Origin of the sequence: Flavobacterium fructosi, from assembly GCF_042787335.1 — a bacterium.
Classification (GTDB): domain Bacteria; phylum Bacteroidota; class Bacteroidia; order Flavobacteriales; family Flavobacteriaceae; genus Flavobacterium; species Flavobacterium fructosi.
Genome location: NZ_JBHZQA010000007.1, coordinates 57,672 through 115,342 on the forward strand (window position 1 = coordinate 57,672; position 57,671 = coordinate 115,342).

Here is a 57,671-nt window from a genome sequence, read left to right on the forward strand (position 1 = left end):
TTTGGTAATTATGGATGAAATTAGGTATCCGACTAACAAAAATTCTAAATACTACTATTCAAGTGAGCGCAGTAAAAATGCCAGTATCTCCAATCAGGACTTTAAAGCTTTACACTAATTGGGACTTCAGATTTTCTCTAACGCTTTCAAACCATTCGTTTCTGAGGATACTCAAAATAATGCTGTCACGACGAACATCACTGCCTAAAGTTGGCATGTGATTTCTTAAGATACCTTCTACTTTGCAACCTATGCTTTTCATGGCTGCAATACTGCGCTGGTTCTTATTATCAGCACGAAATTCGACACGTTCCATCTGCAGAGTTTCGAAGGCAAATTGCAAAAGCAAAAATTTACAGTGTTTGTTGAGTCCGGTTCCTCTAAAGTTTTTACCGTACCAGGTATAGCCCAACTGCAAGGTTTTGAATGGCAAACTGATATCGTAAAAACGGGTACTTCCAGCATATTTCCCTGTTTTTTTGTCAAAAACAATAAATGGGAATTCGGTTTTATTTTGTTTGGCTTTTAAGGCAATTTGGATATAATTTTCTAAATTCTCTTTTCCGTTGGCTCTTACCAAAGAATATTCCCAAGTATCTGGTTCATTGATAGAGAATTCCAATAGGTTTTCAATGTCACTTTCCTGCAAAGGGCGCAGCAAAACAGCTTCGTTTTCAAGAATAGTATTTTGAGGAAATTCTAAAATTGCAGTTATTATTTTTTTCGCTAATTTATAAAAAATCAAACACGATTAATATCGCTTTCTCTAATTTCCCTGCGGTTTTTTAGCCCAGATGGAAATGAAAAGCCCACGCTGTAAAAAAACAATTTTTCTTGTTGTAAAAGAGCGACCAGAGGAAGCTCCTTTTAGGACTTAGAAAAATATTTTTTTTATATGTGGACTTGTAATGTAGAGCTGGATTAGCTGCTAAAAATACTATTCACTCATTTCGTCGTAACGCTCCGGAACTTGCGGATCGTAAAGCGGACATTTGAATTCAGCCATGGTATCTACCAGAAGATCCATGGTTTTACCTTCGGTACCGTAGCAATCGATTTGGATGCTTTGCGGTGTAATTTCTACTTGAAAAGCGCCTTTACCATTTGGGTTTTTCCAACTATTTTCGTCTACCTTGTCCCATTTTGAAAACACCGAATTGATTCTATTGAGAATAACAATAGTAGGAAGCTGCTCCAAACCATCCACTTCTTGTTGCTCTATAATGGCTTCATAAACCTCTTGATGGTTTAGATAAATGCCTTCCAAATATCTCCAAAAAACTAGTTCGTACATTTAAAAAAAATTAAAAGATTGAAAAATTAAAAGATTAAAAAACTCGTGTTAATTAAAACTTTTTAATATTCGAAAGTTCCGTATTCGCTGGTAATAGTCAGTTTTTTTGTATCGGCTGCTTCTACTCTTCCCACGATTTGGGCATCAACATTAAACGATTTTGAAATTGAAATAATATCTTGAGCAACAGCTTCCGGAACGTATATTTCCATACGATGTCCGCAATTGAAAACCTGATACATTTCTTTCCAATCTGTTTTAGATTGTTCTTGTATCAATTGAAAAAGTGGAGGTACAGGAAATAAATTATCTTTTATAATGTGTAAGTTTTGTACAAAATGTAAAATTTTAGTTTGCGCTCCTCCGCTGCAATGCACCATTCCGTGGATTTCGTAGGACGAATATTTATCTAGAATTTTCTTGATAATTGGCGCATAGGTTCTGGTTGGAGAAAGCACTAATTGCCCAGCATCGATTGGTGAATTTTCTACTGAATCAGTCAATTTTACCTGACCTGAATAAATTAATTCTTCGGGAACTGCAGCATCAAAACTCTCCGGATATTTGATTGCCAAATACTTCCCGAAAACATCATGACGCGCTGATGTTAATCCGTTGCTTCCCATCCCGCCATTATAGCTTCGTTCGTAAATAGCCTGACCAAAAGAAGCCATTCCTACGATTACATCACCGACTTTAATATTAGCATTATCAATTACATCCGAGCGCTTCATACGAGCCGTAACGGTAGAATCTACAATTATGGTGCGCACGATATCACCCACATCAGCCGTTTCCCCGCCAGTGGAATGAATGGTTACACCAAAAGAATCCAGCTCTTTGATTAATTCTTCAGTCCCATTGATGATGGCTGATAGTACTTCGCCCGGAATCAGGTTTTTATTTCTCCCAATTGTGGAGGAAAGCATAATATTATCTGTTGCCCCCACACACAATAAATCGTCGATATTCATAATCAAAGCATCTTGAGCAATGCCTTTCCATACGGAAATATCGCCTGTTTCTTTCCAATACATGTAGGCAAGAGCCGATTTAGTTCCTGCTCCATCAGCATGCATAATCAAACAATACTCTTCATCTTGAGTCAGGTAATCAGGAACAATTTTACAAAATGCTTGTGGAAACAATCCTTTATCAATATTTTTTATAGCGTTGTGAACATCTTCTTTGGATGCCGAAACACCACGCTGTGCATATCTTTTTGAAGTATCTGAACTCATGTAGTCTAGTTGTGTAAGCTGCTTTTTAGCAGCGGGGTTGTGCGGCAAAGATAATTATTTTTTTGGGTTTTGCCTATCGGTATTTTGGAAGTATGCATAAGAAAAGATAGATCATAGTTACTAGCAAGAAGAAAAAAAAAGTATTGACACTGGTATTGTGGGATACAATCCGACCTCCAATGTAAATAACAGGAGCATTATGGCGACTTAGTAATTTTACAAGTATTTGACGTGAAAAAAAGTATAGTTAAAAAAAGTCTAAACCTTACAATTAAATCGAAATAATTTGATAATTTTATAACACAAATCACTAATTAACAGCTATTTAAATTTTAATTACTTAGATACTGACTTCTTAAAAATTCAAATCAGGCCACGAATAAAATAGAAAATTAAAAACCACAAAATCATGCCTAAATATTTAATTGAAAGAGAGATTCCAGGTGCCGGTAATTTGAGCACAGAACAATTGAAAGCCATTTCTCAAACTTCTTGTGGAGTATTGGGCAAAATGGGACCACAAATCCAATGGATTAACAGCCAGATAACGGCTGACAAAATCTATTGCACTTATATTGCTCCCAACGAGGAGATGATTCGTGAACATGCCAAATTAGGAGGATTTCCCGCTAATTCCATTAGCCGAATTGCTACAACTATTGACCCAACAACTGCAGAAGAAACAGTTTGATCAATCTAATCTAAAACAGTAATAGGCAAAGAAAAAAACAGAATCTTAAATAAGAATAATTCAATCCTTTATAAACAAAAAAACTAAAAAAGATGAAAAATGCAATTAACTGGTTTGAAATCCCAGTACAAAACTTAAGTAGAGCACAAGCCTTTTACGAAACAGTATTAGGAGCAAAAATGCAACCAATGGAAGCTATGGGAATGAAATCAGCTTTCTTTCCGGCAGACATGGAACATGGCGTAGGAGGCAGTTTAGTGGAGAATGAAAAGTACCAACCAGCTGATAAAGGCACTTTAATTTACCTAAACGGTGGCGAGGATTTGAGTATTCCTCTTGCAAAGGTAGAACAAGCCGGCGGAAAAGTTGTTTTACCTAAAACTTCAATAGAACCTAATGGATTTATGGCACACTTCACCGACACCGAAGGAAATAAAGTAGCCTTTCACTCTATGAAATAAAGAGGACGCGTGTCAATGAAGTGAAAACTGGCCCTTGAAAACTTTTTATTTTTTATGCAGGTCGTCAAAAAATGCTTGGCTTTTGGAGAAGGCACTGAAAAAGTCTTTTTTAAGAATAAATTATTAATAGAAAGGAGTAGAAATCAAATTTTTCTGCTCCTTTATTACAAATGGCACAAAAAGAATATGTCAACAATCCAAGTTGTTAAACAAAATTCAGAAAACTATGTTTGAAGGATATTATTTTTTTAATCGATTGAGTAGAAAAAAGGTCTCTCTAATCGTTAAATAGTATCATTCGCTCCAAACACTAAAAAAGCTATAAAACTAAAAACGCTTACAAAGGATATTTTAAAATTCTATTATAAGCGTTTTTTTTTCTAAAAAGTTCCTCAATCAAAATAAAAATTACATTTTGCAATCCACTTTTGCCAACGCTGTTTTGCCTTCAAATTTTAATTCTTTGATGTCTTTAAATATCACTTTCCCTTTGTTATCATCAACAACATCGCCATAACCTTCTACATACGTATTTCCCTTTTTCAAAAAAGCTACTTGTCGCACGGATGAAACGCCCTCAGACATAAAAGTGTAATCCGCAATAAGCGTATCGCCTCTAAGTTCCCCAACAAGTGTTCCTTCATTTTTATCTTTTTCATAGAATTTATAACTCAATTTTCCTTTAGTTACTTCGTTCCCTTTAATAGTCAAATTCATCAAAATAGAATCTTTTTTTATACTACCGCTGTAACATTCATCGAAAACTGGTTCTTCAACAACTACCTTTTCCGATGCATCCGGAATTGTTTCTACTTCTTTTTCGATTTCTTTTTTACATGAAACCAGAACACTCAAAAACACGAAACTTAGTACAATTACTTTTTTCATCTTACTTTATTTACTTATTGATTAATTAAAGATACGCCTTTCAAACAAGATGAATCCTAAAAAAAAAAATCCATCAACAAAAGCTGATGGATTTCCTATATAAAATTAAACAGAAAACTATGCGTCTAAATCAACAGTAGTGCGCGCTGCTATCTCTTTGTAAGTACCGTTTTCTAATTTCTCACGAATTGCTTCAAAAGCAACCAATGTTTCATCAATATCAGATAAAGTATGTGAAGTTGTAGGTATCATTCTCAGCAAAATAATTCCTTTTGGAATAACAGGGTAAATCACAATCGATAAGAAAATACCGTAATTTTCTCTTAAATCGTTTACCATAACCATTGCTTCCGGTACACTTCCTTCAAGATATACTGGGGTAACACAGGTGTTAGTATCACCAATATTGAAATTTCTTGATTTCAATCCGTTTTGTAAAGCATTTACGTTCTCCCAAAGTTTGTCTTTCAATTCTGGGTGATTACGCAATAATTCCAATCGTTTTAGCGAACCAATTGTTTGAATCATAGGTAATGATTTGGCAAACATTTGAGAACGCATGTTATATTTTAGGTAATCAATGATGTCTTTATCAGCGGCTACAAAAGCACCAATATTAGCCATTGATTTTGCAAAAGTCGAAAAATAAACATCAATATCATCCTGAACACCCTGCTCCTCACCTGCTCCGGCTCCTGTTTCTCCCAGTGTTCCAAAACCATGTGCATCATCTACCAGCAAACGGAAATTATATTTTTGCTTCATCGCAACAATCTCTTTCAATTTTCCTTGTTGCCCGCGCATTCCAAAAACTCCTTCAGTGATAAAAAGTATACCTCCACCATTTTCATCCGCTAATTTTGTAGCACGTTGCAGGTTTTTCTCCATGCTTTCAATATCGTTATGACGGTATGTAAAACGTTTCCCCATGTGCAAACGAACACCATCAATAATACAAGCATGTGCATCAACATCATATACAATTACATCATTTTTGGTAACCAAAGCATCAATAATAGACACCATTCCTTGGTAACCAAAATTCAATAAATAAGCTGATTCTTTCATTACAAAAGCAGCCAATTCATTTTCTAATTGTTCGTGATATTTAGTTTGCCCACTCATCATTCGGGCTCCCATTGGGTAAGCCGCTCCGTATTGAATTGCTGCATCCGTATCTGCCTGACGCACTTCCGGATGATTTGCAAGACCTAAATAATCATTCAAACTCCAGTTCAAAATATCTTTTCCACCAAACTGCATTCTTGGCCCCAATTCACCTTCTAATTTAGGAAAAACAAAATAACCTTCCGCTTGTGAAGCCCATTTTCCTAATGGTCCTTTATTGTTTTGAATCCTTTCGAATAAATCTTTTACCATAATATATCAAGTAATAATTTTAATTTTAAGAAGTTGCAAAAATAATTATTTAAATTTTATAAAGGTATTGAAAGCGAATTTATTTTTCAGGGGTTTGTTCTTATGAGTATCAGGAGCTATTTCCTGCTCTCCACTGTATCTTTTGTGCTATATAAAAGATTTGCTTCGTTCCTCGCAATGACAGCACAATAAGGATGCCGTTTCGATCACGGCTAATCCCGAAGTTTCGGGACGATTGTGATAATAAACTTTGTATATTTGAAACATACAAAAGATAGTTTATGTCTTACAAAATCACAAACGAACTGCAGGAACTACTCAAAGCCAATGTAGTTACAGAGGAAACCGCAAAAAAATTAGCAGTATTCGACGAAAAACAGGAAGGAAACCAAAACAAACTCTCTTCCGTTTTTGGAATATTAGGAGTAATCCTTGTTGGACTTGGAGTAATTCTTGTTTTTGCACACAACTGGGATACTCTCTCCCGCGTAACCAAAACGTTACTATCGTTTCTTCCGCTCCTCACTGGATAATTATTTTGTAGGCATTCTCTTTTAAAAAAACCAGAAAATCCTGCTTGGAGAGAAAGTTCTGCCGTTACTTAATTTTTTACTGTCGGATCCTATGTATAGCATAAATTGCTCAAGTCTATAACATTCCCGGAGATTTAAATTCGTTTTTAATGATCTGGATGCTTTCGTGCTTGGCATTGGTTTATCTGCTAAAATCAACAATAGTTTCACTATTATACCTTACAGGAATCACCTATTATGGTTGCAATGCAAATTACTTTACCGATCCAAGTGTACATTCTTGCTACTGTTGGTTGCTCCTTTTAGGAATTACTCCACATTATTATGAACTTTTGAAAATCAAAGCTGCCTGCAATTTTACCCTATAACTACTGGCTTATAGCTTTGTCTCTTGTCATTTGCTTGCGTACAATTGCCCATAAAAATGATAATTCAATAATATTAAGCTATATGAATTTCTGAAATTAGACACGGAAATAAATTAAACCATTTAGGCATATTAAATTTTGGTTTAATACTTATTACTATCCTTATTACGTGTCGCTTTTTTGATACTGATTTGAGTTTTGTAATCAGAGGGATTTTATTTATGACAATCGGTTTAGGGTTTTTCTTAACTAACTATCTAATGTTCAAAAAAATAAATAGAAATGAAAAATAAGAAAAATAATACTTCTATTATTTTCATTAGTTGTTTTGGCACAGTTGTTTGTCCCTTTACAAATGATATTCAATCAGGAAAACATCATAAATACCGGAACTAAATTCAAATTTCAAACGGTTCCATTAGATCCCCATGATGCTTTTAGAGGAAAATACATTACACTATTCGTCAAAGAAGAGAAATTACGGTAAAAAATGCTGAAAAATATACTAGCGGAGAAACTATTTTTGCAACAATCATTACAACCAAAAATGGCTTTGCAAAAGTTAGCTCCATTTCTAGAACTACATCTAAAAACACTGATTCCTATTTAAAATTAAAGGTTGGTTTTGCCCCTAATAATAATAAAATAGTCATAGATTTGCCCTTTAGTCGGTTTTATATGAATGAAAAAATAGCATCAAAAGCCGAAAAAATATTTCGTAAATCTTCTATTAAAAAGAAAAATGAAACCTATACTTTAGTAGCCATAAAAAAGGAAGAAACCGTCATCAAAGATGTTCTAATCAACGATGTTTCCATTAAAGATTTAGCAAACAAAAAATAAAGAAATATCAATTTAAAAGAATTATTCCTACCTTTAAAGTAGAAAAACGCAATAATATTAAAAATGTCACAAGATACAATTGAATTAAAACTCGCCGTTCTCATTGATGCTGATAACGTTCCATATAGCAATGTAAAAGGAATGATGGAAGAAATCGCCAAATTTGGAACACCAACCACCAAACGTATTTACGCCGATTGGACCAAACCAAACGCCGGAGGCTGGAAAAGTGTTTTATTGGAACATGCTATCACACCTATTCAACAATATAGCTACACTGTTGGAAAAAACTCTTCGGATTCAGCGATGATTATTGACGCCATGGATTTATTGTATTCGGATAAAGTGGATGGATTTTGTATCGTTTCCAGTGATTCTGATTTTACAAGACTGGCCATTCGTTTGAGAGAATCAGGAATGAAAGTTATTGGAATTGGGGAACAAAAAACACCAAATTCCTTTATTGTTGCCTGCGATCGATTTATTTACATTGAAGTTTTGGATGGCGCAATCAAGAAAAAAGCAAAAAAACGTTCTGCAGACACTAAAAAACCTGTTGAGAAACCCGTTGAAAAACCCGTTGAAAAATCATTAAACAAAATAGATTCAGATACAATAGAACTTATAGAAACCTCCATAGAAGATATTTGTGATGATGATGGCTGGGCATTTCTGGGAGACGTGGGGAACATGATCGTAAAGAGAAAGCCTGAATTCGACCCAAGAAATTATGGTTTTTCTAAACTTACGCCAATGTTAAAATCGCTCACTGATATCCTGGAAATCGACGAAAGAGAATCCGACAAAAAAGGAATTAAGCATGTTTATGTTCGATTACGTTACAGTTAAACTAAATCTTTTATCATTTGAAACAAGGTTTCTTTGTTAATTGGTTTGGATAAATACTGATTCATGCCAATTTCCTTAACCCGCTGTTTTGTGGTTTCCATAACATCAGCAGTCACCGCAATAATTGGAATGTTAGCATTTAATATTCCTGCTTCCCCATTTCTAATTGCGATTGTAGCTTCGTAACCGTCCATGATTGGCATCTGAAGATCCATTAGTACAATATCAAATTGGTTCGTCTTAAATGCATCTAAACCTTCCTGACCATTGTTTGCATAAACTACTGTGGTATTCATCCATTTCTTAGTAATCATCTTTATGACCATTTGATTAATAGGATTATCCTCAACCACTAGAATTGTCTTGCCCTCTAAGTCGTAAGTAACGGGCTCAACTATAACTACTTCCTTTTTTTCATGTTGCACTACATCATAATCAATCGTTATCTTGCAAGTTGTACCCTCATTGACTATACTTTTCATTTCAACATTTCCGCTTTGCATATCAACCACTGTTTTTACGATATAAAGTCCTAATCCGAGCCCTCCGAATTTTCGTTTATTATCAATATTATTTTGAGAAAAAGAATCAAAAATACTTTCCATTTTTTCTTTGGGAATTCCCACACCTGAATCAGAAACAGTCAAAATCAAACTAGATCTATTGTTTGGTTTCTGTTCAGTGTCAATGTGGAATTTAACAAACCCCTCAGAAGTAAATTTAATAGCATTACTCAAAACATTATTAACCACTTGAGCTAATCTCGTCACATCTCCAATCATGCAAGTAGGAATGCTATCGGATTTTAAAAACTCAAATGATAATCCCTTATCGATGGCCCTAATGCTGGCATTATTTTTTAAATGTTCCAAAACTTTAACAGGCTCAAATTGCGATTTTTCTAGTTTAAGCTCTCCTTTTTCTATTTTAGAAAAATCTAAAATATCATTTACCGAACTTAATAAACTATGTGATGAGTATTTGATGATTTGGCAATTTTTTTTAACAGCATCATCTTGAACTTCTTTCGAAATGGAATCAATCAAATTCATAATGGCATTCAATGGAGTTCGCAATTCATGGCTAATGTTCGATAAGAAATATGATTTTAAATCATTCATTTCTTCAGAACGTATTAAAGCAATTCTATTCAATTCATTTTTCTCATTTTTAAGATTCCGAATCAAATTTGACATCGATAATGAAAGAAAAATAACTTCTAAACCTGTTCCTAATTTCGAACTATTTTGAGTAAAAAAATTGATAGGAAATAACCCGAAATTATATAAAATGAATATGCCAAAACCGATGATCAAAAATAAAATACCAGCTGTAAAAAATGAGTCTACAGGCTTTTTTTTGTAATAAAGATAAATTATTGAATAGACAATTAAAATCAAAAACATGAGCGTAAGTAGATTGACTATAATATAAGAAAACAACAATAGCGAAGGAATAAAAATTACACATAAAAACAAAAAAAACAATAAGCCATAAGCCACATTTATTATTATATAAATTTTCTTGCTATTTGTTTTAATTTTCAAAAAGACTTCACTGTATTTCCCCGATAAAAAAACAGCAATTATCGCAATAAATAATACACTATGATTAGAAAACCATCCTGCATTTGGTGTGACATACTTATAGAAAAAACCATCTAAAGCAAACTGCAACAAACCGACAAATAAAACGTACGAACTATAGTATAAAAATATCCTTTCATTTAAAGCAAAAAAGAAAAATAAATAAATAATTGCTGCAATTGACAAAATACCGTAAAACATCCCAAAAAACAATTGTTCATTTGAAATCATTTTAATGAAACTTTGCGATGAATAAAGCATCATAGGAATTTTTATTGCTTCGCCGTCGCTCTTTAAATGTAAAAACAATTTAAGATTTGATTTAGGCTGAATTTTTAACTCAAAAATTGATTTTCTATTATCAAAACTACGTTCCGAATACCGCATAGTATCACCGCTTACCATTTTGACAATTTTTCCCGAAACCGCATCAATAATATATAGTTCTACCAAATCTGTGATTGGTCTCGCTGTCTCAAGATAATAATTTAAAGATTTAGTGGTTGGGTTTTTAAGTTCAACTTTAGCCCAAAAATTATGTTCAGTAAAGCCTAAATCATCATTTTCAGTTTTTAGTTTTTTGGGATTTAAGGAGTCATAATTGGCTATTACGTCCTGAATATCTAAATTTCTCTGGCCTACTTCGGCAACTGTAGTATAATGATGAAGCGATAATTCGTTAGGTAGTGAATTTTCTTTAAAAATATATTGCGAAAAACTATTTGTTGAAAAGAATAAAACAAATAAAAATAGTAAAAAAGTATGGAAGGTATTTGCTAATTTTTGATACATCATATAATTTTAGTACTATCTATTTACGATAAAAATAATATTTTGGTTTTTCATGTGAGTCAAATTTAAGTTTTTATTTTCTGTTAAAAAAAGTTGATCATTCATTATTCTCCTTAATTTAGTACAAAAACTATATCATGCGACAAAGATTTTTCGTTATAGGAATTGCAGGGCTTATTATTTCTTTGACTATTTTTTTCTATTTTAAAATAGGGCTCGTTTTGTCAGTAGCATTATTCATCCTTTTGTTAATTGGTTTTGTCAATAGTATTCAGCAGAAACATTCCATTCTAAGAAATTTTCCTGTGTTTGGCTATTTTAGATATTTTTTTGAAATGATTGCTCCAGGAATTCAGCAATATTTTATAGAACGTTCTACTGATGGAAAACCTTTTTCAAGAAACCAGCGCACTCTCGCTTACCAACGAGCCAAAAATATTGATTCAACATCTCCATTTGGAACACAACTAAACCTCAATCGCTCCAACTACGAGGGGATTAAACATTCTATTTTCCCTACAGCGGTAAATAAAGAGTTACCTCGTATTTTAGTTGGCGGACCAGATTGCAAACAACCGTATTCCGCTTCCTTATTAAACATTTCTGCAATGAGTTTTGGTTCGTTGAGCGAAAATGCAATTATGGCATTAAACAAAGGAGCGCTTAAAGGAAATTTTTATCACAATACCGGGGAAGGCGGATTGACTGAATTTCATTTACAAGGAGGTGATGTTACTTGGCAAATAGGTACGGGCTATTTTGGTTGTCGTGATGACAGAGGTGGATTTGATGGTGGTAGATTTGCTGAAAAAGCAAATCTACCAGAAGTAAAGATGATCGAAATAAAACTATCACAAGGTGCAAAACCTGGACATGGTGGCGTTTTACCCGCTGCTAAAAACACGGCGAAAATTGCAAAAATAAGAGGAGTACAACCAAATATCACTATTCTTTCTCCCCCGGGTCATTCTGCCTTTTCAGATACCAAAGGATTAATTGAGTTTATCGCACACCTTCGCCAACTTTCTAATGGTAAACCTATTGGATTTAAATTATGTATTGGAAAAACCAGCGAATTTGAAGCTATTTGCCAAGAAATGATTAAGCAAAATTGCTTTCCGGATTTCATCACTGTCGACGGTGCCGAAGGAGGAACAGGAGCCGCACCACTTGAATTTGCTGATGGCGTGGGAATGCCTTTTGAGCCCGCACTCATTTTTGTTAATAAGACTTTAGTTCGTTTTGGTGTTCGTCACAAAATACGTGTGATCTGCAGCGGAAAGGTAATTTCTGGCTATTCTATTCTTAGAGCTGTAGCCCTTGGCGCTGATATGTGCAATAGCGCCCGAGGTTTTATGTTTTCGTTGGGCTGTATCCAAGCTTTACGATGCAACAACAACGAATGTCCTACAGGAGTCGCCACCCAAAATAAAATGCTTGTAAAAGGTTTGGTTGTTACTGATAAATCGGAGCGGGTTTTCTATTTTCATAAAAATACCTTACATGCTGCAAACGAACTTTTGGCGGCAGCTGGTAAAAAAAGCTTTGCTGAAATTGATATCGACATTTTTATGCGTGGAGATGAATTCTCTCATTTATCTGATTTGTATTTTCCTGATAATTTAAAAAACGTAACCTTAAATTAAAAATACAACAACAAAAAGGAGGACCTTTCGAGTCCTCCTTTTTGTTGGTTCTGATTTACCATTATTTAACTTATACTTTTACTCCTATAGCTGACTATTGAATTATCATATGTTATTGTAAAATTGATATGCCCAAGTAATTAATCAAAAGCACACTCAAAGATACAATTTGCTTTTCTAAAAATATAAAGAAACCGCTATTTTTACTATTGATTAGCTTATTAAGGCTAAGACATTAATCACCTTATGTACTATATCAGTTTTCTAATTATTTCAATAATGTTTTAAAATATTCAATACTATTTCTAGTGTTGACAAAAAAATAGGAGGTCCTTTTAAAGGACCTCCTATGTGATTCTGAATTACCGATATTAACTCTTACCGTTGCTGGTATAGTCTATTGTGAGTTATCAATCTCATTATAAGATTAAAATTCCCAAGTATTTAATCAGAATCACATATCAAAGATATTATTTGTTTCTAAAATAATCAACTGTTAATCCAAATTTAACCAATATTTAACGCCATTCATTTTATGTAAATGACAACAAATAACATACATCGCACCGTTAAAATTAGTTTCGTAAATTTTGATCAAATTAGTTTTCTAAAATATTAAATTAGAAAATACTTTTTTTGAAGTGTAGCCACAAAAAAGAGGCCTTTTTACAGGCCTCTAATTTAGATTTTGGTTTGCTATTATCAACTTAAACCTTTCGGTAGTAGTGACTATCAAATACGCTACTCTTTGCAGATGGCCATATTCAAGAACAAATCAAAATCATATGTAAAGATACGGTTAATTTCATTTTAACAACATTCAAAAAGCATTTTAACCTATTTTTAACTTGTTGAATTTAAATTATTTAAACTACAATTTATTGTAAAAGTTAATCAATCCTACCAGCGTGACTAAAATACCTAAATAAAATTAAAATTGATTGTCAGTAGCAGAACTTGACATTCACAATTCTGAAATACATCTAACATTAACCACAAAAAAAGGAGGCCTTTTTAAAGGGCCTCCGATTGTTGATTTTGATTTACCATTTATCAACTCATACCGTTCAGCATGAAATGACTATTTGAATAAGCTTCTCTTTGCAGATGGTTTTACCCAATTGATTAATCAAAACCACACTCAAAGATATAAATTATTTTTATTAAATATGTAAAAAACAACACTTTAACTATTAATTAACGCATCTTTTTTAGATATACATTGTACTTTATATGTGTTAATTATAAATACGTAATGAGAAATAAATTGCTCCATTATTGAAGTCATTAGTGCATGAATATCTAAAAGTTTGTATCTTTGAAATATCAAAATAAAACCAACAAAATGCAACTCGTTTTCGCTTCAAATAACAAAAATAAAATTCTGGAAATACAAAGCATACTTCCAGCAACCGTTAAAATCCTTAGTTTAGAAGACATTGGATGTTTAGAGGACATTCCCGAAACAGCAGATACAATTGAAGGAAATGCCATTTTAAAAGCAAATTATGTAACCCGTAACTATGGCTACGATTGCTTTGCAGATGATACCGGACTCGAAGTAGCGATTCTAAATGGAGAACCTGGCGTTTACTCTGCAAGATATGCAGGCGAGCAACGTAATCCTGATAATAATATGGATAAATTATTGAAAGCCTTATCAAGTAAAAACAACAGGAATGCACAGTTTAAAACGGTCATTGCTTTGAATATAAAGGGCAAACAAGAATTATTTACAGGTATTGCCAAAGGTGAAATTACTTTAGAAAAAACAGGAAACAAAGGTTTTGGCTATGATCCAATCTTTCAACCTATTGGATACAAAGAAACTTTCGCTGAATTATCTCTGGAAATTAAAAATGAAATCAGCCACAGAGGAAAAGCAACACAACAACTAATCAATTTTTTAATAGGGAGCTCTTATTTTTGATTTTAATATATTTTTTTTAATAAAAAGTTGATTTAAAAACAGTATTTTAATCGTAAATTGCTCAATTGCAAAACCCAAATTTCAAACCAATTCTATAACTTTCTGACAATCAAATGGTAATAAATCATTAAATCTTAAAATAGCATTAGTTTATATCGATTATTAACAGTAATTTTGCACCCTATTTTAAAAATACATATGAATAAATTTGAACAATTAGGATTGAGTGAATCGTTACTGAAGGCGATTTTAGATCTAGGATTTGAAAATCCGACCGAAGTACAGGAGAAAGCGATTCCCCTATTATTGGAAAAAGACACAGATATGGTTGCGTTGGCTCAGACAGGGACAGGGAAAACGGCAGCTTTTGGTTTTCCAGTTATTCAGAAAATTGATGCCAACAACAGAAACACACAAGCATTAATTTTATCTCCAACACGCGAACTTTGTTTGCAGATTACCAACGAAATTAAAAACTACTCTAAATACGAAAAAGGTATTAATGTGGTAGCAGTTTACGGTGGAGCTAGCATAACAGAACAAGCGAGAGACATAAAGAGAGGCGCACAAATTATTGTGGCAACTCCAGGAAGAATGCAAGACATGATTAATAGAGGTTTAGTAAACATCTCTCAAATTAACTATTGTATTCTTGACGAAGCTGACGAAATGTTGAATATGGGTTTCTACGAAGATATCGTAAACATCCTTTCTACTACGCCAGACGAAAAAAACACATGGTTATTCTCTGCAACAATGCCTGCTGAAGTAGCTCGTATTGGAAAACAATTCATGACTGACCCAATTGAAATTACAGTTGGAGCTAAAAACTCAGGTTCTGCTACCGTTTCTCACGAATTTTACCTTGTAAATGCACGTGATCGCTACGAAGCTTTGAAACGTTTAGCGGATGCTAATCCAGACATTTTCTCTGTAGTTTTTTGTCGTACCAAAAGAGATACGCAAGCTGTTGCTGAAAAATTGGTTGAAGATGGATACAGCGCTGCTGCATTGCACGGAGATTTATCTCAAGCGCAACGTGATGGTGTAATGAAATCTTTTAGAGGAAGACAAATTCAAATGCTTGTAGCTACTGATGTTGCTGCACGTGGAATTGACGTTGATAGCATTACTCACGTAGTAAACTACCAATTACCGGATGAAATCGAAACTTACAATCACCGTTCAGGGCGTACTGGGCGTGCTGGTAAATTAGGTACATCGATTGTAATTGTTACTAAAAGTGAATTGCGTAAGATTTCTTCTATCGAAAGAATCATCAAACAAAAATTCGAAGAAAAAACGATCCCTTCTGGAATTGAAATCTGCGAAATCCAATTGTTACACCTAGCTAATAAAATTAAAGATGTAGAAGTTGATCACGAAATTGACAACTATCTTCCTGCAATTAACAGCGTTCTTGAAGATTTAACGAAAGAAGAATTAATCAAGAAAATGGTATCGGTTGAATTTAACCGTTTTATCAATTACTACAAGAAAACTAGAGATCTTTCCAATCAAGCTTCAGGTTCTGAAAGACGTGAGCGTGATGATAGAGATGGTGCTCCAAGAGAAAATAACAATGGCGGTGCAACAAGATATTTTGTAAACATAGGTTCTAGAGATAACTTTGATTGGATGTCATTAAAAGATTACTTGAAAGAAACATTAGACTTAGGTCGTGATGACGTTTTCAAAGTAGATGTAAAAGAAGGATTCTCTTTCTTTAACACTGATCCGGAACATACTGATAAAGTAATGGAAGTATTGAACAACGTACAATTAGAAGGACGTAGAATCAATGTTGAAATTTCTAAAAACGATGGTGGCGGAAGACGTGACCATAACGGAAGAAGTTCTGGTGGTGGTTTTGGCGGAGGTCGCTCTGGTGGTGAAAGAAGTTCAGCTCCAAGAAGAGAAGGTAGTTTTGCACCAAGAAGAGAAGGTTCTGGCGGTGGTGGTTTCAGAAGCGATAGAAATTCAGCTCCAAGAGAAGGTGGATTTGGCGGAAGAAGTTCAGCTCCAAGAGAAGGTGGTTTCGGCGGAAGAAGTTCAGCTCCAAGAGAGGGTGGTTTTTCTGACAGAGCACCAAGAAACGAAGATAGTTCTGACAGAGCACCAAGACGTTCTGAAGGGTTTGGTGATGCACCAAGACCAAGAAGACCAAGAAAAGACTAACATTCATTGTTAATTTTCTTATAATTATATTAGGAAACTACAAAATATTCAATCGCCTTTATTACTTTTAAAGTTTTAAATGAGTTTATGAAATATTTTGTAGTTTTCTTTTTTTTAGTACTTTCCACAGCTGCTATAGCACAAGACATACAGCCCTCTCAAAAGGTTAATGGTATTATTATCAACAACAATACGAGACAACCTTTGCCCAATGTAAATATCATCAACATTAATAAAGTAAGAGGTGCAACTACCGATTCGAGAGGATATTTCGAAATCGACGTTCAACCAAATGATACTTTACATTTTACTATTTTGGGATACCAATCTTTAAGAGTTCGAGTTACCAACGACTGGATAAAAAATAAAAGCACCAAAATTCAACTTACCGAAAAAGCCATCGCGCTAGAGGAAGTAATCATCAGACCCTTTAATTTGACGGGCTATCTAGAAGTCGATTCAAAATTAATTCCAACGAAAGAAAACTACCGTTATAGTATTTCCGGCTTAACGCAAGGTTACGAAGCAGGCGAATATTCTCCAAATGCCTTTGGTAGAGTACTGGGTTCTATCTTTAATCCTACGGATATGCTTTATAATTTTTTTGGAAAAAATCCAAAAGAGCTCAAAAAGCTCAAAGAAATGAAGAAGGATGATACGGTTCGAAATCTACTGGAATCTAAATTTGACAGGGAAACTATATCCGTACTACTTGGCGTAGATAAAAACGAATTAGCCGAAATTTTGCAACGCTGCAATTATTCAGAAGCATTCATACAAACTGCAAATGATTTACAAATCATGGATGCCATAAGTGGCTGTTATGAAGAATATAAAATTCTAAAGAAAAAATAATATAACAGTTTACATTTTTAATCTAAAAATAATTTCAATCCTCAATTGCGAAAGTAGTTGGGGATTTTTATTATAAAATACTTAAATTTGAGTTTTAGCTAAAATTAATTAATCCAATAAACATAATCCATGTCTAACATACCTTTCCAAGCCATCAATTGGGACAAAATAGAGAGAACAGAACATATGGGCGAAACGGGAACATCCTATTGGCAAACGATACAATTAGGAAGGTTACGAATTCGGAAAGTAATTTATTCTGACGGATATTTAGCCGATCATTGGTGCCAAAAAGGACATATTGTACATTGTCTCGAAGGAAATTTTATTAGCGAAATGGAGAACGGAGAACAAACAAATCTGTCTAAAGGAATGACATATGTCGTTTCAGATGATTTAAGCTCTCATCGCTCAATTTCTACTAATGGAGCTAAATTGTTAATCATCGATGGGGATTTTTTAAAATAATATTAAAACAAATCAAAATATTATTTACATTTACTTATATCAAAAGTAAAACCAAAATTTAAATCAAATATCATGGCAAAAAGTCAAGACGCAAAGAAAACTGCAAAAAAAGAGCCTTTAAAAACGGCTAAAGAAAAGAAAGAAGAAAAAAGAGACAAGAAAAATACTCCTAAAAGAGATTAATTCTGACAAAAAACCCTCGTTTATTACAAAACGAGGGTTTTTTATTTTATCGAAATTCACTATTATTTGACTGGAATATTAGCTAAAATTTCCAAAACAAATTTCCAAAATTTCTGAGAAGAAGAAATACTTGCTCTTTCATCCGGAGAATGCGCTCCATGAATAGTTGGTCCAAAAGAAATCATATCCATTTCAGGGTAATTAGTTCCCAGAATTCCACATTCTAACCCTGCGTGACAAGCTACTACTTTTGGTTTGTCGTTATTTTGTTTTTCATAAATTGCAACAAGCAGATCTAAAATCTCCGAATTTACATTTGGAGTCCAACCCGGATAAGAACCGGAAAGTTCCACTTCACAACCTACTAATTCAAAAGCGGAACGTAAAGAATTAGCCAAATCATATTTAGACGTCTCTACAGAAGAACGGGTCAAACATCCTATTGAAATTTCGCCATCTTTGATGATTACTCTGGCAATATTATTAGAAGTTTCTACTAAGTCTTCCATATCAGCACTCATACGATACACTCCGTTATGTGCAGCATAAATTGCTCTTATAATTCCTTCCTGAACACCCAAATCCATAACTTTTTTCGGCAAATCGCATTTCACGATTTCTATGGTTAAGTTAGGTTCCGTTGTTTTAAATTCGTTTTTTATGTCGTTGATGATTTCCTGCATATCAAAAATATAGGCTTCGTCAAACATTTCTGAAATAATCACTTTCGCCACACTTTCTCTTGGAATAGCATTACGTAAACTTCCTCCGTTAATTTCTGCCACCTGCAAACCGAAGTTTTCAAAAGAATCGAATAACAAACGGTTCATTATTTTATTGGCATTACCCAAACCTTTATGAATATCCATTCCTGAATGTCCTCCTTTCAATCCTTTTACAGAAATAAGATGTCCAACTGATCCTTCTGGAACTTCCTCTTCATGATAACTCCTCGTAGCGGTAACATCTATTCCTCCAGCACAACCAATATCTATTTCATCATCTTCCTCCGTATCTAAATTCAAAAGAATTTGACCTTGAAGAATGCCTCCTTTTAAGTTTAAAGCTCCTGTCATCCCAGTTTCTTCGTCAATGGTGAACAAAGCTTCAATAGCTGGATGTGGAATATCTTTGCTCTCCAGAATTGCCATAATTGCAGCAACTCCAAGACCATTATCCGCACCAAGAGTTGTTCCTCTAGCACGAACCCAATCTCCATCAACATACATATCAATCCCTTGTGTGTCAAAATCAAAAACGGTATCGGCATTTTTTTGATGCACCATATCCAAATGCCCTTGTAGCACAATTGCTTTACGATTTTCCATTCCTAGAGTAGCCGGTTTGCGTATAATTACATTACGGATTTCATCTTCAAAAGTTTCCAATCCCAGACTGTTTCCGAAGTTTTTCATAAACTCAATCACACGTTCTTCTTTTTTAGAAGGGCGCGGAACGGCATTCAAATCAGCAAACTTATTCCAAAGCGCTTTGGGTTCTAAATTTCTTATTTCTTGGCTCATTTATTTTATTTGAAGTTTAAATTTTATCAAGTTCAAAGTTACAAAGTTTAAATTCTTTTCTCGACTAATTGATATTGTAATTATATTTACATTCTCAAAATCTATCTGTGAAACCAAAATATTTTCTTTCCTTCTTTCTTCTTGCACAACTATTTTTTCTGCAAATAATCCCCTATTTTCCTGAATATGTGGAGCAATTTTACAGTAATGGCTTGTATCCAATAATTGCTGCATTTTCGAGAATAATTTTTGGCAAAATTCCATTTTCGTTGGGGGATTTTATTTATTTCATCACGATTATATCTGTATTCTTTTGGTTTTGGAACAAACGGAAATCCTGGAAACAAGCATGGAAAAATAACATTCTGACTGTTCTAAGTTTTGTATCGGTATTTTATTTTTTGTTCCATATTCTTTGGGCATTCAATTATTATCGCCAACCACTTTTTGAGAAAATGGCAATCAAAAAAGAGTATTCTGAAGCTGATTTACTGGCTTTTACCAAAAAATTAATCCTGAAAACTAACACCGTTCAAAGTCAAATTACAAAAAACGACAGTTTAAAAGTGGTATTTCCTTACTCGCAAGAACAGATCTTTGAAATGAATTTAAATGGTTATAAAAACTTATCCTCTCGATATTCCTATTTTGCTTATGGTAACAGGAGCACTAAAAAATCGATTATCAGTTTACCATTGGCTTATATGGGTTTTAGTGGCTATTTGAATCCGTTTACCAATGAAGCTCAGGTAAATTATCTTGGACCAATGTACAGTTTTCCCATGACAACCAATCACGAAATGGCACATCAAATGGGTTATGCCAGCGAAAGTGAATGCAATTTTATCGGGTTTTTGGCGTCTGTTAAAAATGAGAATTTACACATTGAATATTCAGGCTATAGTTTTGCTTTGCGCTATTGTTTACTCAATTGGCAAGTTCGCAACCCAAAAATATTTAAACAATTGCTAAAAACCGTTCATCCTGGAATTTTGAAAAACTATAATGAAAGTGACCGTTTTTGGAAACAATATGAAACACCGATTGAAACCGGTTTTCATGCTTTTTATGACAATTTCCTGAAACTAAATCAACAAAAGGACGGCATTGAAAGCTACAGTAAGTTTGTGAATTTGATGGTGAATTATTACAAAAAAAATGAGTTATAAGTTCTAAATGTTACCATTATTAAACTCATAACTCATCGTATTTAAACTAGACTTGTCAGGCTTAATTTCTAAATTTTTTCAAGTAACAATCCTGTGGCTGTGAGTCCAGGACCAAAAGCCATAGCTACGACTTTTGTTCCCGATACTATGCTGTCATCATTAATAATTTCATTAAAAATATGAGGAACTGTGGCGGAAGACATGTTTCCTTGTTGACGTAATATTTCATACGACCAACGTGCTTGTTCTTTTGATATTCCAACAGCATCCACTACATAATCAATAATTTTTGGTCCTCCCGGATGTATTGCAAAATGCATTTTGGATTTCTCTTCGTCAAGATCTACATCAACTTTGGCGCAAAGCGTTGTCAAAAAGGATTTTATGTTTTTACGAATAAAAACGGGAACTCTTTTAGAAAGCGTCATTAAAAAATTATACTCTCCTATTTCCCAAGACATATCATCTAAAGAATCCGGAATAATAACCTCATGAGAAGCCAAAATTCTCAGTCCTTTTTTATTTTCAATAGAATCATCGTTAAAAAAAGATTCTTCTTCATACAAGGAATATCCAATAAAACCGTCGCCAAAAAGAGAGCATATCATCGTGTTTGCAACCGAAAATTCAGTTAAATTTAAATGTGCCGATAATAACTCCGTGTGAACCACATCAACTCTACCATGATCTCTACTACCACTTATCAAGTGACTGGCAGTTCTTATAGCAGGGAAAGCCCCATAACATCCCATTTGGTACGAATGTGTAACCTGCGTTGTTCCCCAATTTCTATTTATTACGGCTTCTTGCGCAACACTTGGCGAGGAATAACCGGAGCATGTAACATGAACAAGGTTTTCAGGAGCAGAATTTGTTGTTGAATAAAATTCGTCAAAAACATATCCCATCTTTTCTTTAAACCATTGCATTCGGGTTCCAATTTTTGGTCCAAAAGATTCTCTTCTCGCTGATACTAAACTACCAGGAAATTGATAATCCGAAGGCAGAGTTTCATCCATTTCATTTTCAATAAAATGTTTAACATCTTCAAAAATTAGAACTTGTCTTTTATTAATATTTTCGGCAGGAACAGAATACTTATCAACCTGATCTGATATAACCTCGAAACTATTTGATTCATCAATAATTTCATCTTCTCCTGAACCAACTAGACTTGGCTTGGTTTGAAAATGATGGTATAAAAACTTGGTGTATTGATTAAGTTTTTGTTGATCGATTAATTTCCCTACCAAAATAGGCTTGAAATTAGAAATAATAATGCTTTTCATTAATGTTAAAAATTTGTGTGAATTCCACAAACTTAATGCATAACATTATTTATAAAAACAAGTCCAATAAAAATTAAATTTAAAATAAACTAAATGTTTGATTATCAAATACTTACAAATCACATAATTTTGTTAAAATATTGTAAATCAACATATTGTAAGAATGATATCACAGACGTTTAAACACTGATTATCAGCGATGTAAGAATGCAATTACAGCGATAATAAAGTCAATTTTTTATACTTCATCACTGGTAAACGTAGTAAAACTTTTCTTCTTAAACGGTCGGATAATCAATCGTCCCTCCCTGTCAAAGCGAATGTAGTTGTATACCCAATTGAGGAAAACTACCGCTCTGTTTTTGAATCCAATTAGGGAGAATAAATGCACAAACATCCACACGAACCACGCAAAAACGCCACTAAAATGGTATTTGGGCAAATCAACTACGGCTTTGTTTCTTCCTATTGTAGCCATTGAACCTTTGTCATTATACTCAAAAGCTTCCATAGGCTGTTTTCTAATTAATTTTATGATGTTTTTACCTAATAATTTACCTTGTTGCATGGCAGGTTGCGCCATCATAGGATGTCCTTGTGGATAATTTTCATTTTCCATTAACGCAATATCGCCTATGGCAAAAATATTGTCGTAACCTATCACCTGACTGTATTCGTTTACTCGAATTCGTTCTACTTTTTCTACCAACGATTTGGCATCCAATCCAGCAACTAATGCTCCTTGAACTCCAGCAGTCCAAATTACGGTTCCGGTTTCAAATGTCAAATCAGAATTGGTAGTAATCGTTCGTCCATCATAATTAGTTACCCGAACATTTTTCCATATTTTGACGCCCAAATTATCCAGAAATTTTTCGGCGGCAATGGAGGATTTTTCACTCATTGTGTTTAGGATTCTATCCCCGCTTTGAATGAGATTGATTTCCATTTTATCAATATCCAAATCGGGATAATCTTTTTGCAGAATAGCTTTTTTCATTTCGGCCAAAGCACCTGCAAGCTCTACTCCTGTTGGCCCGCCACCTACAAGCACAAAATTAATTAGGCTGTTGCGTTCCGCTACATCAGTGGTAAGAACTGCTTGTTCGAAGTTTTCGAGAATAAGACTGCGAATATTTAATGATTGTGGTATGGTTTTCATCCCCATACTGTTACGTTCTATTTCTTTATTGCCAAAATAATTGGTTTTTGATCCTGTGGCGATAATCAGATAATCGTAACTTAATTCGCCAATTTCAGCAATGATTTTTTGGTTTTTAGTATCTATTTCTTGTACAGAAGTGAGTCGGAAGTAGAAGTCATTATATTCCTGAATGACTTTCCTAATTGGGTAAGCAATAGAACCTGCCTCTAAACCGCCCGTGGCGACTTGATACAGCAAAGGTTGAAAATTATGGTAGTTGTGTTTATCTAAAAGTACGACTTGTACGTTTTTATTTTTTAATTTTCTGGCCAATGCAATACCAGCAAAACCTCCACCTATAATGACTATTCTGGGATTTACTGAATTTGGAATATTCATGTTTAAAAAAATTATAATTTATTGAAAATCAAAGATACAATGTTTTTTAATGTTGAATTTCATCAAAAAGTATCGAATTTTTTGTTTTTATTGAAAAGGTTTTAAGAAAAATAATCGTGTAAATTAGCCCTGATGGAAATGGAAATCCTTTATTTTTTTGATTTTTTCAGAAAATAAAGATTGAAATGTACAGCAGGACGATTAATAATTATGGATTGAAGAGTTTCTGCTCCTAAAAATTATTAATATTGTAACAAAACCTACCTTTGGGTTACTAACGTATGTATGAGTGACAATCTAGAACAGTCTTTTGTTAAGCAGTTGCAGGAAAATCAGAATATAATCCACAAGATTTGTAGGTTGTATACTAATGGTGATGATGCGCACAAGGATTTGTTTCAGGAAATCACAATTCAGTTATGGAAAGCATTTCCTAAATTTAGAGGAGACAGCAAGTTTTCTACTTGGGCCTATCGTGTGGCGTTGAACACGGCAATCACTTTATATAGAAAAAGTAAGCGCTCAATAGCAACTATTGAGTTTGAAGGACGTCAACATTTCTTGAATGATGTGGAGTATAATTATGAAGAAGAAGAACAGATTAAGCTAATGTACAAAGCGGTTTATCAATTGAATGATATCGAAAAGGCATTGATTTTTATGTATCTTGAAGATAAAGATTATCAGGAAATAGCTGTAACATTAGGGATTAGTGAAGTGAATGCCAGGGTGAAAATGAACAGAATAAAAGGGAAATTAAAAAAAATATTAAATCCATTAGGAATATGAAAGAGCTGGATTTATTGAAAAAAGATTGGCAAAAGAACACGGATTCTTTTGAACAGGTTTCGGAAAATGAGATTTACAAAATGATACATAAAAAATCATCTTCGATTGTGAAGTGGATTTTGATTATCAGTATTTTGGAGGTTTTATTATGGACTGCACTAAACGTTTGTTTTAATAATGATGCTTATTTTACAAAGATGAATCATGATGAAATCATTCTTTATCTTAATATTTTTAGCTATTTCAGTTACGGAGTAATGCTAGTTTTTATTTATTTTTTCTATAAAAATTATGTCAGAATTTCATTAACCGTTTCTACGAAACAGTTAATGAAAGATATTTTGAAAACACGTAAAACCGTTCAGTATTATGTTTATTTTAATCTGACAATGATTGTTCTGAGTTTAATTGTTGCCTTCATAATTGCTTTTGCTTACGATCCGGACACGATTGCTTTAACAAATAAAATTACTACTAATGGAAAAGCTTTGGCAATCACTACAGTTGGTATTTTAATGACTTTTATCGTTATTATTGGTGCATTTTGGTTATTTTACAGGGTGTTATACGGAATTTTACTGCGAAGATTGTATGCGAATTATAAAGAATTAAAAAAGATTGATTTGTAGTTTTACAAAAAAAAAAGGTAATTGATGAGCTTTTTTTTTAATATTCCCAACGACGAAGTTTGTTTAATTTCTCCTGTTCTTCTATTTCCTCGCAAGGAATTACTTTCAGGAAAGATGCATGTTGCTCAATAGCATATTCTACTTTTTCGACTATTTCCTCAATGGTATCATTATCGTAATCAATTTCTAAAGGCTCTTTAATTATAAATGATTGGAGAATACCTTTCTTTTTCATGCGCAATCCTTTTTTGTCAAAAGAACGGCGAAAACCATCGATAACAATAGGAACAACGATGGGTCTGTGTTGTTTGATGATATGAGCGGTTCCTTTTCGTACTGGTTTAAAAGATTTAGTGGTTCCCTGCGGGAATGTAATTACCCAGCCATCCTTCAGCGCTATTTTAATATTTTCAGTATCATCAGGGTTAATATTTTTCTTCTCCTGTACATCAACTCCTTTTGCTCGCCAAGTACGCTCTACAGAAATTGCCCCTGCATAAGCCATAATTCTTGGTAACAAACCAGCCTGCATTGTTTCTTTGGCCGCAACGTAATAAATATTCATTTTGGGTTGCCACATGTAACAAACATTTTTGATAGTATCGTCACGTCCGCTCAGACTAGCGTTAAAAACATGAAACATGGCAACGACGTCTGCAAAATAGGTTTGGTGATTGGATATAAAAAGGACATTCGCATCAGGCAAATTTCGTATAATCTCGGATCCTTCAATCTGTAATTCATTAAATCCTCTGTAACGTCTGTGAGTTATAACTCCAAAAACACGAATTAAGAATTTCTTTATAAATAGTATATGACCAAAAGGATTTCTCTTAAACAATACCATAAATTTGTGTGTTTTTCTGTGAATTAGGTTTACAATAATACGAAATTTATTTTTGTACTTCCGTATCAATTTCAATTCTAGAAAAAAATAAAATTAGGAATTTAAAACATCTTTTAAAACATCTTTCAACTCGCTCAACATCATAGCCGTAGCTCCCCAGACGATGTGCTCTTTAATTTTAAAAGATGGAACAGTTATATCATTTGCGTAAGATGTATTCAGCTTTGCATCAGTAATAATTGTATCACTCAAAAAAACTGTTAGAGGCAATTCAATGATGTTTGCAACCTCCTTGGTATCGGGAATAAAAACAATCTCTTCCTTGCAGATAGCTAAAAAAGGATGAACCATAAAATCACTCGGTGGAATATACATGGGTGTAAAAGTCTTGATAATTTCCATACTACTGGGGTGAATCCCAACTTCTTCATGGGTTTCTCGAAGCGCAGTATTTTCGAAAATTTCGTCGTGATCTTCATATTTTCCTCCAGGAAAAGCAATTTGAGCAGAATGTACTCCCTTGTAAGAATTTCGGACAATAAGTACCAGATGTGTTATTCCATTTTTAGGATAAAACAACATCATAACGGCTGCAATTTTTGGTTTTCTGATGTCAATATCAAATTTTTTTAAAATTTCAATTCGCTCCAAAGGTGCCATTTTGATATGCGAAACTTCAGCAGGAAGTTCGGCTTTTATTAATTTAGGAACATATTCTAAAAATTCTTGAAAATCCATAATCAAAGTCTATTTTTGCACCAGAAAAGATAATATAAATATAGTTTAGAAAATAACGCAATGCTAATTTTCTATATTAAAAGCCATAAAAATGTATAGTAAAGAAGAAACTCAAAAATTAAAGCGAGAATTCTGGGTGACATTCGCAGATAAATATCCGAGAAAATGGGTGCTTTATGATACAAAAATTAAAGATTTTTCTTTTAAATTTTATGTTGATAATAAAAAGGCACTTGTGTTAATTGATATTGAGCACCGCAGTGACGAAAAACGAGTTGCTTATTTTGAGAAAATAGAAGCACTGAAAAATATACTGGAAGAGGAATTTATCAAAGATTTAGTATTCGAAAAAGAATTTATTCTTGAAAACGGCAAAATGATTAGCCGGATTTGGATTGAAAAATTAGATATCAGCGTTAGTAATCGAAAATACTGGGATGACATCTTTGATTTTTACAATGAGAAAATGAATTCTTTAGAGCTTTTTTATAAAGAGTACGATGAGTTTATTAAAGATATTGACTAATTGTTGCTATCAAAAACTTATCTTTTTTGGACCTGCCATTTAATAAAGTCAGTGGTAGCGACTTTTTTTATTATTACATGTTGAAGATATTATAAACGATAATCCTGTTCTCATAATTGACATAAAGTTGCTTCCTATTACCCTGTTTCTTTCTTGTAATAATTGAAACTGTGCAATCCTCGCCATTATTATCTTTACAAGTAAACGAATAAACTATATCGGTATCATTTTCTTCTGTTGCCTGATAATCGATAATTTCAAACAATTGGATGATTTGAGAATATATTACAATTCTATCTTTATTAGTGTCTAATGATACTAAAATATTGACCAAATCCAAATCGGACCATTTTCCCCACTTGCCTTTTTCATTTTTTTCTAAAACACTAAAGCCTGAAGTTTTAAATTTATAATTCTGACTATAAGACTTTTGCAATCCTAACACCAAAAAAAACAGTATAATATATAATTTTGTTTTAGTCATTGTGTATTAATTAAAAGTCGAATTTAGTTACCTCTTTTCTAGCATCTTCAAAATCATTCCTTATTTCCAAAAGTATTTCTGCCGCTGGTTTTATTTCGTGAATTAATCCCGCAACTTGACCTATTTCTAATTCTCCTTCGATTAAATCCCCTTCAAACATACCTTTTTTTGCCCTTGCTCTTCCCAAAAACTGAGACAACTCCTCTGTTGTTGGACATTTCTCATACAGTTCCTGAAGATCTTGATAAAATTTATTTTTAATCAATCGAACTGGAGCCAATTCTTTTAACGTTAGCTGTGTGTCGCCTTCTTTAACCGTTATGATAGTCTTCTTAAAATTTTCATGTGCTGAAGATTCTACCGAAGCGGCAAACCTACTCCCGACCTGAACGCCATCAGCACCTAAAACCATTGCCGCTAACATTCCGCGACCCGTTGCAATGCCTCCGGCAGCGATCAAAGGAATTTTGATATGTTCTTTTACCATTGGAATCAATGTAAAAGTGGTCGTTTCGTCTCTTCCGTTGTGCCCTCCAGCTTCGAATCCTTCCGCAACTACGGCATCAACGCCAGCTGCTTCTGCTTTTAATGCAAAAACAGAACTACTAACCACATGTACAACTGTTATGCCTTTTTCTTTCAAAAAAGAAGTCCAAGTTTTTGGGTTTCCCGCCGATGTAAAAACAATTTTAACGCCTTCATCGACTATAATTTTCATTATTTCTTCGACATTAGGGTATAACATTGGAACATTAACACCAAAAGGTTTTTGAGTCGCTTTTTTGCATTTTTGAATGTGTTCTCGTAAAACTTCGGGATACATAGAACCTGCACCTATTATACCTAAACCACCGGCATTACTTACTGCGCTCGCTAATTTATAACCACTATTCCAAATCATTCCCGCTTGGATAATAGGATATCTAATTTTGAAGAGCTCTGTAATTCTATTCATTATTTTACTCTAATTATTGCTTTATTATTTTTCCAGTTTTGGAAAAAACACCCGATTCTAATTTATAAACATAGATTCCTTTGTCAAGTGATTTCAAAGAAATATTTGATGTCTGGCCAGTAAGAAGATCATCTGATATTATTTGACCCAGAACATTATAAATTAAAAATGATCCTCTATCATTACCTTCTGGAAGAGAAATCGATATGTAATTGCTTACTGGATTTGGATATAGTATGAAGTCATTTTTTGAGAAAGCGTCCACCGAAAGTGTCAATGCTAAACTAAAATTTGGAATACCAAAACCATATTGGTTGTTAGGTGTTGTGTATCTATCGCTTGATTTTATAATTAAATCTCTAATCTCCTTATTTGTTTTTAAAGGAAAAGCCTGCCACAAACAAGCAACCATTCCTGCCATAATTGGACTGGAAAATGAAGTCCCGTTTGCTGTCACAATATTACCTAGTGCATCAGACAAAACAACAGATTGTCCTTGTGCCATAACATCCGGTTTTATTCGATTGTCACTTGAAGGTCCTATTGAACTAAATGAAGCCAAGGATTTTACAGAATTTACAGCTCCAACAGCAATTACAGAAACTGCATCAGCGGGTGCTCCAATATGCGGATTTGCTGAATTCCCAGAATTACCCGCTGCCGTTACAATAATCATCCCTCTGCTAAACGCAATTTCAGCACCACGTGATATAAAAGTTGTTTTACCATCCATTTCACTATACTTGTGACTATATGCCGTATTATCATATTCAAAATAACCTAAAGAGGTATTTATGATATCAACTCCCAAACTATCCGCTTTTTCTGCAGCCTCTACCCAAAGTGATTCCTCAACCGGATTTTCAGAAGTATCATCTTCTGTAATAAATAAATAGTAAGAAGCGTCTGGTGCTGTTCCTACTAATGAACCTTCTTTATAACCGCCCATGGTTGAAAGAACGGATGTTCCGTGTGAAACTCCGGTGTAAAAATCAAGGTTTCTTAATACATAATTATAGCCTCCTAAAATTTTGTTGTTGTCTTTTAATCTTTGAAAAGGTTGTACGGTATTTACTCCTGGAAAACCGGCATCTAAAACTGCTATCATTTTACCTAAACCCGTATAATTCTGCTGGTGTAATTGTTGTCCATTCAACATCTGAATTTGATTAACCGAGGTTCCATAAGCATAATCAATTTTAGTTTTGTTACTTTTATCGGAGGTCCTAATCTTTTTTGCCTTTGCAATTTTTCCAGCTATATTCAGAGATTTGTCTGCAAAATCTATTTTATCGACAAATGAAAATGTTTTTAATAAATTTATTGCTGCTTGTGTACCACGCACATGAATACTGTTCAGCCATTTTGATTTAGCCACAACAGAAATTCCCGAAACAGTTTTAACCTGATTAACGTAGGATTTCTCTAAAGGAATATCTTTAGAATCTACAACTATCTTTTGAGTAGTTCTTCGATCCAGAGATCTTTGCGAAAGCATTTGCAATGGGTTATCAATATAAAACTGAGCATTAGGCTTTGCATTAAAGTAAACCCAAGCATCTTGTACTTGTGAAAAAACAGTTGCACTTGTAAATACTAAGAGAAATATACAGAGTTTTTTCATAATTAGTTTGTTGTTGTGCCATAAAAACTTTGTTTCTTTTAAACGCACTCTATTATTTTGAAATCCATGTTGTGATTTTAGTTTAAGAAGGCTATGATTTATTGCTCTTCGTAAATAAAACACTAAACTAAGAAATAACTCCGGAACCAACTAATTCATCTCCTAAATACCAAGCTACAAACTGTCCTTCAGTTATCGCAGATTGTGGCTCTTCAAACGAAACATACATTCCGTTTTCAAACGGATGCAAAGTGGCTTTTTGCAACGGTTGTCTGTAACGAATTCTTGCCATTACATCCATTGTTTCGCCATTGGCTAAAGCCAAATCCTTTCGAATCCAATGTACTTCCGATTTTTCAACAAACAATGCTTTTTTAAACAATCCTGGATGTTGATTGCTTAATCCAGTATAAATAGTATTGGTGGCAACATTTGTGGAAATTATAAATAAAGGATCTGTTGTTCCTCCTACATTCAATCCTTTTCGCTGACCTGTTGTAAAATAATGAGCACCTTGGTGCTTTCCTACTACTTTTCCCATTTCTGGAATATAATCTATCTTTTTTGCCTCAAGCACTAATTCATCTTCAATAGACAATCCTTGTGCAATATCTAAATTATAAACAGGACTATTTTTATCGATTTGAATAATTAATCCTTCTTTGGGTTGCAATTTCTGTTGTAAAAATTCTGGCAAGCGAACTTTCCCTATAAAACATAATCCTTGGGAATCTTTCTTTTCGGCAGTTACTAAATCCATTTGAGCCGCAATTTCACGGACTTCTGGCTTCGTTAATTCACCAATTGGAAACAACGATTTCGCCAATTGCTCTTGTGATAACTGACAAAGAAAATAAGATTGATCTTTGTTATTATCTGCTCCGGCCAACAATTGATAAACGGGTTTACCGTCAACTTCGATTTCACTTTTCTTGCAATAATGACCTGTTGCCACATAATCCGCACCAAGACTCATTGCAATTTTCATAAAAACTTCAAATTTTATTTCGCGATTACAAAGTACATCTGGATTTGGAGTTCTCCCTTTTTCATATTCGCTGAACATATAATCAACGATTTTCTCTTGGTATTGTTCGCTTAAATCTACCGTTTGAAAAGGAATTCCCAATTTTTCGGCTACTAAAAGTGCATCATTACTATCTTCAAGCCACGGACATTCATTAGAAATAGTCACTGAATCATCGTGCCAATTTTTCATAAAAAGACCTATAACCTCATACCCTTGTTGTTGCAACAAATAAGCAGCAACACTTGAATCTACACCTCCAGAAAGTCCTACAACAACACGCTTCATCTTCAAAAAATTATAATTTTATAAGGATGCGAAGTTACAAAAGATTTATTAAGTCCAAAGTTAATTGTTTTTGGATTTTGTTGCATTTTCAGGCTTACTCATATTGATTGTTTCGACTAGTTTTCCTTTTTCGAAAAACTGCCAAGCACCTGATTTTTTTCCATTTACAAATTGACCTTTTGAAACAATATTCCCATCCGTATCTTTAAAAACTGCCAATCCGTTGTACTCGTTATTCTTAAAAATAGATTCTTCAAGTACAATTCCATTTTCAGTATATTTTTTATAAACCCCTTCTTTCAAATTGTTTTTATAATTGATTTGTTCTGCAATCTTAGCATCAGGATAATAAACACTTCTCAGACCATCTAGCTTTCCTAGTTTATAGTTCTCGGTTGCCATAATTTTCTTGGAGGCCTGATGGTAATATTTCCAAGGACCTTCAAACAATTTATTTATCACTTTGCCCTCGCTTACTTTATTTTTGTCCTGATCATAGAATATAGTAGAAGCAGAATTATCTTTGGCATTGAATTCTCTCGTGGCAATTATGGATTTTGCTTTGGTATCATCATAAAAATTAAAAACTCCAACCTCTTTACCATGTACAAAAGTCCCTTGATATTTTGGTCTTTTTGATTCTTCATAAAACCCTTTCCACAATCCATGTTTTTTTCCTTTTTCATCTAGTTTATTGAAATCTGTTTGCGCCTGAAGACAAAACACATTCAAAAAAAACAAAATAAATATTCCTTTTTTACAAAATGTTTTCATGTGTTTACATTTATTGTTTTTTATCGGTCATATTATGTAGTTCACATATCATCATTAGTGTTTCCAACTTAATTACGATGATGCTTATTTCATAATTACCTTTATATCTTAACGAATTTGGATGGCTTAAATTACATTTAAATAAAAAAATCTCGAAACATATCGAGATTTTTTTATTTTTATTTCTTTTTGTCTTTTGCTTTTTGAGCTTCAGCTTGTTCCATAACTTGTTGAAGTTTTTGTTGGAACTTACCTTGTTTTTTGGGCTCTTTCAATTTGTTTTGCTGAATTTGTGCGTGTATTTTGTCGCTATCAACAATATAGTTTTTAATAACAAACATTATTCCTATTGTAATCAAATTGGAAATAAAGTTATACAAACTTAATCCCGCACCATAGCTATTAAAGAAAATCAACATCATAATTGGCGAAATATAAATCATGTATTTCATCATTTTTGCCATATCCGGCATTCCTTCTTGTTGTGGAGCTGCCATTTGTTGATCTCCAGAGGTCATTTTCATATAAAAGAAAATAGCAATTGCAGCCAATATTGGAAATAAACTGATATGATCTCCATACATAGGAACATGGAATGGTAATTTTACAACTTGGTCAAAAGAAGATAAATCGTCTGCCCAAAGGAAGCTTTTTTGTCTTAACTCGAAAGCCGATGGAAAAAACTGAAACGAAGCATACATAAAAGGAAGCTGAATCAATGCCGGAATACATCCTGCCATAGGATTCACCCCAGCTTTATTGTACAATTTCATCGTTTCCTGTTGTTTCTTCATTGGATCTTTTTTGAATTTTTCCCCCAACTCCGTAATTTCAGGTCGTAATACTTTCATTTTGGCCTGAGACAGAAATGATTTATAAGTAATAGGCGACATCGCAATTTTGATAATAATTGTAAAAATAATTATCGCAATACCATAAGCAATGTAAGAACTTAAGAATCCGAATAATGGAATAAACACAAATTTGTTAATCCATCCAAAAATACCCCAACCTAAAGGAATAATTTTCTCTAAGTTTTTATCGTATGCCTTTAATGTTTTATAATCTGATGGTCCAAAATACCAACTCATTTTATAATCTATCTCACCATTTGTAAATGCTAATGGCACTTTTGCATTAAATTGTTTAATAAAGGTAGTATCTACTTTCTCATCAACAACTAATTTATGCGATTTCAACGTAGATTTTGAGAACGGAGTGTTTGTCAATAATATAGTACTGAAAAAATGCTGTTTGAAAGCAATAAATTTTACATTTTCAGGTGTTTCTTCTTTATCTTTTCCATCTCCTACATAGTTGAATTTCTCATCACCATATTCATAATTCAATAAAGTGTAACGATCTTCGTAAGCGATACTTTTTTCCGTTCTGAAAGTTTTCAAATTCCATTCTAAATCTAAAGGCTTAGCAGTATTCAAAACTTTATTCAGTCCTTGTGAACGAATATCAAAACCAACCATATAATCGTTTGGTTTCAAAATGTATTTGTATTCCAGAAATTCATTTGCACCCGCTTTCAATTTCATAGAAAGTATTTGATCCGCTCCTACTTTTGTAAGTGTCGGTTCAAAATACAAATCTTTGGTATTTAAAGTACGGTTATCACTTGTCAACAATTGAACATTTAAATCGGCATTGTTGTCTTTAATTAATTCAACTAATTGATGGGAGCCCTTTCTGAATTTTTCAAAATTTTTCAAAGTTGCTTCAACAATATACCCTCCTTTATTTGCAATTTTTAATTTTACAAATTCATTTTCGATGGTAGTATAAGTAGCTTTAGCAGAAGGTAGTGTAGCTGAATAAGCAAAATTTCCTAACGATTTTTGCAATTGAGCAAATTGTGTAGAATCCCCGGTAGCTGCAACGGCAACAGTCGCTGTTGCTACAGTTTTATCAGCCAATTCTTTGGCTTTAGCCTCTTTGATTACTAATTCTTTTTGCGCTTTTTCTGCTGCAATAGCTTTTTCATCTGGTTTGTTTTGGTACATTATCCAAAGTAAAATTCCAAAAATCAATACAAAACCAATAATTGAATTGACGTCTAATTTTTTTTCTTTCATTATAATATTTAAAAAAGTTTAATCTATTAGTATAAAGTTTAATAAATTGTTTCGAAAAACAATAACTATTTTTTCTTAGCTTGAACGGCAGCTGCTACAAAACTCACAAATATAGGATGAGGGTTTGCAACGGTACTTTTATATTCCGGATGGTATTGAACCCCGATAAAAAATGGATGATTTTCAATTTCAACCACTTCAACCAATCCTGTATCTGGATTTACTCCTGAAGCAATCAATCCCGCATTTTGTAATTGAGCAACGTAGTTACTGTTGTACTCATAACGATGACGGTGACGCTCAGAAATAGATTCTTTACCGTATATTTTATAAGCCAACGAATCTTGTTTTAAATCACATTTCCATGCTCCAAGACGCATTGTTCCACCTTTATCAGTAATGGTTTTTTGTTCTTCCATTAAATTAACAACAGGATGTGACGTTTTTTCATTCATTTCAGTCGAATTAGCATCAGGATAACCTACAATATTCCTTGCATATTCGATAATTGCCATTTGCATACCCAAACAAATTCCGAAAAACGGAACTTTATTTTCACGTGCATAACGAACCGCTTCTATTTTTCCTTCAATTCCTCTTTCACCAAAACCTGGAGCCACAAGAATAGCATCTAAACCCGCTAATTTCTCTTGGATGTTAGTAGCATCAATATGTTCCGAATGGATTGAAATCACATTTACTTTGGTTTCATTTGCAGCACCTGCGTGAATAAATGCCTCTAAAATAGATTTATAACAATCTTGCATTTCTACATATTTCCCAATCAAACCAATATTAACGACATGTTTAGGATGTTTTAATCTGCGTAAAAAAGTATTCCAGTTTTTTAAATCCGGAGCGGCTTTTTTAGGTAAATCCAACTTCTTTAAAGCTACAATATCAAGTCCTTCTTCAAGCATTAAATTAGGTACCTCGTAAATAGTTGAAGCATCTATAGATTGTATAACTGCCTCTCTTTTTACATTACAAAACAAAGCCAATTTATTACGTAACTCCTCTGAAATTTCATGCTCTGTTCTACAAACCAGAATGTCAGCTTTAATACCACTTTCCATCAACGTTTTCACAGAATGCTGAGTTGGTTTAGTTTTCAGCTCACCAGCAGCGGCCAAATAAGGCACTAAAGTAAGATGAATAACAATACCGTTATGCTCTCCTAATTCCCAAACTAATTGACGAACCGATTCAATATAAGGCAAGGATTCAATATCACCTACCGTTCCACCGATTTCGGTAATAACAATATCAAAATCACCTGATTTACCAAGTAATTGCATTCTATCCTTAATTTCATTGGTGATATGAGGTACAACCTGTACCGTTTTACCAAGAAACTCTCCTCTTCTTTCTTTTTCAATCACCGAAAGATAAATTCTTCCCGTGGTAACATTATTGGCTTGAGAGGTAGGAACATTCAAGAAACGCTCGTAGTGTCCTAGATCTAAATCCGTTTCTGCGCCATCATCAGTTACGTAACATTCTCCATGTTCATATGGATTTAAAGTACCAGGATCGACATTAATATACGGGTCAAACTTTTGGATAGTTGTACGATACCCTCTTGCTTGTAACAATTTTGCCAAAGATGCCGCAATAATTCCTTTTCCTAAAGAAGAAGTCACACCACCTGTAACAAAAATATATTTCGTTTGATTCATTCTGTTGTTATTGTTGTTGTTTGTATTGTAGTTATGTAAAAAACTTGGCAAAAGTACAATTATAAATTGTCAATTTGAAAATTAAATCGGTTTTGGATATCGTTTTTTTATATTTCGAATTAACTCTTCAAGTCCATTGAGTTTTAATTCGTAAATCAGTTGTAACTGCTCGCCTAACTCCCCTTTCGGAAATCCCTTATTACTATACCAAACCACATAATATTCAGGCAAATCGATAAGAAACTTACCTTCATATTTACCAAAAGGCATTTTAGTATGAGCGAGTTTAATTAGCTTTTTTTGGTTTTGATCCATTTTATTTTAATAAAAAAGCAAGAGACAGGAACAAGAAGTAAATACTCTTTCTTGTTGTTGTCTCTTGCTTCTAAATACTATTTATTTCCAGTTGAAAGTAATTCTTTTCTCTATTTCTGTATTCAAACTCATAAAAACAGGACAGGTCATTGCGGTTCTCTCTAGAATAGTCATATTCTTTTGCTCAATTGTACCTACCATTTCAAACGTAATTTCTATCACGCCTATTCGTCTTGGTTCGGTATTCATGATTTTTGTTACGGCAGCGGTAGATCCTTTCAAATCAATGTTAATCTCACGAGCTTTTATTCCCATAACGGTCATCATACAACTTGCCAACGCATTTGCAACAGTATCAGTTGGAGAAAAAGCCTCCCCTTTTCCATTATTATCCAAAGGTGCATCCGATATGATTTCATTTCCAGATTGCGCATGTATTGATGACGTTCTTAAATCGCCTAAGTAAGTTACTTTTGATGTCATAATTTTATTTGTTATTTTATTCTACTGCCTTTACTGAGCACTAATTATAATGAACACTTTTAATTAGCTACTTTTATTGTTAAATCAGTGTCGTAATACAAGATATAAACTCCTTTATTCGTGTACCCTCCTTCTGGTTTTTTATAATATTCGAATTTATTATCTACTTGTTCCGTTGCAATAGTATCAGCAGTTTCCTGATATTTTTTGCCTTGAGATAATCGCATCATGGTATCAAAAGTAATATCAAAACCACGAGTTGCAAAGGTGCTAGGGAAAATTTTATTTATTTTTCTGAAGCTATTCTCAAATTGCAAAGCTTCTGCTGATTCGTTATCACGAGTCATGGATGGATACATCATTTTCAATTTTGTCAAATTCACAAAATTAATTTCATCCGTATCCAATGTTTCATTTGGCTCTAAAATCACCAATTGTACTTTGTAAGTTGCCATGGCACTCATCATGGTCGCAATGGTTGCGTTTATCATACTGGTATTTGCAGTTTCCATTACCACGTAATTTATTTTGTCTTTAACAAACAAACTTTTCAAATTTTCAGCTGATAAAGTTCCGTTTGAATTAAGAGCTGAAAATCGCACGTCTTTCTGATTTTCTTTGATATACTGAATAACCGATTCCTTTTTCTTGTCAACTACAGCTACAATATTGCCCTCTTTTGATCTCATGTAATCAAACATTGCATTTTTAATTGCTGTTATTGTTGGAATCGTTTGGTATAAATTAGCATATGGTTTTGCATCGTCTTTTGACAAAGGTGAAATAACAGGAACTTGATTAAGAGTCAGTAACTCTGCCGTTTTTTCCACATTATTTTGATAAAAAGGACCAATTATTGCATCTGCATTTTCTAGATTATTTTCTTTAATAATAGCAGCAATATTTGATGCATTTTTTGTTTCCTGAGAATCGAAAACACTCACATCAATATTAAGTCCTAGTTGTTTTGCCGAATCTATAGCTGACATAGCTCCCGCATAAAAATCCAAGGTCATATTTAAAAACTTATCTTTTTTCAACCGTATAACAGTCGAATTGATTGTATCTCCTTCACTTGTATTCATATTAAAAGGCATCAATAACACTATTTTTTTTAGGTCGTTATTCCCGCTTTTTTTAGACAAACGGCTGTATTCTTTTTTACTTTCCTGCGGCATTGACACAGTAGACGGTACTTTCAGAATCATTCCTTCGGTTACACCATAAGCTATAGTAGGATTTAAAGCAATCAATTCCTCCTGACTCATCCCGAACATTTTTGATAAACTATAAAGCGTCTCTTTAGATTTTACTTCATAATTCCAATAATTTATTGTCGTGGCTATTTTTACCGCAAAAGGTTTTACAGTTTCCTTTTTCGATTCAGTTATTGCAGCAATTTTAGCTACTTTTGGCGCATTTCCTTTAATAATCAATTTATATCCAATGGGTAAATTAGATACAACCTCAGGATTTTTTTTCTCTAGCTCAGCAATAGTAATTCCATATTTTTTGGCAATAGAATACTTTGTTTCCTTAGCTAGAACTTCATGATAAACAACTACTTCTTTTTTTACACTTGAAGGTTTTACAGTAGTATTTGAAGGTTTTACAGTTGCATTTGAAGACTTCGTTGCAGCATTTGAAGGAATAACAAGCGTTTGTCCTATTTGCAATCCATCTTTCTCCAGAAAAGGATTCGCTTTTTTTAATGCCTCATCCGAAACTCCATATTTCTTTTCAATGCCAAAAAGCGTTTCTTTAGCGATTACCAAATGGGTTTTGGCTTGTGAATTCGTTTTAGCCGGAATAACTACAGTTTTCTTTACTGAACTTTTTGGAATCAGTAAAACACTATTTGGTTTTAAACCACTTTGCGCATCTGGATTTAATTGATAAATATCCTGTGGAGTAACTTTGTATTTTTGTGCAATCTGAGTGATTGTTTCTCCTTTTTCAACCTTATGTGTACTGTTTTTTTCTTGTGAGGAAACACTGAACGTAAAAAACAAACAAACCATACAAACTGTAATAAAATACTTCATCCTTTTTATTTAAAAAATTATTCACTTATTAATAACAGAACGGTATCAAATTTTATTCCAAAATCTGATACCGTTTATATAAAGAACATTAAAAAATAATTACTCTCAAAGGAAAATAAATTATATTTTGACGTTTATTCCCATTCAATTGTTGCTGGTGGTTTTGAACTAATGTCATAAACAACTCTGTTTACGCCTTTTACCTTATTAATAATGTCATTAGACACCTTCATCAAGAAATCATACGGTAAATGAACCCAGTCAGCAGTCATCCCATCAGTTGATTCAACAGCACGAAGTGCAATTACTTTTTCATAGGTACGTTCATCACCCATAACTCCTACGCTATTCACTGGAAGCAAAATAGCTCCTGCTTGCCATACCTTGTCATACAGTCCCCAAGACTTCAAACCATCTATAAAAACTTTATCTACATCTTGTAAAATTTGCACTTTTTCTGGAGTAATATCACCTAAGATTCTAATTGACAATCCAGGACCTGGAAAAGGGTGTCTTCCTAATAATTCCGGATCTATTCCTAATGAAGCTCCTACTCGACGCACTTCATCTTTAAAAAGCATACGAAGCGGTTCCACAATTTTTAATTTCATGTAATCAGGTAAGCCTCCCACATTATGGTGCGATTTAATAGTAGCTGATGGTCCTTTTACTGAAACCGATTCAATTACATCCGGATAAATGGTTCCTTGTGCCAGCCATTTTACATCTTCGATTAGGTGTGATTCATCATCAAAAACTTCGATAAAAACACGTCCTATAATTTTACGTTTGGTTTCTGGGTCACTTACTCCGGCCAATTGAGATAAAAAACGATCACCAGAATCCACTCCTTTTACGTTTAAACCCATCCCTTTATATTGATCTAATACATTTTGGAATTCGTTTTTACGAAGCAATCCGTTATTTACAAAAATACAATATAAGTTTTTTCCAATTGCTTGATGCAACAAAACTGCCGCTACGGTAGAATCTACACCTCCAGAAAGACCAAGGACTACTTTATCATCTTGTAATTTTTCTTTTAATTCAGCCACCATTTCTTCAACAAAAGCATTTGGCGTAAAATTTTGAGGAACATCAGCAATTTTTACTAAAAAATTTTCCAGCATTTTCGCTCCATCTGTAGAGTGAAAAACCTCTGGGTGGTATTGAATAGCGTATGTTGTTTCACCTTCAATTCTATACGCTGCAAATTCTACATCATGTGTGCTTGCAATTTTAACTCCATTCGTTGGCAATGCCTTGATACTATCGCTATGGCTCATCCAAACTTGACTATTCTCTGAAACACCTTCAAAGAAAACTTCATTTTCTTTTATAAAAGATAAATTAGCTCTACCGTATTCTCTGGTGTTCGAAGCCGCAACTTCACCTCCACTAAAGTGAGATAAGTATTGTGCTCCGTAACAAACGGCTAGCAAAGGAAGCTTTCCTCTAATTTGAGATAAATCAGGATGAGGCGCATCTTCTCCTCTGACAGAAAAAGGGCTTCCTCCAAGAATTACTGCTTTATAACTTGATAAATCACTCGGAAAATGATTGTAAGGGAAGATCTCGCAGAATATATTTAATTCGCGAACTCTACGCGCAATAAGCTGTGTATATTGCGATCCGAAATCTAAAATAAGTACGTTGTGTTGCATGCGCAAAAATACTTTTTATATTTTGAATTGAAAAATTGAATTTTAAAAATCTTCCATTTATTTTGTACTTTGGTCATTTATAATTGCTTTTAATCGCCTTAACACGACAATATTTAAAAACCAGAAGAGTTATTGTACCGTACATAGTTATATTTTTGCACCTTAAATATAACAAAAATGAATCTTTACACTAATAAAATAATTTAAATGAAAACAAAAACATACACCCTAATTACTCTACTGGTCCTATCTTTAGCTTCCTGCAATGTGGTAGATCAACTTTTGACCTTCACCATTTCTAATCAAACTTCTTTCACCATTGCAAGTGGATTTCCTCTTAATACCGCTTCTGAAATAATTACGCCAGATGTTACTACAAATTCAAGTGCTGAATTTCAAAATAATAACACTAATGCTAATTTAGTCAAGGATGCAAGATTAAAAGAATTAAAAGTAACCATCACTAATCCCACTGACAAAACATTTAGTTTCTTACGATCAATCCATTTATACATTTCAACGGATTCAACGGATGAAATCGAACTAGCTTATTTAGATGACATTAATTCTACCACTAACGTGTTAAATCTAACAGTAACAGATTCAAAATTAGACAAATACATTAAAGCATCCAGCTATAAAATAAGAACAAAAGCGGTAATTAAAGAAACCCTAACCAAAGACATAACCGTAAAAGCAGACATGAAATTTAGAGTCACGGCTGATCCGTTTTAAAAAAAAATAAAGCAAAAGAAAACCCGTTGGAGATTTACGTCCAACGGGTTTTTTATTCCTAAGATTAGGGTATGTTTATTCCTTTACAAGAATAATTGTCGCTTTGAATCCCGTTCCAAGATTCCACTGACTGGAAGAAATCAAAGTTCCCTTGTCATCAAAAACTTGAAATTGAGCGGTATTGGGTCCCGAACTCCCTTGATTTAGTGCCTCGAAATCGATTTTATTAAATCCTTTTTCCAATACAATTTCAAAGCCTTTATAATCACTATCCAAATCTACCTGATATTGAATCACTTTGTCATTCAAATACACTCGAATTGCATCTCCATCAACATAAGCCGCATCCCGATACAATACTTTCGCCGTAACCGAACTAGTTTTAAAATCACCTAAATCTTGGTTTTTTCTATAAAATGCACCCGATTCTTTATCCTCTTTTTTATTTAACTTATCTCTATAAATGTCTCCTGGATTAATAAAATCGTTTTTAATCAACATAGAGAATGGACTAGGCTTTGGCTTTATGAGGTCTGGACTTTTGAAAACATTGGGTGTAGTGATAGGAGGCAAAGCCGATTCTGGAGGTATTATTTTTTTTGTTTTTGGACTTTTATTTATAGGCGGTATCGCCTTAAATTTAGTGTTAAATTCATTCTGGGCATATCCACTTAAAGACATACCAACAATCATTATTAAAAATAGAATCCTCCTCATTATTTATATATTAATTTATTTACTGCTTATATTTTTTTTTAAAATTAAAAAAACTGATGCCATTAATTGACAAACAGGATGTAATTTAACTTTCATTTATAACATTCAATTTTGAATTTTATTACTTTTAAGAACATTTAACCTCATTAAACTCCTTTATGAAAATTGAACTTTTTAATTAAAATCCAGTGTTTTTTATTTTACATTTTTTTATAAATTGCAAAAAATATACCAAAAATTTAATTTGCATTTTAAAACTAAAAAATCAAACAAAATGAAAAGAGAAAATATATTGACAGGCTCACCTTGGGAAGATAAAATGGGCTATTGTAGAGCCGTTCGCATTGGAAATATAATCGAAGTTTCCGGGACAGTAGCAATTGTTGATGGTGAGGTTGTAAAAGCTAATGATGCGCATGCTCAAACAGTAAACATTCTTACAAGAGTAGAGAAAGTTCTGGAAGACCTAAACGTAGGCATGAAAGACGTCATTCGCACTCGAATATTTACTACTGATATTAACAACTTTGAAGCTGTTGCTTCTGCTCACGCCAAATTTTTTAAAGACATAAAACCTACCACTGGTTTTTATGAAATCAGCAAATTGGTAGGTCCTGAATATCTGGTAGAAATAGAATTTACAGCTATAGCCACTGAAAAACCATTAATTCAAGAAGGATTGTAATACTTTAGCAAAAAAAAACGCCGAGTCAATTCTAGTTTTGAATGTAATGAATTTAGAAAAAATAAAAAAAAGTACGTTTCTTGTCTTCAAATGGATTTCCATTTGCACATTAATAGGACTTTTTTCAGGCACGACTTCCGCATTTTTTCTGGTTGCTTTAGAATGGGTTACACAAATAAGAGAACATAATAATTGGATTATCTGGCTTTTGCCAATAGGCGGTCTTATAATAGGATTGGGCTATTACTATTTAGGACAAGAAGTGGTAAAAGGCAATAATCTGTTATTAGAAGAATACGAAAACCCTCAACATACCATTCCACTAAAAATTGCACCTTTAGTGCTTATAGGAACATTAATCACCCATCTTTTTGGAGGTTCAGCAGGACGAGAAGGAACTGCAGTTCAAATGGGAGGTGCTATCGCAGATCAATTTACAAACCTTTTTAAACTTGACAATTCGGAACGAAAGACAGTCCTGATTTTAGGAATCAGTGCCGGTTTTGCCTCCATTTTCGGAACACCATTGGCGGGAGCCTTATTTGCTTTGGAAGTTTTATATTTCAGTCGAATTAATTTCACGAGTATTGTCCTTTCTTTTATTGTGGCTTACGCAGCTTATTTTACGGTCGAGCTTTGGCAAGTAAAACATACCCTTTACAGCATTCCTGTTGTTCCTGAAATTACTTTCATCAACTTACTTTGGACGATTCTTGTGAGTTTGTTATTTGGCTTTGCCGCCCTGCTGTTTTCCCAAAGCACCCACTTGTGGCAAACTTTATTTTCGAAAACGATACCATTCCCACCGCTTCGTCCTTTTATTGGGGGAATTATTCTTTCAGCTTCCATTTATTTTATTGGTACCACTAAATACATCGGTTTAGGAATTCCAATGATTGATGATGCGTTTTTGACTCCAAATGCTTCCTATGATTTTCTAATAAAAATACTATTTACAGGTTTTACACTTGGGGCCGGTTTCAAAGGTGGAGAAGTAACTCCACTTTTCTTTGTTGGAGCCACTTTAGGAAGTGCTTTGTCAGTAGTCGTTCCTTTGCCTATCGCACTTTTGGCAGGAATGGGATTCGTAGCTATTTTTTCGGGAGCAACCCATACGCCTATTGCCTGCACTGTAATGGGAATGGAACTTTTTGGAACAGCAAGTGCGGTCTTTATTGGCATCGCTTGTTTAATCGCATATTTTTCTTCGGGATCTGTGGGGATTTACCATGCTCAGATTGTAAAAGGCGCAAAATACCAATTATATAAAAAAATGAAAAATAAAGATATTGACCTTTTATAATAGGTGAAAATCGTGTTAATGATTTCAACTTTACATTAAAAAAATGTAATTTCGCAATCTATGAAAATACAAGACATACAAGCGATACAGTTGTTATTATCAACACCAAAAAAAATTGCCATAATCCCACATAGAGGTCCTGATGGCGATGCTATGGGTTCTACTTTAGGATTGTATCATTTTTTATTGAAAAATAACCACCATCCAGTAGTGGTTTCTCCAAATGAATTTCCTGATTTTCTGGCTTGGATGCCGGGATCAGAAACCGTTAAAATATACGAAAAAGACAAAGAAAACTGCACTAAAATTCTTCAGGAATCAGAGTTGATTTTTACTTTAGATTTTAATGCTTTACACCGTACAGGTGAAATGGAAAAGGTACTTGAAAAACTAACCGCTCCGTTCCTCATGATTGACCATCATCAAAAACCGGATGATTACGCGGCATTTATGTATTCAGATACTTCTTTTGGATCTACTTGCGAGATGTTATACAACTTCATTTGTCTTCTTGGGAAAAAAGCAGATATCGACAAAACTATTGGGACTTGTATTTACACCGGAATTCTTACGGATTCAGGCTCTTTTCGTTTCCCAAAAACAACCGGAACAACGCATCGAATTATTGCCGAATTAATTGATTTAGGTGTTGAAAACACGGAGATTCCAACTTTACTTTTTGACAACAGTTCATACGGGCGTTTGCAATTGTTAGGTAGAGCGCTACAAAACATGAAAGTAATTCCAGAGCATAAAACAGCCTATATAACATTGACACAAGACGAATTAAACTCTTTTGATTATGTAAAAGGAGATACCGAAGGAATCGTAAATTACGGGTTAAGCATCAAAGGAATTAACTTTACCGCAATTTTTATTGAAAACAGAGAAGAAAAAATAATCAAAATTTCATTTCGTTCTCAAGGTGATTTTGATGTCAATCAATTCGCAAGAGATCATTTCCATGGTGGCGGTCATCGCAATGCTGCCGGCGGAAAATCAGAACTTTCCATGGAGGAAACGGTAAAGAAATTTGAAGATTTAGTACAAAAATTAACCCTGTAATACATTATGAAAAATAACCATGCACTTGCAATTGTATTATTATTAGCACTATTAATTTTCAGTTGCAAACAACATCAGGAAGCCAGAAGGCCTATTTCGCAGGCTTCGGGAAGTTTTATGAAAAAATCGATAGCCCGAAATAAAAAATTAATTTCTGGCGAAGAAGCACAAATTGATGCGGTAATCAGAAGAAATTCAAACATAAAATTTATCGCTTCTACAAAAGGATATTGGTATTCTTACATCACAAAAAACACACTGGACACTCTTACTCCCAAAAAAGGAGACGTTGCATTCTTTGATTACGAATTAAAAGATTTAAAAGGAAATGTCATTTATTCAGAAGTAGAATTGAGACCTCAAATATATTACGTTGACAAACAAAATATTATGATGGGATTGAGAGATGGGATAAAATTAATGCATAAAAAAGAAAAAGTAAATTTCCTTTTCAATTCACACATGGGCTTTGGTTATCATGGTGATAACAAGAAAATTGGCACAAATCAGCCTTTGCTTTGTATAGTGACCTTGCGTGATTTCATACCAGAAGCAGTCTATAAAAAACAGAATGAAATTAAAACAACTTCACCCGCTCCTGTATCTAAACCAGAAGTCATAACAGAAACCACACCAAAAGATACTGTAACACAATAAAAAAAACAAATATAAACTTCATATGAAAAAAAGCATCCTTCTCGTATTCCTGGTAATTGCCTCATTTTATTCTTGTAAAGAAGAACATAATAATCTTCCTGATGGTTTGTATGCCAAAATTGAAACCAACAAAGGGGATATTATTGTACAATTAGATTTTGTAAAAGCGCCAATCACTGTTGCTAATTTTGTGACGCTTGCCGAAGGAAAAAATGAATTTGTCACCAATGAAAACCTTAAAAACAGACCATTTTTTAACGGATTAAAATTTCACCGAGTAATAAAAGATTTTATGGTTCAAGGTGGAGATCCATTAGGAACGGGATCTGGTGATACAGGATATAAATTTAAAGATGAATTTTCTGATTTAAGATTCGACAAAGCTGGTGTTTTGGCTATGGCCAATAATGGTCCGACGACTAACAGCAGCCAGTTTTTCATTACGCACGTTGCAACTCCTTGGTTAGATGGCAAACACACTATTTTCGGCCATGTTGTCGAAAAAGGAATGGAAGTAGTCAACAAAATTGAACAAAATGATTACATGAATAAAGTAACCATTATCAGAAATGGCGAAGCGGCAAAAAAGTTTGATGCCGTAAAAACATTTCACGATTATTTTGCCGTAGAATCAGAAAACCAAAAGAAAAAATTGGCTATTGATGCCGAAAACAAAAGAGTGTATGACACAAAATACAAAGAGGTACGCAATCAAAAAACAGCCTATTTTGCAGAATTAAAAACGAAGGCAACGATAACTCCTACTGGTTTAAAATACGTTATCATTAAAAAAGGCGGCGGTAAAAAACCAACTAATGGAGCTAATGTATTTATTCATTATGCAGGTTTTCTTGAAGATGGCGAATTATTTGACGCAAGTATTGCAGAAGTAGCTAAAACTTTTGGGAAATACGACGAGAATAGAGCGGCACAAAACGGATACCAACCAATCCCTTTTCAGGCAGGAAAAAAAGATGGCATGATTCCTGGTTTCATTGAAGGATTAGAACAATTATCTTTTGGAGATAAAGCAGTAATTTTTATCCCTTCGAGATTAGGTTATGGAGCAGCTGGTGCTGGTGGGGTAATTCCTCCAAATGCCAATATTATTTTCGAAATCGAATTATTAGAATCAATGCCCAAATAATATTTTACAACAATTATAATTCAAAATTTGTCAGACTTAAATTATTAAGAAAATGAAATCTAAAATTCTACTTTTATTATTTTTGGGCGTACTCAATATGCATGCCCAAGTTAAAAAGAAACCAGTTACAGGTAAAAAACCAATAACTGCAGTTAAGGTAACTCCAAAAATCCCTGTAACTACCGAAGGGATTTTTGCAACAATTTCAACCACTAAAGGAGATATTGTAGTCCAATTGGAGTATGCAAAAACACCGGTAACCGTAGCGAACTTTATTGCTCTTGCTGAAGGAACAAACACTTATATTTTAGACGATAAACTAAAAGGCAAACCTTTTTTTGACGGTTTAAAATTTCACAGAGTCATCAAAGATTTTATGATTCAGGGTGGTGATCCTTCAGGAAATGGATCTGGTGGACCCGGTTATGCGTTCAAAGATGAATTTACAGATTTGAAATTTAATAAGGGTGGAATTTTGGCAATGGCTAATTCAGGACTAACAACTAATGGCAGCCAATTTTTTATTACCCATAAAGAAACACCTTGGTTAAACGGAAAACACACTATTTTTGGTCATGTTACCCAAGGAATGAACATTGTGAACGGGATTGCTCAAAATGATATAATCACTAAAATCACAATTATCAGAAAAGGACTTTTGGCTAAAAAATTTGATGCTCCAAAAGTATTTGCAGACTACTATGGCAATAAAGCCGAAGATGCTAAAAAACAAGCATTGATTGATGCAGAAAATCAAAAAAAGCAAACTGAAATTCAAGCAGAAAGCAAAAAAGCATACACGCAACAATATGCGCCCGTTATTGCTGCAAAAGTAACCTACCTAGCAACTGCAAAAGCAGGAGCAATTACAACGGCTTCTGGTTTAGCGTATAAAATAGTTAAAAAAGGAAATGGAGTAAAACCAGTTGACGGTTCAACTTTCTACTTTCATTATGCAGGATATTTTGAAGACGGAACCTTATTTGACAGCAGTTATGAAGACGTTTCTAAAGCCTATGGGAAATACGATGCCAACAGAGCCGCTCAAAACGGATACCAGGCTTTTCCTTTTGAAGCGGGTAAAAAAGACGGTATGATTCTCGGATTCATGGAAGCATTAGCACTAATGTCATATGGAGACAAAGCGGTGATTTTTATCCCCTCTAAATTAGCGTATGGAGAAAGAGGTGCCGGAGGAGTTATCCCACCAAATACTAACCTTGTTTTTGAGTTAGAAATGTTTGAAAAACAACCTGTAGCAAAACAGTAAACTTCAAAAAGTATTAAATAAATAAACCCGACAATTTACTTTGAAAATTGTCGGGTTTATTTATTAATTTATTTCGATAAAACTTAATTAATCAAAAATGCAACACACATAAAAGACAGATTAAAAAAACATTTTAAAAATTCGTTTTTTCTGCAACAGCTTTGCGCTATCAGGCATAAATCAATACTATTACTTCTTCCCAAATTTCCAATCGAATTCATCTTTTTGATTGATAATAGCACCAATCTCAAACTTTACCACCTCATCAAATTCCGTTTGAAAGATAATCCAATTGTCTTCGTTAAAATAGTTTTCAAAAGTATCAAATTCCTCTTGTGTGAATTTAATCAGTCCTTTTGGAGCCAATTCTTTTTTAACTTCACTAATTTTTTTATTGATAATTTTAGTCCCGAATAATTCTAAGTCCGGACTCGAAGCTACAATATAACCTAATTTCAAATCTTCTTCAACATAGAACGTCAAACGCACTTTCAATGCATTATATGCAAAAATCACATTGTTGTCTTCGTCTTTATAATTCCGATCCGGATTACCGTAAACAGCGGTAACATCATTCTGTTTCATTCCGAAAAGGAGCTTATCGATTCCGTTTTTTAAGTTGATTTTCATATTCTTTAATTTTGTCGCAAAGTTCGCAAAGTTTTTCGCAAAATACACTACCTTTTTTGTTTAAAATTATTTCGGACACCAACACCAATTAGCCTCCGAATCTTTATAATTTGGGCGTGACCTCGTTGCAGAAAGTATAAATACAAATCCTGTTTTTTATAGCAACAAGGTCGGGCTATCCGTTGCAATCTTTTATTCTCGCTGCGCTTCATAAAAGGATTTTCACTGCTATCCCTCACGAGAAAATGGTAATAACAGCCGAAAATTACACCCACTTAATTACATAAAGGATCCAGCAAATAAGAAGGCCTTTGACGATTTGTAAGAAAAAAACGTTATATTTGAATTTAAATAATGTGAAACAAACCTTCTCCAATCTGCCAATATGTGGGTGCGTATAAGAAAGTTTGTTTCGCCTGTATACAAGTTGTAGGCAATGTTGCCAAAAAACCGAATTATATGAAAAAAGCATTAATTTTCTTAATTTGAGATATGATTAGCTGTAATTCAACTAAAGAAATATCAAATTTAGAAAAAGAAAAAATAACTTCTGAACTGGATTACATCTATAATATTGACTAAAAATATAGTACAGGAACTCCTTCTGAAGACCTTATTAAAAAATCTGGATTAATATGAGCGTGGAAAATTTTCACATTAGAAAGAGATAGCGTTGACCGCGCTAATCAACAAAAAATCAAAAAAATAAATTCAAAATATGGTTATTTAGGATTTGATAAGGTTGGTGGAGAATACTCAAAAAAATTCTGAATTACTATCCAATACGCCGATAATGACGTTAAATTTCAACAGAAAATGCTTAAACAATTAGGAAAGGAAATTATGGAAAATAACGCAGAAAAATCTTATTATGCAATGCTAGAAGACAGAATTGCAATTAACCTAAACCAAAAACAGAGATTAGGTTCGCAACTTATTTACAATAAAGCAGGACAAGCAATTCCTAAGAAGGGATTACTTGATTCCCTAAATGTTGATAATTTGAGAATTAAATATAATTTACCTCTATTTAAAGAATATTATAATTTCATGACAACATTACATTTTGAAATGAATAAAGATCTGTTTTTAAAACAAGGAATGAAAGAACCAAAACTGTATGAATAAAAATACTGCCTACAATCGAGTAGACGGCTCCGCCAGAAACTGACGGAGTGCGTCTCTCACACCACCGTACGTATGGGTCTCGTGTACGGCGGTTCGCAGAGTGATGGGTTGAGTTCTATGTAAATCTCCAACATTGATCGATAGCCGTTCTTCTTAAGTAGCAGTAGGGTAATTGTAGTGGTAAGAATTGGACTCTGAGCGATTCACCAGCCTCCTTTTTTGGTTCTGCTTCAAGCACAAGCATGGTCTTTATGAACTTAGTGACTACAAATCAAGTAAAAAATCAAACTCAATATATCTAAATAACAAATGAAGAATTTAGATTTTAAAGAAATCAAAGAGAGAGCGTTAAAAATCAGGAAACAATACCATCAACTGGAAAAAGATCATCACGGTAGCGAATGGACAGTAGAAGAAGATGCTTTGGCTTTTCTAACAGATGCGGGATTAGTAGGACGTTACACGATGTCCCAACAAGGTCGCTGGCCAAAAGGAAATACAAATCCTGAACTACAGCATAAATTGGGTGAATGTATTTGGTGGTTGACAGTACTTGCGGACCGAATGGACATAGACATTAATGAATCCGTAGCATCTTTCTTAACAAAAACTGAAAATTTATTAGGGGAATAAAATCTAAATCGGCAAAAATAAAAAACTCGTTTAAGTTCAATAGCACAGATTATAATTTCGTGCTATCGAATTTTATTTATAATATAAAGATAAATCCGAATGGATCTAAAGCAACATTATAATTCGCTATACAATCAATCTATTGAAAAGATTGCAGCCGATACGTATCAAATTGACAATCAAATCGATTCGCTTTCAGACAATAGATTTGGTATTTCTTTATTAATTCGACCTGATAGTCACACCAAAAAAAACATTCAGGGCTTTTTAGACGAGCTGAAACAAATCGATCCAGAGCAATATTATTATCCCAGTTCTGATATTCATATCACTGTGCTATCTATTATTTCCTGTTACGATGGTTTTGATTTGGCCACAATTTCGATTCCCGATTATGCAGCAGTTATAGAAAAAAGTCTTATTGAAATAAAGGATATAGCAATTAATTTTAAGGGAATTACTGCTTCCCCTTCGGCTATAATGCTTCAGGGTTTTACTAATTCTAATTCCCTGGATGATTTGAGAAACAACCTAAGAAAAAATTTCACGAATTCTGGATTAGAGGAAAGTATTGACAAACGGTATTCCATTAATACCGCTCACGCAACTGTAGCTCGATTTCGAAAAAAAATCAGTAATAAAGATAAGTGGATTGAAATTTTAGAAAAATATCGAAATTTTGATTTCGGAAATTTTAAAGTTGATAAATACAATTTGGTTTATAATGATTGGTACCAGCGAAAACAATTTGTCAAAGAATTACACGAATTTCAGTGCAGTTAAAAAAAGCAGCAAACAAAAGTTTGCTGCAAGTTACGTTTTTAACAATCAATTAATTTACAGCCTTAGTAGACTTCCCTACCGTTAAATAAATGTGATTGTTAGGATACAGGAATTCGATCTTAGTGTTCTGTTTATTTATTCTCATTTCTATTTGTTCCTTTTCATTTTCTAAAGAATAAACCGTATAATTAGGATCTAAAGAAAAAACACTTGACTTAACAATTTTATATTTCAATCTCATTTCAGTAAGAAAGAATACCACATTGCTCTTTTTAGTATCTAAGAACACGAAAGAATATTCGTTTCCCGTAATATCACATTCTCCTTTTTTGAAAGGTTCCTCGTCTATGCAATACCGCTGAACGTTAAACACCAATTCTTGAGCATACAAACCGCCAGATATAAGTAGTATTAAAATTATTTTTTTCATCCTTCTTAGATTATATTTTAATATCCGGAATTGAATAATTATTTTTTTATAATACAAAAGATAGGCCATTTTACTTTTTTTCGTTTCAACAAGCAATAAATTAACAAATCACTTTTATCTGATTGTCATAAAAAAGCTTTAAAAAATAAGGTTTAGCGTCATTACATTCCTTTTTTATTAGTATTTTCGATTTTATAAATCAATATACTTTTATTGAAATTTAATCTATAACGTATTTTAAAATAACACAAAATGACTTCATTTATAAAAGAATTATCTTTCCGTTGGTCTGATCTGGATCCTAATTTTCATGTCAGACATAGTGCTTACTATGATTTTGGAGCCCAGCATCGTATAGAAATTCTAGAAAGTCTTGGATTAACGATGAAGGTGATGCAAGCACAAGGTTTTGGACCTATTCTTTTTAGAGAAGAATGTGTTTTTAGAAAAGAAATAAAAATTTCAGACAAAATTTTTATGCATACCAAAACCTCCAAAATGAAAGCCGATGCTTCGCGCTGGTCTATAGTACATGAGTTTTTTAATGATGACAACAAACTCTGTGCTACCATAACTGTTGATGGCGCTTGGATGGATACCAAACTTCGAAAATTAGCTTCTCCTACTCCTGAAATTGCCGTTCAAGCCTTGAGTATTTTCCCTAAAAGTGACGATTTCGTAAGTCTTTAAAAGGAATTTAAATAGATAAACCCATTTCCTCATTTTGGATACAGCTATAAGAGATTGAGTTACTTTTTAATTTAATATCGTATTGACATTTGCATTGCTAATTAAAATCACAGTTAAAATAAAAAAGTATGAATACTAATAAAAAAATCGAACTGGGAAGTCAAGGACTTTTTGTTTCAAAAGTAGGGTTGGGTTGTATGGGAATGACCCAAATTGCAGGAATGGATATTTATGGAAAAGCGGATGAAGCTGAATCTATTGCTACTATTCACCGTTCATTGGAACTAGGGTACAACTTCCTGGACACTGCGGATTTACATGGTCCTTTATTAAATGAAAGGCTTGTCGCCAAAGCCATTAAAGGAAATCGAAATCAATATACCATTGCTACAAAATTTGGCTATGAAATTGATGACAATGAACAACTGCCTTGGCAATTCAACGGTACAAAAGATTATGTAAAAAAAGCCGTGGAGCGTTCGCTTAAAAATTTGGGAACAGATTATATTGACTTGTATTACTTGCATCGTTTAGACCCAAATACGCCAATTGAAGAAACAGTTGCCGCAATGGCTAAACTGGTAAAAGAAGGGAAAATTGGTCACATCGGACTTTCGGAAGTTTCATCGGTGACAATAAAAAAAGCCCATAACGTTCATCCTTTGACTGCGGTACAAACAGAATATTCATTGTTTGAGCGCGGCGTAGAAGAAACAGGTATTTTAAAAACACTTCAAGATCTTGGAATCGGGTTTGTGGCCTACTCCCCATTAGGCCGAGAATTTATTTCTGGAGATATCAAGAACCCTGATGATTTTCCTGATAATGATTTTAGAAAAAGTTTACCTCGTTTTCAAGGTGAACAATTTTACAAAAACATTGCCTTAGTAAATGAAATAAAAACATTGGCTATTGAAAAAGAAATAACCCCTTCACAATTAGCTATTGTTTGGATTGTTTCAAAGGGTATTTTACCAATTCCGGGAACAAAACGCGTGAAATATGTCGAAGAAAATAATGCAGCCGCCGAAATTAAATTAAGCATTGAAGATCTGAAGCGTTTAGAAACCATTATTCCTATGGGAACCATCACAGGCGCTCGTTATGATGCTGCCAATATGGGTGCTATCGATCAATAAAACAAATTATTTAGTAGGTTAAGCTATCTTTACTTTCGCTTTTCCTACTGTATTTATAATTCGCACCATGAAAAAAGAAACCAACTCTCCTTACATTATCAATTCCATTTCTGAGTTGCGTCGTTTATATTTAGTAAGGAAACAAAAAAGTAAAAAATATCCGCAATAAATAAACGTCTTGTAAGTCTGATAATCTAATCATTCTATCTTGTTCCTCCATCAAAACAGCTACTGTTACAGGGAAAATTTCGGCTATTTAGAAAGGCAAAGATGGCTATATAGTGGCTATTGAAAAAAAAGACTAATTTTTTAAATTAAATTCCTCAAACTTTATGGCAAGAGTAACAATAATAGATTCCGAAATAATTATTTAACGGATATTTGCTTTTTATAAGATGCTTAAATTCGATAGAATTTATTTATTCATTTCCAAAAAGTGACACTTTTTTTATACTTTTATAAACAAAAATAATTAAGGCTAGTTAAAAAAAAAGGATAACAAATCGAAAGATAAAATAAAAAGAGATGAAAACATTGGGACTTATTGGTGGGATTAGCTGGGTTTCTACTGCTGATTATTATAAACTTATTAATGAAGGAGTAAACGAGAGACTGGGAGGCATCAATTTTGCCAAATGCATAATCCATTCTTTCAATTATGCAGATATTATAAGAAATAATAATAACAATGACTGGGAATCAACTTTTATCATGCTCTCTGAAGCCTGTGAAAACCTGCAGCAAAGTGGTGCCGAAGCTATTGTTTTATGCGCTAACACAATGCATCTTTTAGCCGATAGAATTCAGCAAAAAATGTCGATACCCGTAATTCATATTGCAACCGAAACTACAAAAGAAATAAAAAAATTGAATCTATCTAAAGTAGGGCTTTTGGGAACTAAATTTACAATGGAGCTGGAATTTTTTACCTCTAAACTCAGTGATCAAAATATTGAAACTTGTATACCGGAGCCGGAAGACAGAGATTTTATTCAAGACACCATTTACCATGAACTGGGAAAAGGAATCATTAACCCCGATACGAAACAGCGGTACATCAATATTATCAATAAATTAATAGAAAATGGAGCTGAAGGAATTATTCTGGGTTGCACTGAAATCCCATTATTAATTCAACAAGAGGATATTGCCGTTCCTATTTTTGACACCGCAATAATTCATTCGGCAGCTGCAGTTGCATTTGCTTTAAGCTGAAATTTTCAATCTTTTTTAATTAAACCAAAATTATTATAAATCAAATAAAATATGAAATTACCAAAATTACTATCCCTAATGGCTGTTGCCTTAGCCATTACGAGCTTTAAAACAATAACTTCTGATTCTAAAATCGTAACGCCATCAAGAGAATTCTACCAACTCAAAACCTATATTTTCAAAACGGAACAGCAGGAACAAACAACTGACAAATTTTTAAAAGAAGCGTATTTACCTGGACTTAATAAATTGGGAATTAAAAATATTGGAGTTTTTAAACTAAAACCAAATGCTACTGATTCGCTAAAAAAAATTATCGTACTAATTCCTTTTTCATCCCTATCACAATTTCTTCGATTGGAAGAAAAACTGGCCAAAGACAAAACCTATTTAACTGCAGGAGCAGATTATTTGAATGCGACATATAAACAAGCACCTTATGCGCGTATCGAATCTGTTTTATTGAAAGCATTCGCTGATCATCCGATGATGACAACTCCCGCTTTGAATAGTCCTAGAGCAAACCGGGTGTATGAATTAAGAAGTTACGAATCAGCAACCGAAGCGATATATAAAAATAAAGTGGATATGTTTAATGCTGGTGGAGAAATAAAACTCTTTGACCGACTTGCGTATAATCCTGTTTTTTATGGCGAAGTTATTTCGGGAGCTAAAATGCCAAACCTAATGTACATGACTACTTTTGCAGATCAGGAAAGTCGCGATGCACACTGGAAAGCTTTTGTAGATTCACCAGAATGGAAAGGGCTAATCGCTATGGAAAAATACAAAAACAATATTTCACATATAGACATTACTTTTTTATACCCAACTGACTATTCCGACTATTAGACCTTTATATAAAAAGCTAAAAAATACTTACACCTAAACTATTGGTTTTATAACTAATCGTTGCAAACATTTCTCCAAACTACAACCCTAAAAAAGTTGTAGTTTTTTATTTTTAAGAATTATAGAATCCATTTTTAAAGATAGAAATACGCATTGTCAGAAAGATTATACAAATAAATTTAAGTATCTTTAATACTATGGAAACGCTCAATACAATACTAAAACTCGCTGCCGGTGTAGGCTTATTCCTTTTTGCCATATATCTGGTCGAAGAATCTTTAAAGAATCTATCCGGGAGAAGTTTTAAATTGTTTCTTCAGCGCATTACTAAAAATAATATCGGTGCTGTAGTCGGCGGAACAATTGTAACTGCTGTTCTTCAAAGCAGTTCCATGGTTTCGATGATGGTTTTGGCATTTGTCGGCGCTGGTGTTTTCACAATGAAAAATGCACTGGCAATTATTTTGGGCGCAAATCTGGGCACGACACTCGCAAACTGGGTTTTCGCAACGCTGGGTTTTAAAACGGATATTGAAGTAATAGCCTATCCCGCGGTTTGTTTGGGTGGTTTTTTGTTAATGGCATTTGGGAATCGGAAAACCTTAAAATATCTCTCCTATTTTCTTTTAGGATTTGGCTTATTGTTCATCGGTCTTTCCTTTATGAAAACAGCTATGGAATCGCAGGTCCAGCATTTTGATTTTTCTCAATATGCCACGATGCCGCTTGTCGTTTTTTTACTCATTGGATTTGGAATTACTTTAATCGTCCAATCCAGTACCGTGACCATGGCACTTACATTGAGCGCACTTCACGCCGGAGCGATTGGTTTTCCCATGGCAGCCGCAATTGTTCTGGGTTCAGAAACCGGCACCATCATTAAAATAGTAGTCAGTGCAATAGGTGGAAATGCTTCAAAAAAGCGGGTGGCACTTGGTAATTTACTTTTTAATATCACCAGTACCGCAGTTGCTTTTGTGTTACTGAGACCAATCCTGCTATTAATAACAGATGTTTTCAATATCAAAGATCCTCTGATTGGCCTCGTAACTTTTTCGAGCCTGATCAATCTGTTTGCCATTGTATTGTTTCTTCCCTTTCTTGAAATTTTTACGAGATTTTTAGAACGTTTTTTTAAAAACTCCAATGGGTCAACTGCTGCCTTTATAAACCATGCCTCTATTAATGAACCAGAAACTGCACTTGATTTATTCCGAAGAGAAACAAAATACTTCATTCACAATTCGATGCTTTTTAATCTAGAATTATTCAAAATTGATACACTACAGATTCGGGAAAATGATGATTTTAAGATCATCAATGAGAAAAAAAATTTCTTTTCTAAAACCGAAGAAGAAAAATATGATTTTCTGAAACAATTACAGGGCGAATTACATGCTTTTTATCTGGAACTAAGAACAAAATTAGAAGGCGAACAACAGGCGGAACTCAACCAACTTATTTCAGCCGTACGTAGTTCCATGCACTGTGTGAAAAGCGTGAAAGACATTGGAACCAATATTACGAATCTCAGACATTCGTCAAAAGATATCAAATACAATTTTTTTATACATCATAAAAAAGAAACTGAAAATCTATACGTTCAGTTGAATGCATTCCTCTCTGAGGATAAAAAAGTAAGCTTTGAAGAACTACAAAATATATTTGATTCCATTCAGAATAATTATAGTTCAGCTCTCAATAATTTTTATACAGAAGCACAAAACGCATCCATTGAAGATATTGATATCACTACAGTTATTAACTTCAATCGGGAACTTTTCACGTCAAATAAAGCGATACTTATGGCCGTAAAAGAAATATTATTGGAGGAAAAACAAGCGGAATATTTTAATGAGATTCCGATTTACAAAACCTAACGTAAACACTATTTTGCCCATTTACCTCTCATTTTCAATTAACCAGGTTAT

At 33.6% G+C, this 57,671-nt stretch carries 56 protein-coding genes (1 of these 56 only partly in view); 31 read left to right on the plus strand and 25 right to left on the minus strand.

Going from position 1 to position 57,671, the window contains the following annotated elements; genetic code table 11:
* Positions 1-118, plus strand: partial view of a DUF6629 family protein gene (locus tag ACFX5D_RS11610; protein ID WP_379858356.1) — the 3' end only. Its footprint begins 608 nt before the window's first position; only the last 118 of its 726 coding nucleotides appear in the window; its start codon lies off the left edge, out of view; it ends in the stop codon at positions 116-118.
* Here ACFX5D_RS11610 and ACFX5D_RS11615 read toward each other — a convergent pair.
* The 3 genes from ACFX5D_RS11615 to ACFX5D_RS11625 all read right to left on the minus strand — a co-directional run bounded on the left by ACFX5D_RS11615 (position 110) and on the right by ACFX5D_RS11625 (position 2,535).
* Positions 110-742, minus strand: coding sequence for a GNAT family N-acetyltransferase (locus ACFX5D_RS11615; protein ID WP_379858438.1), 633 nt, complete (start codon positions 740-742; stop codon positions 110-112). The two genes, ACFX5D_RS11610 and ACFX5D_RS11615, sit on opposite strands and share 9 nt — an antisense overlap.
* Positions 743-937: 195 nt before the next feature.
* Entirely contained in the window at positions 938-1,294 is a 357-nt protein-coding gene (locus tag ACFX5D_RS11620; protein ID WP_379850591.1) for a hypothetical protein, read from the minus strand.
* A gap of 62 nt (positions 1,295-1,356) precedes the next feature.
* The gene (locus ACFX5D_RS11625) at positions 1,357-2,535 is read right to left on the minus strand and encodes an AIR synthase related protein (RefSeq protein WP_379858357.1); all 1,179 of its coding nucleotides are present in this window, start codon (positions 2,533-2,535) and stop codon (positions 1,357-1,359) included.
* A 409-nt stretch (positions 2,536-2,944) separates the two neighbouring features.
* Between ACFX5D_RS11625 and ACFX5D_RS11630 the strand changes: the two genes are divergently transcribed.
* Complete coding sequence (locus ACFX5D_RS11630) at positions 2,945-3,226, plus strand: DUF4242 domain-containing protein (protein ID WP_379850587.1); 282 nt, start codon at positions 2,945-2,947, stop codon at positions 3,224-3,226.
* 92 nt (positions 3,227-3,318) lie between these two features.
* Complete coding sequence (locus tag ACFX5D_RS11635; RefSeq protein ID WP_379850585.1) at positions 3,319-3,687, plus strand: VOC family protein; 369 nt, start codon at positions 3,319-3,321, stop codon at positions 3,685-3,687.
* A gap of 408 nt (positions 3,688-4,095) precedes the next feature.
* Here ACFX5D_RS11635 and ACFX5D_RS11640 read toward each other — a convergent pair whose 3' ends face one another.
* Positions 4,096-4,575, minus strand: a complete 480-nt coding sequence (locus ACFX5D_RS11640; protein ID WP_379858358.1) for a hypothetical protein — start codon at positions 4,573-4,575, stop codon at positions 4,096-4,098.
* 117 nt (positions 4,576-4,692) lie between these two features.
* A complete protein-coding gene (locus ACFX5D_RS11645; RefSeq protein ID WP_379858359.1) occupies positions 4,693-5,955 on the minus strand; it encodes an aminotransferase class I/II-fold pyridoxal phosphate-dependent enzyme in 1,263 nt (420 codons plus the stop codon).
* Positions 5,956-6,236: 281 nt separating this feature from the next.
* Between ACFX5D_RS11645 and ACFX5D_RS11650 the strand changes: the two genes are divergently transcribed.
* From ACFX5D_RS11650 to ACFX5D_RS11665, 4 genes are all read left to right on the plus strand, one after another.
* The gene (locus ACFX5D_RS11650; RefSeq protein WP_379858360.1) at positions 6,237-6,488 is read left to right on the plus strand and encodes a DUF2157 domain-containing protein; all 252 of its coding nucleotides are present in this window, start codon (positions 6,237-6,239) and stop codon (positions 6,486-6,488) included.
* Between the two features lie 705 nt (positions 6,489-7,193).
* The gene (locus ACFX5D_RS11655) at positions 7,194-7,343 is read left to right on the plus strand and encodes a GDYXXLXY domain-containing protein (protein ID WP_379858439.1); all 150 of its coding nucleotides are present in this window, start codon (positions 7,194-7,196) and stop codon (positions 7,341-7,343) included.
* 191 nt (positions 7,344-7,534) lie between these two features.
* Positions 7,535-7,699, plus strand: coding sequence for a hypothetical protein (locus tag ACFX5D_RS11660; RefSeq protein ID WP_379858361.1), 165 nt, complete (start codon positions 7,535-7,537; stop codon positions 7,697-7,699).
* A 63-nt stretch (positions 7,700-7,762) separates the two neighbouring features.
* Positions 7,763-8,548 carry an NYN domain-containing protein gene (locus tag ACFX5D_RS11665; protein ID WP_208609305.1) on the plus strand — a complete coding sequence of 262 codons (786 nt, stop codon included), beginning with the start codon at positions 7,763-7,765 and terminating at the stop codon, positions 8,546-8,548.
* On the opposite strand, the gene ACFX5D_RS11670 is transcribed toward ACFX5D_RS11665, so the two are convergent.
* On the minus strand, positions 8,545-10,929 hold the full coding sequence (locus ACFX5D_RS11670) for a hybrid sensor histidine kinase/response regulator (protein WP_379858362.1): 2,385 nt from the start codon (positions 10,927-10,929) through the stop codon (positions 8,545-8,547). The two genes, ACFX5D_RS11665 and ACFX5D_RS11670, sit on opposite strands and share 4 nt — an antisense overlap.
* Positions 10,930-11,063: 134 nt before the next feature.
* On the opposite strand from ACFX5D_RS11670, the gene ACFX5D_RS11675 reads away from it, so the two are divergent.
* From ACFX5D_RS11675 to ACFX5D_RS11695, 5 genes are all read left to right on the plus strand, one after another.
* Positions 11,064-12,572, plus strand: a complete 1,509-nt coding sequence (locus ACFX5D_RS11675; protein WP_379858363.1) for an FMN-binding glutamate synthase family protein — start codon at positions 11,064-11,066, stop codon at positions 12,570-12,572.
* A gap of 1,345 nt (positions 12,573-13,917) precedes the next feature.
* A complete protein-coding gene (locus ACFX5D_RS11680; protein ID WP_379858364.1) occupies positions 13,918-14,502 on the plus strand; it encodes a non-canonical purine NTP diphosphatase in 585 nt (194 codons plus the stop codon).
* Positions 14,503-14,700: 198 nt separating this feature from the next.
* Positions 14,701-16,680: a DEAD/DEAH box helicase gene (locus ACFX5D_RS11685; protein WP_379850566.1), complete on the plus strand. Its 1,980-nt coding sequence runs from the start codon at positions 14,701-14,703 to the stop codon at positions 16,678-16,680.
* Between the two features lie 87 nt (positions 16,681-16,767).
* On the plus strand, positions 16,768-17,535 hold the full coding sequence (locus ACFX5D_RS11690; protein ID WP_131479272.1) for a carboxypeptidase-like regulatory domain-containing protein: 768 nt from the start codon (positions 16,768-16,770) through the stop codon (positions 17,533-17,535).
* A gap of 129 nt (positions 17,536-17,664) precedes the next feature.
* On the plus strand, positions 17,665-18,003 hold the full coding sequence (locus ACFX5D_RS11695) for a DHCW motif cupin fold protein (RefSeq protein WP_379858365.1): 339 nt from the start codon (positions 17,665-17,667) through the stop codon (positions 18,001-18,003).
* Positions 18,004-18,248: 245 nt separating this feature from the next.
* On the opposite strand, the gene ACFX5D_RS11700 is transcribed toward ACFX5D_RS11695, so the two are convergent.
* Positions 18,249-19,709 carry an aminoacyl-histidine dipeptidase gene (locus ACFX5D_RS11700; RefSeq protein WP_379858366.1) on the minus strand — a complete coding sequence of 487 codons (1,461 nt, stop codon included), beginning with the start codon at positions 19,707-19,709 and terminating at the stop codon, positions 18,249-18,251.
* A 107-nt stretch (positions 19,710-19,816) separates the two neighbouring features.
* Here ACFX5D_RS11700 and ACFX5D_RS11705 point away from each other — a divergent pair, with 107 nt between their 5' ends.
* Positions 19,817-20,878 carry a DUF3810 domain-containing protein gene (locus ACFX5D_RS11705; protein WP_379858367.1) on the plus strand — a complete coding sequence of 354 codons (1,062 nt, stop codon included), beginning with the start codon at positions 19,817-19,819 and terminating at the stop codon, positions 20,876-20,878.
* 68 nt (positions 20,879-20,946) lie between these two features.
* Here ACFX5D_RS11705 and ACFX5D_RS11710 read toward each other — a convergent pair whose 3' ends face one another.
* Both ACFX5D_RS11710 and ACFX5D_RS11715 read right to left on the minus strand, forming a co-directional pair.
* Complete coding sequence (locus tag ACFX5D_RS11710; protein ID WP_379858368.1) at positions 20,947-22,167, minus strand: 3-oxoacyl-[acyl-carrier-protein] synthase III C-terminal domain-containing protein; 1,221 nt, start codon at positions 22,165-22,167, stop codon at positions 20,947-20,949.
* A gap of 238 nt (positions 22,168-22,405) precedes the next feature.
* A complete protein-coding gene (locus ACFX5D_RS11715; protein WP_379858369.1) occupies positions 22,406-23,710 on the minus strand; it encodes an NAD(P)/FAD-dependent oxidoreductase in 1,305 nt (434 codons plus the stop codon).
* 285 nt (positions 23,711-23,995) lie between these two features.
* Between ACFX5D_RS11715 and ACFX5D_RS11720 the strand changes: the two genes are divergently transcribed.
* Together ACFX5D_RS11720 and ACFX5D_RS11725 are read left to right on the plus strand one after the other, a co-directional pair.
* On the plus strand, positions 23,996-24,499 hold the full coding sequence (locus ACFX5D_RS11720) for an RNA polymerase sigma factor (protein WP_103999226.1): 504 nt from the start codon (positions 23,996-23,998) through the stop codon (positions 24,497-24,499).
* The gene (locus ACFX5D_RS11725; RefSeq protein WP_379858370.1) at positions 24,496-25,128 is read left to right on the plus strand and encodes a hypothetical protein; all 633 of its coding nucleotides are present in this window, start codon (positions 24,496-24,498) and stop codon (positions 25,126-25,128) included. The genes ACFX5D_RS11720 and ACFX5D_RS11725 overlap by 4 nt, the downstream gene beginning before the upstream one ends.
* Positions 25,129-25,165: 37 nt before the next feature.
* On the opposite strand, the gene ACFX5D_RS11730 is transcribed toward ACFX5D_RS11725, so the two are convergent.
* Complete coding sequence (locus tag ACFX5D_RS11730) at positions 25,166-25,975, minus strand: lysophospholipid acyltransferase family protein (RefSeq protein WP_379858371.1); 810 nt, start codon at positions 25,973-25,975, stop codon at positions 25,166-25,168.
* A 93-nt stretch (positions 25,976-26,068) separates the two neighbouring features.
* Entirely contained in the window at positions 26,069-26,713 is a 645-nt protein-coding gene (locus ACFX5D_RS11735; protein WP_379858372.1) for an NUDIX hydrolase, read from the minus strand.
* Positions 26,714-26,804: 91 nt separating this feature from the next.
* Between ACFX5D_RS11735 and ACFX5D_RS11740 the strand changes: the two genes are divergently transcribed.
* Positions 26,805-27,239, plus strand: a complete 435-nt coding sequence (locus ACFX5D_RS11740) for a DUF4268 domain-containing protein (RefSeq protein WP_379858373.1) — start codon at positions 26,805-26,807, stop codon at positions 27,237-27,239.
* A 73-nt stretch (positions 27,240-27,312) separates the two neighbouring features.
* Here the strand turns inward: ACFX5D_RS11740 and ACFX5D_RS11745 are convergent, their stop codons facing one another.
* The 11 genes from ACFX5D_RS11745 to guaA all read right to left on the minus strand — a co-directional run bounded on the left by ACFX5D_RS11745 (position 27,313) and on the right by guaA (position 40,661).
* The gene (locus ACFX5D_RS11745; RefSeq protein WP_379858374.1) at positions 27,313-27,723 is read right to left on the minus strand and encodes a hypothetical protein; all 411 of its coding nucleotides are present in this window, start codon (positions 27,721-27,723) and stop codon (positions 27,313-27,315) included.
* 10 nt (positions 27,724-27,733) lie between these two features.
* Complete coding sequence (locus ACFX5D_RS11750; protein WP_379858375.1) at positions 27,734-28,678, minus strand: NAD(P)H-dependent flavin oxidoreductase; 945 nt, start codon at positions 28,676-28,678, stop codon at positions 27,734-27,736.
* 13 nt (positions 28,679-28,691) lie between these two features.
* Positions 28,692-30,302, minus strand: coding sequence for a S8 family peptidase (locus ACFX5D_RS11755; RefSeq protein ID WP_379858376.1), 1,611 nt, complete (start codon positions 30,300-30,302; stop codon positions 28,692-28,694).
* A gap of 127 nt (positions 30,303-30,429) precedes the next feature.
* Positions 30,430-31,617 (minus strand): tRNA 2-thiouridine(34) synthase MnmA, encoded by a 1,188-nt coding sequence (gene mnmA, locus ACFX5D_RS11760; RefSeq protein ID WP_379858377.1) that lies wholly within the window; start codon positions 31,615-31,617, stop codon positions 30,430-30,432.
* A 60-nt stretch (positions 31,618-31,677) separates the two neighbouring features.
* Complete coding sequence (locus tag ACFX5D_RS11765; protein WP_379858378.1) at positions 31,678-32,391, minus strand: toxin-antitoxin system YwqK family antitoxin; 714 nt, start codon at positions 32,389-32,391, stop codon at positions 31,678-31,680.
* Positions 32,392-32,570: 179 nt separating this feature from the next.
* The gene (yidC, locus tag ACFX5D_RS11770) at positions 32,571-34,475 is read right to left on the minus strand and encodes a membrane protein insertase YidC (RefSeq protein WP_379858379.1); all 1,905 of its coding nucleotides are present in this window, start codon (positions 34,473-34,475) and stop codon (positions 32,571-32,573) included.
* Positions 34,476-34,540: 65 nt separating this feature from the next.
* Entirely contained in the window at positions 34,541-36,154 is a 1,614-nt protein-coding gene (locus ACFX5D_RS11775) for a CTP synthase (RefSeq protein WP_379858380.1), read from the minus strand.
* 81 nt (positions 36,155-36,235) lie between these two features.
* On the minus strand, positions 36,236-36,469 hold the full coding sequence (locus ACFX5D_RS11780) for a DUF3820 family protein (protein ID WP_103999215.1): 234 nt from the start codon (positions 36,467-36,469) through the stop codon (positions 36,236-36,238).
* A gap of 81 nt (positions 36,470-36,550) precedes the next feature.
* Positions 36,551-36,952, minus strand: coding sequence for an OsmC family protein (locus ACFX5D_RS11785; protein ID WP_379858381.1), 402 nt, complete (start codon positions 36,950-36,952; stop codon positions 36,551-36,553).
* A 59-nt stretch (positions 36,953-37,011) separates the two neighbouring features.
* Positions 37,012-38,997, minus strand: coding sequence for a LysM peptidoglycan-binding domain-containing protein (locus tag ACFX5D_RS11790; protein ID WP_379858382.1), 1,986 nt, complete (start codon positions 38,995-38,997; stop codon positions 37,012-37,014).
* Between the two features lie 134 nt (positions 38,998-39,131).
* Positions 39,132-40,661 (minus strand): glutamine-hydrolyzing GMP synthase, encoded by a 1,530-nt coding sequence (guaA, locus tag ACFX5D_RS11795; RefSeq protein ID WP_379858383.1) that lies wholly within the window; start codon positions 40,659-40,661, stop codon positions 39,132-39,134.
* 207 nt (positions 40,662-40,868) lie between these two features.
* On the opposite strand from guaA, the gene ACFX5D_RS11800 reads away from it, so the two are divergent.
* Positions 40,869-41,396 carry a hypothetical protein gene (locus ACFX5D_RS11800; RefSeq protein WP_379858384.1) on the plus strand — a complete coding sequence of 176 codons (528 nt, stop codon included), beginning with the start codon at positions 40,869-40,871 and terminating at the stop codon, positions 41,394-41,396.
* Positions 41,397-41,471: 75 nt separating this feature from the next.
* Here the strand turns inward: ACFX5D_RS11800 and ACFX5D_RS11805 are convergent, their stop codons facing one another.
* Positions 41,472-42,113, minus strand: a complete 642-nt coding sequence (locus ACFX5D_RS11805) for a hypothetical protein (protein ID WP_379858385.1) — start codon at positions 42,111-42,113, stop codon at positions 41,472-41,474.
* A gap of 274 nt (positions 42,114-42,387) precedes the next feature.
* Here ACFX5D_RS11805 and ACFX5D_RS11810 point away from each other — a divergent pair, with 274 nt between their 5' ends.
* From ACFX5D_RS11810 to ACFX5D_RS11835, 6 genes are read left to right on the plus strand one after another with little or no spacing between them, the layout of a single operon-like run.
* Entirely contained in the window at positions 42,388-42,798 is a 411-nt protein-coding gene (locus tag ACFX5D_RS11810; protein ID WP_379858386.1) for a RidA family protein, read from the plus strand.
* A gap of 46 nt (positions 42,799-42,844) precedes the next feature.
* Complete coding sequence (locus ACFX5D_RS11815; protein ID WP_379858387.1) at positions 42,845-44,101, plus strand: voltage-gated chloride channel family protein; 1,257 nt, start codon at positions 42,845-42,847, stop codon at positions 44,099-44,101.
* A 60-nt stretch (positions 44,102-44,161) separates the two neighbouring features.
* Entirely contained in the window at positions 44,162-45,166 is a 1,005-nt protein-coding gene (locus tag ACFX5D_RS11820) for a DHH family phosphoesterase (protein ID WP_379858388.1), read from the plus strand.
* A gap of 6 nt (positions 45,167-45,172) precedes the next feature.
* Positions 45,173-45,823 carry a gliding motility-associated peptidyl-prolyl isomerase GldI gene (gene gldI / locus ACFX5D_RS11825; protein ID WP_379858389.1) on the plus strand — a complete coding sequence of 217 codons (651 nt, stop codon included), beginning with the start codon at positions 45,173-45,175 and terminating at the stop codon, positions 45,821-45,823.
* Positions 45,824-45,845: 22 nt separating this feature from the next.
* Positions 45,846-46,970: a peptidylprolyl isomerase gene (locus tag ACFX5D_RS11830; RefSeq protein ID WP_379858390.1), complete on the plus strand. Its 1,125-nt coding sequence runs from the start codon at positions 45,846-45,848 to the stop codon at positions 46,968-46,970.
* 52 nt (positions 46,971-47,022) lie between these two features.
* Positions 47,023-48,240, plus strand: a complete 1,218-nt coding sequence (locus tag ACFX5D_RS11835; RefSeq protein WP_379858391.1) for a peptidylprolyl isomerase — start codon at positions 47,023-47,025, stop codon at positions 48,238-48,240.
* Between the two features lie 189 nt (positions 48,241-48,429).
* Here the strand turns inward: ACFX5D_RS11835 and ACFX5D_RS11840 are convergent, their stop codons facing one another.
* The gene (locus ACFX5D_RS11840; RefSeq protein ID WP_379850508.1) at positions 48,430-48,870 is read right to left on the minus strand and encodes a hypothetical protein; all 441 of its coding nucleotides are present in this window, start codon (positions 48,868-48,870) and stop codon (positions 48,430-48,432) included.
* A gap of 816 nt (positions 48,871-49,686) precedes the next feature.
* Here ACFX5D_RS11840 and ACFX5D_RS11845 point away from each other — a divergent pair.
* The 3 genes from ACFX5D_RS11845 (at position 49,687) to ACFX5D_RS11855 (ending at position 51,414) form a co-directional block, all read left to right on the plus strand.
* Positions 49,687-49,998, plus strand: coding sequence for a hypothetical protein (locus ACFX5D_RS11845; protein ID WP_379858393.1), 312 nt, complete (start codon positions 49,687-49,689; stop codon positions 49,996-49,998).
* A 309-nt stretch (positions 49,999-50,307) separates the two neighbouring features.
* The gene (locus ACFX5D_RS11850) at positions 50,308-50,631 is read left to right on the plus strand and encodes a nucleoside triphosphate pyrophosphohydrolase family protein (protein ID WP_379858394.1); all 324 of its coding nucleotides are present in this window, start codon (positions 50,308-50,310) and stop codon (positions 50,629-50,631) included.
* A 99-nt stretch (positions 50,632-50,730) separates the two neighbouring features.
* The gene (locus ACFX5D_RS11855; protein ID WP_379858395.1) at positions 50,731-51,414 is read left to right on the plus strand and encodes a 2'-5' RNA ligase family protein; all 684 of its coding nucleotides are present in this window, start codon (positions 50,731-50,733) and stop codon (positions 51,412-51,414) included.
* A 49-nt stretch (positions 51,415-51,463) separates the two neighbouring features.
* On the opposite strand, the gene ACFX5D_RS11860 is transcribed toward ACFX5D_RS11855, so the two are convergent.
* Positions 51,464-51,844: a hypothetical protein gene (locus ACFX5D_RS11860; RefSeq protein ID WP_379858396.1), complete on the minus strand. Its 381-nt coding sequence runs from the start codon at positions 51,842-51,844 to the stop codon at positions 51,464-51,466.
* Positions 51,845-52,096: 252 nt separating this feature from the next.
* Here ACFX5D_RS11860 and ACFX5D_RS11865 point away from each other — a divergent pair, with 252 nt between their 5' ends.
* The 5 genes from ACFX5D_RS11865 (at position 52,097) to ACFX5D_RS11885 (ending at position 57,620) form a co-directional block, all read left to right on the plus strand.
* Complete coding sequence (locus ACFX5D_RS11865; protein ID WP_379858397.1) at positions 52,097-52,534, plus strand: acyl-CoA thioesterase; 438 nt, start codon at positions 52,097-52,099, stop codon at positions 52,532-52,534.
* A 128-nt stretch (positions 52,535-52,662) separates the two neighbouring features.
* Positions 52,663-53,673, plus strand: a complete 1,011-nt coding sequence (locus ACFX5D_RS11870) for an aldo/keto reductase (protein WP_379858398.1) — start codon at positions 52,663-52,665, stop codon at positions 53,671-53,673.
* Positions 53,674-54,198: 525 nt separating this feature from the next.
* Entirely contained in the window at positions 54,199-54,888 is a 690-nt protein-coding gene (locus ACFX5D_RS11875) for an aspartate/glutamate racemase family protein (RefSeq protein WP_379858399.1), read from the plus strand.
* 51 nt (positions 54,889-54,939) lie between these two features.
* Positions 54,940-55,740: an NIPSNAP family protein gene (locus ACFX5D_RS11880; RefSeq protein ID WP_379858400.1), complete on the plus strand. Its 801-nt coding sequence runs from the start codon at positions 54,940-54,942 to the stop codon at positions 55,738-55,740.
* A gap of 197 nt (positions 55,741-55,937) precedes the next feature.
* On the plus strand, positions 55,938-57,620 hold the full coding sequence (locus ACFX5D_RS11885) for a Na/Pi cotransporter family protein (protein ID WP_379858401.1): 1,683 nt from the start codon (positions 55,938-55,940) through the stop codon (positions 57,618-57,620).
* Positions 57,621-57,671 lie beyond the last annotated feature (51 nt).

What these genes read in the sequence shown, in the direction of transcription:
- ACFX5D_RS11625 (WP_379858357.1), bottom strand. Translation starts at nt 2,535, where the DNA reads ATGAGTTCAGATACTTCAAAAAGATATGCACAGCGTGGTGTTTCGGCA.
- ACFX5D_RS11765 (WP_379858378.1), bottom strand. Translation starts at nt 32,391, where the DNA reads ATGAAAACATTTTGTAAAAAAGGAATATTTATTTTGTTTTTTTTGAAT.
- ACFX5D_RS11830 (WP_379858390.1), top strand. Translation starts at nt 45,846, where the DNA reads ATGAAAAAAAGCATCCTTCTCGTATTCCTGGTAATTGCCTCATTTTAT.
- ACFX5D_RS11715 (WP_379858369.1), bottom strand. Translation starts at nt 23,710, where the DNA reads ATGAATATTCCAAATTCAGTAAATCCCAGAATAGTCATTATAGGTGGA.
- ACFX5D_RS11685 (WP_379850566.1), top strand. Translation starts at nt 14,701, where the DNA reads ATGAATAAATTTGAACAATTAGGATTGAGTGAATCGTTACTGAAGGCG.
- ACFX5D_RS11640 (WP_379858358.1), bottom strand. Translation starts at nt 4,575, where the DNA reads ATGAAAAAAGTAATTGTACTAAGTTTCGTGTTTTTGAGTGTTCTGGTT.
- ACFX5D_RS11810 (WP_379858386.1), top strand. Translation starts at nt 42,388, where the DNA reads ATGAAAAGAGAAAATATATTGACAGGCTCACCTTGGGAAGATAAAATG.
- ACFX5D_RS11650 (WP_379858360.1), top strand. Translation starts at nt 6,237, where the DNA reads ATGTCTTACAAAATCACAAACGAACTGCAGGAACTACTCAAAGCCAAT.
- ACFX5D_RS11710 (WP_379858368.1), bottom strand. Translation starts at nt 22,167, where the DNA reads ATGAAAAGCATTATTATTTCTAATTTCAAGCCTATTTTGGTAGGGAAA.
- ACFX5D_RS11840 (WP_379850508.1), bottom strand. Translation starts at nt 48,870, where the DNA reads ATGAAAATCAACTTAAAAAACGGAATCGATAAGCTCCTTTTCGGAATG.
- ACFX5D_RS11775 (WP_379858380.1), bottom strand. Translation starts at nt 36,154, where the DNA reads ATGAATCAAACGAAATATATTTTTGTTACAGGTGGTGTGACTTCTTCT.
- ACFX5D_RS11720 (WP_103999226.1), top strand. Translation starts at nt 23,996, where the DNA reads ATGAGTGACAATCTAGAACAGTCTTTTGTTAAGCAGTTGCAGGAAAAT.
- guaA (WP_379858383.1), bottom strand. Translation starts at nt 40,661, where the DNA reads ATGCAACACAACGTACTTATTTTAGATTTCGGATCGCAATATACACAG.
- ACFX5D_RS11680 (WP_379858364.1), top strand. Translation starts at nt 13,918, where the DNA reads ATGCAACTCGTTTTCGCTTCAAATAACAAAAATAAAATTCTGGAAATA.
- ACFX5D_RS11820 (WP_379858388.1), top strand. Translation starts at nt 44,162, where the DNA reads ATGAAAATACAAGACATACAAGCGATACAGTTGTTATTATCAACACCA.
- ACFX5D_RS11745 (WP_379858374.1), bottom strand. Translation starts at nt 27,723, where the DNA reads ATGACTAAAACAAAATTATATATTATACTGTTTTTTTTGGTGTTAGGA.
- ACFX5D_RS11805 (WP_379858385.1), bottom strand. Translation starts at nt 42,113, where the DNA reads ATGAGGAGGATTCTATTTTTAATAATGATTGTTGGTATGTCTTTAAGT.
- ACFX5D_RS11870 (WP_379858398.1), top strand. Translation starts at nt 52,663, where the DNA reads ATGAATACTAATAAAAAAATCGAACTGGGAAGTCAAGGACTTTTTGTT.
- ACFX5D_RS11620 (WP_379850591.1), bottom strand. Translation starts at nt 1,294, where the DNA reads ATGTACGAACTAGTTTTTTGGAGATATTTGGAAGGCATTTATCTAAAC.
- ACFX5D_RS11725 (WP_379858370.1), top strand. Translation starts at nt 24,496, where the DNA reads ATGAAAGAGCTGGATTTATTGAAAAAAGATTGGCAAAAGAACACGGAT.
- ACFX5D_RS11750 (WP_379858375.1), bottom strand. Translation starts at nt 28,678, where the DNA reads ATGAATAGAATTACAGAGCTCTTCAAAATTAGATATCCTATTATCCAA.
- ACFX5D_RS11630 (WP_379850587.1), top strand. Translation starts at nt 2,945, where the DNA reads ATGCCTAAATATTTAATTGAAAGAGAGATTCCAGGTGCCGGTAATTTG.
- ACFX5D_RS11740 (WP_379858373.1), top strand. Translation starts at nt 26,805, where the DNA reads ATGTATAGTAAAGAAGAAACTCAAAAATTAAAGCGAGAATTCTGGGTG.
- ACFX5D_RS11675 (WP_379858363.1), top strand. Translation starts at nt 11,064, where the DNA reads ATGCGACAAAGATTTTTCGTTATAGGAATTGCAGGGCTTATTATTTCT.
- ACFX5D_RS11815 (WP_379858387.1), top strand. Translation starts at nt 42,845, where the DNA reads ATGAATTTAGAAAAAATAAAAAAAAGTACGTTTCTTGTCTTCAAATGG.
- ACFX5D_RS11790 (WP_379858382.1), bottom strand. Translation starts at nt 38,997, where the DNA reads ATGAAGTATTTTATTACAGTTTGTATGGTTTGTTTGTTTTTTACGTTC.
- ACFX5D_RS11665 (WP_208609305.1), top strand. Translation starts at nt 7,763, where the DNA reads ATGTCACAAGATACAATTGAATTAAAACTCGCCGTTCTCATTGATGCT.
- ACFX5D_RS11885 (WP_379858401.1), top strand. Translation starts at nt 55,938, where the DNA reads ATGGAAACGCTCAATACAATACTAAAACTCGCTGCCGGTGTAGGCTTA.
- gldI (WP_379858389.1), top strand. Translation starts at nt 45,173, where the DNA reads ATGAAAAATAACCATGCACTTGCAATTGTATTATTATTAGCACTATTA.
- ACFX5D_RS11785 (WP_379858381.1), bottom strand. Translation starts at nt 36,952, where the DNA reads ATGACATCAAAAGTAACTTACTTAGGCGATTTAAGAACGTCATCAATA.
- ACFX5D_RS11850 (WP_379858394.1), top strand. Translation starts at nt 50,308, where the DNA reads ATGAAGAATTTAGATTTTAAAGAAATCAAAGAGAGAGCGTTAAAAATC.
- ACFX5D_RS11880 (WP_379858400.1), top strand. Translation starts at nt 54,940, where the DNA reads ATGAAATTACCAAAATTACTATCCCTAATGGCTGTTGCCTTAGCCATT.
- ACFX5D_RS11855 (WP_379858395.1), top strand. Translation starts at nt 50,731, where the DNA reads ATGGATCTAAAGCAACATTATAATTCGCTATACAATCAATCTATTGAA.
- yidC (WP_379858379.1), bottom strand. Translation starts at nt 34,475, where the DNA reads ATGAAAGAAAAAAAATTAGACGTCAATTCAATTATTGGTTTTGTATTG.
- ACFX5D_RS11690 (WP_131479272.1), top strand. Translation starts at nt 16,768, where the DNA reads ATGAAATATTTTGTAGTTTTCTTTTTTTTAGTACTTTCCACAGCTGCT.
- ACFX5D_RS11735 (WP_379858372.1), bottom strand. Translation starts at nt 26,713, where the DNA reads ATGGATTTTCAAGAATTTTTAGAATATGTTCCTAAATTAATAAAAGCC.
- ACFX5D_RS11695 (WP_379858365.1), top strand. Translation starts at nt 17,665, where the DNA reads ATGTCTAACATACCTTTCCAAGCCATCAATTGGGACAAAATAGAGAGA.
- ACFX5D_RS11875 (WP_379858399.1), top strand. Translation starts at nt 54,199, where the DNA reads ATGAAAACATTGGGACTTATTGGTGGGATTAGCTGGGTTTCTACTGCT.
- ACFX5D_RS11635 (WP_379850585.1), top strand. Translation starts at nt 3,319, where the DNA reads ATGAAAAATGCAATTAACTGGTTTGAAATCCCAGTACAAAACTTAAGT.
- ACFX5D_RS11865 (WP_379858397.1), top strand. Translation starts at nt 52,097, where the DNA reads ATGACTTCATTTATAAAAGAATTATCTTTCCGTTGGTCTGATCTGGAT.
- ACFX5D_RS11700 (WP_379858366.1), bottom strand. Translation starts at nt 19,709, where the DNA reads ATGAGCCAAGAAATAAGAAATTTAGAACCCAAAGCGCTTTGGAATAAG.
- mnmA (WP_379858377.1), bottom strand. Translation starts at nt 31,617, where the DNA reads ATGAAGCGTGTTGTTGTAGGACTTTCTGGAGGTGTAGATTCAAGTGTT.
- ACFX5D_RS11780 (WP_103999215.1), bottom strand. Translation starts at nt 36,469, where the DNA reads ATGGATCAAAACCAAAAAAAGCTAATTAAACTCGCTCATACTAAAATG.
- ACFX5D_RS11730 (WP_379858371.1), bottom strand. Translation starts at nt 25,975, where the DNA reads ATGGTATTGTTTAAGAGAAATCCTTTTGGTCATATACTATTTATAAAG.
- ACFX5D_RS11670 (WP_379858362.1), bottom strand. Translation starts at nt 10,929, where the DNA reads ATGATGTATCAAAAATTAGCAAATACCTTCCATACTTTTTTACTATTT.
- ACFX5D_RS11660 (WP_379858361.1), top strand. Translation starts at nt 7,535, where the DNA reads ATGAATGAAAAAATAGCATCAAAAGCCGAAAAAATATTTCGTAAATCT.
- ACFX5D_RS11835 (WP_379858391.1), top strand. Translation starts at nt 47,023, where the DNA reads ATGAAATCTAAAATTCTACTTTTATTATTTTTGGGCGTACTCAATATG.
- ACFX5D_RS11755 (WP_379858376.1), bottom strand. Translation starts at nt 30,302, where the DNA reads ATGAAAAAACTCTGTATATTTCTCTTAGTATTTACAAGTGCAACTGTT.
- ACFX5D_RS11800 (WP_379858384.1), top strand. Translation starts at nt 40,869, where the DNA reads ATGAAAACAAAAACATACACCCTAATTACTCTACTGGTCCTATCTTTA.
- ACFX5D_RS11645 (WP_379858359.1), bottom strand. Translation starts at nt 5,955, where the DNA reads ATGGTAAAAGATTTATTCGAAAGGATTCAAAACAATAAAGGACCATTA.
- ACFX5D_RS11860 (WP_379858396.1), bottom strand. Translation starts at nt 51,844, where the DNA reads ATGAAAAAAATAATTTTAATACTACTTATATCTGGCGGTTTGTATGCT.
- ACFX5D_RS11845 (WP_379858393.1), top strand. Translation starts at nt 49,687, where the DNA reads ATGCTTAAACAATTAGGAAAGGAAATTATGGAAAATAACGCAGAAAAA.